Raw genomic sequence first — 55,727 nt, forward strand, 5'->3', positions numbered from 1 at the left:
CTCAAGGAGTGGCGTGCAGTCGCGACCAGATACGAAAAAACAGCGGCGTCATTCCTTGCCGTCATACACATCGCTGCTGCTGCAGACTGGATCAAGTGCTAACAGGCCCTAGGATTTTTCCAGCAGGGCCTTGCAGCGCATCCAGGACATGCGGTCGCGGAAAATGAACAGGACATAGTAATCCAGCTCGCGGCTGCGGGTTTTTGTGGTGCGGGTATAGAAGGGATAGACGTCGAACGGCCCCTGAAGCCCGGCGGGTGCGGGTTCGGACGGCAGGATGCAGTTGACCCGGAACAGGGGCATATAGACCGCATCGTCCCCGGGGTTGCGCCGCACATGCCATAGATTGCGCCGGAACTTCTTCAGCCGTTCGGGCAGAAGAAAGACCATCGATTTCTCGATGAATCCTTCTCCGAAATGCTCCGGCCGGTAATACCGCATATCCTCGGGCATGTTGCAGAAATGGGGATGGTCCTGAACGATCATGAACCATCCTTTACGGCATTGTGCCTGCCGTTGGGAGAGGTGCTCCGGTGTCTCAGGCCTTATTCGGCCTGAGCATTTTCCGAAGACGCCTCGTCAGCAGCCGGACCTGCGATTTCCGCAGCGGCACGGCGCAGGATGGCCACGATCCGCCGCAGTTCTTCCGCATCTGCGCCACGGCGGGATTTCAGGGCGGTCTTCAGCGCAAAACGTGCGTCATGGAATTCCTGTCCCAGTGTCGGGTCGAGGTCGTTGATGCCGGTGAAGGCGTCACGCACGTCCGCCATACGGGCACCGATCCGGCTCATGATGTCGAGGATGCGGGCGGCCTCCTCTTTGTTGGCTTCGTGATGCGCCTTTCCCTCTTCCGTCAGGCTGTAGAGCTTGCGGTTGCCTTCCTGGGTAACGGCGGCCAGGCCGGTCTCTTCCAGATAGGTGAGGGACGGGTAGATCACGCCGGGGCTGGGCTTGTAGAAGCCACCGGACCGTTCTTCGAGGCGCCGGATCAGCTCATAGCCATGGGCAGGGGCCTCTGCGAGCAGGGCGAGAATGACGAGCTGAAGCTCATCGGCTGTCAGCTTGCGGCCGCGTGTGAAGCCTTCGCTCCCCAGATCGCCGCCAAAGCCCTTGCCGAACCGGCCACCGGAGCGTCCACCCCCCATTCTGCTTCCGGGGCCACCACGTCCGCCGTGCCGACGGCCGAACTCGCCCTCGCCGCGGTCCATGCCGCGATGACGGCCACCGCGCTTTTCGCCACGGCCTTCGCCACGCTCTTCGCCTTCTGCGACGGGACGTCCCATGCGGGAAAGACCACGGCGATGGCCGCGATGGGGGCGCTGTCCGGCATCCGGACGGTCTGTGTTGAAGCGGTCAGTCTTGTGTTTGAACATTGTGTTCTCCTATTCGATATATCGAACGATATAGTATCTTAAGATATATCTTCAAGAGGAAAATGCAGCCGGATAATTTTTCCCTGAAGCCCTGTCCCTGCGGCAGGGGTGCCAGCATGAACTCCTGTTTACGTGCCCGCCCATAGCCGCGACGGCCTGCGGCTGGTATCGGGCAGGGATGGGTAGCCCGATCTCTCTTCCTCCCGATCCGGAACTGCGTCGCACGCTGCGACAGCTCGTACCCTGGCGCGCCGCTTTGACGATTGGCGCGATGCTGGTGCTGGTGGCGGCCCTTCAGCGCCTGCCGTTCATTCATCACCTGCTGGAAAACGCGCCGCACTGGCACGAGACACCAGGCGCGCCGCTGTGGTTCCTGCTGCTGGCCGTGCCCTACAGCGCGTGCGGACTGCCGCGTCAGGCGCTCTGTGTGGCGGCAGGGCTGGCCTTCGGGTTGTGGGGCGGGCTTGTCCTGTGTTCGCTGGCCTATATGCTGGGGGCGGTTCTGGCCTATGGATGGGCGCGGGCGCTGGCTCCGGCCGCATTCCGGGCCCGGCTGCATGACAGGCTGGAAGCGGATTATACCGCTCTTGCCCGAACGCTCCATGCAAGGCCTTTCCGGGCAGTCCTGACACTGCGGCTGATGCCGGTGGGGTCCGCCCTGCTTGTTTCGACGGCGGCGGGGCTGTTTGAGCTGCCGTTGCTGCCATTTTCAGTCGCGACGTTTCTCGGAGGACTGCCCCAGACACTGATCTTCGTTCTGGTGGGATCGGGAACGCGGATCGGGCATGTCCTTCAGTTGGGGCTTGCGGGAATCCTGTTCGTCGTGTCCGGTGTGCTGGGTGCCGTTCTGCTCCGGCAGCATGGCCAGACCGTCCCAAAGGACAACGCAGACACTCCGGCTTCCTGAAAAAAGCTTCCCACCACGCAACCTGAATTGAACAGGCAGACGCGCATGACAGACCAGAACATGACATTCAGACGGGGAGATCCCCTGCCCGCATGGCTGCCGGTTCTGCTGGGAATCTTTACGGCTGTCGGGCCCGTCTCGACGGATGTCTACCTGCCGGCGCTGCCCGAAATGGAGCGTCAGCTTCATACGGCTGCGGGCTCGGGAAGTGCGACGATGGCGGCCTGGGTGATCGGGCTGGCCATCGGACAGATCACCATCGGCCCGATTTCCGACCGGTTCGGTCGCCGCTGGCCGCTGCTGATCGGGATGCTGGGTTACACGCTGGGCGAAATCGGCTGTGCACTGGCGCCGAGCATGACGTTCCTGTGCATCTGCCGCGTTTTTTCCGCCATCATGGCCTCGGCCGGACTCGTGGTGCCAAATGCCTGCATCCGTGACCTGACGGAGGGTGACGCCTCCTCGAAAATGATGTCCCGTCTGATCGTCATTCAGGGTACCGTTCCAATTCTGGCGCCCATGCTGGGCGGTTTTGCGCTGAAATTCGTGGACTGGCGCGTTATTTTCTGGGCCACGGCCGTCTATGGCGGGATCTGTACGCTTCTGCTGATGACGATTTTCCCCGAGACCCTGGCACCACATGATCGGCGGGATCTGCGACCCGTCTCCATCATCGAACGCTATATCTATATCCTGCGGACCCGTAGCTTCATCACGAATGGTCTGGTCTGGAGCTTCCTGGGCTTCGTGACCTTCACCTATCTGACGGCCGCTCCCATGCTGTTCGAGGACGTGTTCGGCATGTCGCCGTTCCATTACGGCATGCTCTTCGGCCTGTTCGCGATCTGCATGATCGGCGCATCTGCCATCAACGGGCAGTTCGTGGGACGGGTCAGCACAGGCCGGATGCTGTTCTCCGCGCTGGGTGTCAGTCTGGCAGGCTGTGCCATCCTGCTGCTGCTGGCGCTGGTCTCGAACTATGATGTCGATCCGCAGGGCCATATCAAGGCGATGTTCCTGTGGCCGCTTATTGTCGCGCTCATCATCACGATGGCGCCCACGGGCATTATCGGTCCGAACTCCATGGTGGGCATTCTTTCCGAACAGTCGGACCGCGCCGGATCGGCCTCGGCTCTGGCGGGAACGATGCAGTATCTTTTCGGTGCCGTGGCCAGTGCCCTGTTCGGACTGGTGCCGTCAGGGACCGCCGTTCCCATGGCGCTCTTCCTGTGCTTTGCTTTCGTTGCGGCCATGGGGTTTGCCCTGCTGCGCCCCAACCTGCCTGCCGTGGCAGAACCATCGACCCATTCCTGAGACAATATCCGTCATGAGGGCCCTGCCATGAAAGCCTTGCTTGTCGAAGACGATGCCGCCATCGCCCTGGTGGTCGAGACGGTTCTGGTGCGCGAAGGCTGGAACGTGCGCCATGTCCTGGACGGTGCTGCGGCGCTGGAAGGGGATGAGGCGCCGGACCTTTTGGTGACGGATTTGAACCTGCCCGGCGCACAGAACGGTCTGGAAATCGCGCATCTGCTGCGCGAGCGTCGCCCGCAGATGGCCGTCGTGCTCATGTCGGGCGACTATGAAGAGAGCGCTATGGCACCGCAGGGCATGGCCGTCCTGCCCAAACCGTTCCGCAAAGCAGGGCTTCTTGCGGCCATCAAACAGGCCCAGGAGCAGGCTCAAGGTTAGGCGTCCGGCGCAATCCGGACTTGAGTCGGGGGGGAGAGTCCCCTACATGCCGCGCTGTTTGCCATGACCAGATGAAAGCAGTGCCGCCATGTCGTTTCAGGATCCCCAGCCCCTCGATCTCAAGAACTACATTCGCGAGATTCCGGATTTTCCGAAGCCGGGCATCCTGTTCTACGACATCTCGACCCTGATCCGCTCGCCCGATGCCTGGCAGGTCGCCACCGCCCGTCTGGCCCGCGTGATCGCCGCCTGGCAGCCGGACATCCTGGCTGGAATCGAGAGCCGCGGCTTCCTGACAGCCGCTCCGCTCGCCCTGCGTCTGGGCTGCGGCTTCACGATGCTCCGCAAGCCGGGCAAGCTGCCGGGCAAGACCATTTCCCTGAAATACGGCCTCGAATACGGCGAGGACGAACTGCACATCCAGGCCGATGCCATCAAGCCGGGCCAGCGCGTCGTGGTGCTGGACGATCTTCTGGCAACGGGCGGCACGCTTGCGGCTTCCATCGATCTTCTGCGCAAGGTCGGGGCCAAAGTCGTGGGTGCTTCCGTGCTCATCGAACTGGCGGACCTGAAGGGCCGTGAGAAACTGGACGTTCCGCTGAACGCTCTGATGACATACGACGAATAAGGAAACACCAGATGTCGGGCACCTCTTCCGAACGGATTTCCACGCTGTGGCAGACACGGTACCGCACGCCGGCGCCGAAAACCCTGCCGGACAACGCGGTGCTCGACCTGCTGCTGTCACATCATTCGGTCCGGGCCTATCTGCCCGACGCCCTGCCGGAAGGCACGCTGGAAGCCGGTATCGCTGCGGCGTCCTCGGCCGCTACGTCCAGCAATCTTCAGGTCTGGTCTGTCGTGGCCGTCGAAAATCCGGAAACGCGCGCCCGACTGGCCGAATTCTGTGGCAACCAGAAGCATATCGAGGTTGCGCCCCTGTTCCTGGCCTGGATCGTCGATCTGGCCCGGCTGGAGCGGATCGCCGAGCGGGCAGGGATGGGGCATGAGGCGCTCGACTATCAGGAGACGTTCCTCATGGCGACGCTCGATACTGGGATCGCTGCCCAGAACGCCGTGACTGCGTTCGAATCCCTTGGTCTGGGTACAGTCTATATCGGCGGCCTGCGCAACCATCCTGAAGAAGTCGCCAGTCTCCTGTCTCTTCCGCCACGTTCGGTCGCGGTCGTCGGGCTCTGTGTCGGTAAACCTGATCCCGCTGCCCAGAACGGCTACAAGCCGCGTCTGGGACAGGATGTCGTCCTGCACCGCGAGCGTTACAGCACGGAAAACGAGGCCGAAGGAATCGCAGCCTATGATCGCATCGCGGATGACTACCAGAAGGAACAGGGCCTGACCTCCCGGGCCTGGTCGGAAACGGTGGCAAAACGGGTAGACAGCTTCAAAGGCCTGAGCGGACGACACGTCATGCGCACGGTCCTGCACAAGCTCGGCTTTCCGCTCCGCTAAACGTGAAGCCCGGGTATGGAAAAGAAATTCCTTTTCCGTCGAAGTTTTAAAGAGGTTAAAGATCTGTTTTCTAGGGATTTGATGCAATTACTGGAAGCTGAAAATAAATCTTTTCTACGAAAACTTCTCATATGAAATATGCAAAGCAGGTTTTATTTTGAGCTTGCTTCCCAGCCAAATGTTCAGGCATATTCTGAGTGCAGCTGTTTTTCTGGCTGGAGAATATCGCCGATCGCTCATTCGCGTGATCGCACCTTCCCTCTCTGAAAAAACTGATTACGTGAATGTTTGCGCGTAAAGCTGCGTTATCAAAGGAGACCTGCAATGGCGACAGGTACAGTAAAGTGGCTCAACGCCACGAAGGGCTTCGGTTTCATCCAGCCCAGCGACGGCACCACAGACGTTTTCGTTCACATTTCTGCTCTCGAAAAAGCCGGGTTGCAGAACCTGAATGAAGGCCAGCAGGTCTCTTACGAGATTGAAGACGGCCGTAACGGACGCAAGTCCGCAGGAAGCCTCAAGGCGCTCTGAAGAAATGGTGGCTTCGGCCACCATTTTTCGTTTCAGGCACTTTTCCACGCCATCGCTTTCGCGCCGACGCACGGTATAACAGCGGCTCTGATCTGCTGTGCCGGAGCCGCGCCCTGACTTTTACCCTTCCTCCCGAACTTCCCGTCACGGCCATCCTGCCGGAGCTTCTGGCAACATTGGAGACGCAGCCCAACGCTGTCCTCGTCGCCCCGCCCGGGGCGGGCAAGACGACGCTGACGCCGCTCGCGCTTCTGGATGCGCCCTGGCTCGGAATGCAGCGCCTCATTCTTGTGGAACCCCGGCGCGTGGCGGTTCGTGGTGCGGCGTCGCGCATGGCGTCCTCGCTGGGTGAAAAGCCGGGCGGCATCGTGGGCTTCCGCACCCGCACCGATTCCGCCATGTCCGTCAGAACACGCATCGAGGTCGTGACCGAAGGGCTGCTCCTGCGCCGCCTGCTGACTGATCCGCTGCTCGATGGTGTGGGTGCGGTGCTGTTCGATGAAGTGCATGAACGCTCGCTGGATCTGGATGCGTCGTTGGCGTTCTGTCTGGACATGCAGCGCGAAATGCGGCCGGATCTGCGGGTTCTGGCCATGTCCGCCACGCCCGATGGCCGTGCCTTCACGACGATGATGAACGCCCCGCTGATCGAGAGCGAAGGCCGCCAGTATCCCATCGACATCCGCCACACCCGCGACATTCCCCATATGCGGGACCTGCCCGAAGCCTGCGCCCGCGCGATCCGTCAGGCTCTGGCGGAAGAAGACGGCGACATCCTCGCCTTCCTGCCCGGCGTCGGCGAAATCCGCCGCACACAGGCGCTTCTGGAGGGCACGGTTCCAGTCTTTCCGCTGCATGGCGAACAGACCACCGAGGATCAGGACCGCGCCATCGCCCCGTCCGACACGCGCCGCGTCGTGCTGGCGACGTCCATTGCCGAAACCTCCGTCACCGTTTCTGGCGTGCGGATCGTCGTCGATGGCGGCCTGCGCCGGGCCCCACGTCTTGATCCGAATACCGGCCTGTCGCGGCTGGAAACGCTGAAAATATCGCGTGCTACCGCGACCCAGCGCGCAGGCCGTGCGGGACGGCAGTCTCCGGGCATCGCCATCCGCCTGTGGTCGGAAATGACGCAGCGCAGTTTGCGCCCTCAGGACGCGCCAGAAATCCTCGTCGCCGATCTTACGGATTTCGCGCTCGTGACGGCCGCATGGCAGGAGGTCATGGGGACAGCGCCTGACAATCTGCCGCTGCTGGATACACCTCCGTCCGGTGTGCTGGCCGGTGGGCGAGAACTGCTGCGCGATCTCGGGGCGCTCGATGACGCCAACCGTATCACCGTACTCGGCAAGCGCATGGCGTCTCTCGGCACGCATCCGCGTCTGGCCGCGATGCTCTGCGCGGCCCGGAGCCTGCCGGAGCGTGTGACAGCGGCCTGTCTGGCGGCCCTGCTGGAAGAGCGTGACCCGCTCCGTCCGCGCCCGAACCGTCCTTCCGGCCCCGCGCCGGGCGCCGATATCCGCACACGGCTCGCTTTATTCGAACGCGACGATCCCCGCGCGGATCGCGCCAGCCTGTTCCATATGCGTCAGTCCGCCAAACGCTTCCTGCGCCGCATGGGAGAGCGGGACGTGCCGCTCGCACCCCTGCCGGACCACGCAGGCGCGTTGCTTGCTGCCGGCTTCCCGGATCGTGTCGCGCAGGCAGCGGGCGAACTCGGGCGTTTCCGGCTGGCAGGCGGGGGGAGTGCCCGCGTTTCAGCCAATGATCCGCTGGCCCGCGAAAAGCTGCTGGCCGGTGCGGCATTCCATACGCGGACCTCAACGGAAATCACGCTCGCAGCCCCGCTGGACGCTGAAAATTTGCCGCAGACCCTGCTGGACCGGACCCGCGAGCAGGTTGAAACGACGCTGGACGGCACCTCCGGCCGCATCATCGCCCGCCGCAGGCTCCGTCTGGGCGCGCTGGTCCTGCGCGATCGCAATGGCGAAATCAGCCCCGAAGAAGCCCAGAAGCTCCTGATACAGCAGGTCGCCGCGAATCTGGCGCAGGCTCTGACCTGGACAGAGGCCGGGCGCCAGTTCCAGGCCCGCGTGGCCCATGCCCGCGCGACCTATGCGCCCCATCTGCCGGACATGTCCGATGACGGACTGGCTGCGTCGCTCGACTGGCTGGAGCCCTATCTGGCCGGGTGTGACCGCCTGTCGCAGGTCAAGGCGCTGGACCTGCTCTCCATTCTCCGCGCCCGTCTGGATTATGCCGATCTCGCCGCGCTGGACCGCAAGCTCCCGCCGCGTCTGACGCTGAAAGCCAGCACGCACGACATCGACTATACCGGCGCGGTCCCCACGGTCTCCGCCCGCGCGCAGGCTTTTTACGGCACGGCCCAGACGCCGCAGCTTGCCGATGGGCAGCTTGCCCTGCAATGCGCGCTCCTGTCCCCGGCCGGGCGTCCGCAGGCGATCACGGCCGATCTGGCGGGATTCTGGAAAGGAAGCTGGGCCGATATGCGCCGGGACATGCGCGGACGCTACCCCCGTCACGACTGGCCCGAGGATCCTGCGACCGCTGAGCCCCCCAAACCGCGCCCGAGGCGTTGATTCGACGCGATCTTTGCCATGATCTTAGGATGTGGAACAATTCTGTGTTAGCAGCATGGCTATGACGATGTTCCTGTCCTGTTTCCCATGAACCGCGCCCTGCAGGCTGCTGCGATCGGTGCCGGAACAGCCACTGTCGTGACGGTGGGGCTGATGCTGGCTTTGCGCGGCCATGGGAATACTGTGCAGCCGGTCCCGCATCCTGCGGAACAGCCGCAAAAACCGCTGGTCATGCAGGCGCCCGCGCCGAAAATGCTCCCGACGATCATCCCCGATCGCACGGTCGCGGGCGAAAACACGGACGCGCAGGGCATCCCGACACAGCCCGCCGTTGTTCCTGCGCCTGCGCCCGCTCTGCCGCCGCTTCTGGTCAAATACGGTCCGCTGAGCTTCGCCCCGCTGGTGCGGCAGGTGATCCCGGCGGTCGTCAACATCGCCATTACGCAGAACAGCCCGGACGGGCACGACCACATCCCGCCCCAGATTCGCGGCACTCCGCTCGAAAAGCGTTACCGGGACCGAATGAAGCGTCAGCAGGAAGAAATGGTTGGCGCCGGATCGGGCTTCATCGTCGATCCGTCCGGCATCATCGTCACGAACCGCCATGTCGTGGGCGGCGCGGACAAGGTCGTGGTCTCGCTGTCCAACGGGCATGAAATGCCGGCGCGTCTGCTGGGGGCCGATCCACTGACGGATATCGCGGTCATCAAGGTCGACAGCCCCGAGCCGCTTCCGCACGTCACCTGGGGTGACAGCCAGCAGACCGATATCGGGGACTGGATTCTTGTCGCGGGCAATCCGTTCGGGTTCGGGTCGTCCGTGACAGCGGGCATCGTTTCGGCGGTCGGGCGCGATCTGGGGATCGGCTCGCTCGACGATTTCATCCAGCTCGACGCCCCGATCAATCCTGGCAATTCGGGCGGCCCGGCCTTCAACATGCGCGGACAGGTCGTGGCCGTGAACGCTGCCATCGTAACCCCGGCGGGCGGTTCGGTCGGGATCGGTTTTGGCATCCCGTCCGAAATCGTGGCCCCGATCGTCGCGGAAATCGAGGCGACCGGCCATGCCGAGCATGGCTGGCTCGGCATCACGCTCGATGACAGCGATACGACCATCGGTATCGCCGGTGTCGATAATGGTGGCCCTGCACAGAAGGGCGGTCTGCGACGCGGGGATATCGTCACACAGGTAGATACTGTGCCTGTCACCAGCGCGCGGATGTTGCTGCGGAGTATTGCGGCGGCCCGTCCGGGCGTGGTTCTGACATTCCGGATCCAGCGGGGCAAACAGTCCCTGACGCTGCCCATCCATGTCGGCGCGCGTCCCCGCGATGCCGATGACTGAGCCGCCATCCGGCAGAAAAATCCGCATGGGACTGTGTGGTGTCTTTCTGCTGGGTGCTCTTGCCGGATGCAGCGCCGTTCCCCCGTCACATGATCGCAGCGGCTACCGGGATGGACCGTCGGAAGCGTCCCCGTTCTCATGGGGCCCGATCAGCGCGTCCTCCCTGCGTGACGCGCAGCAGGACGATTTCGACAACGCCATCCCGCGCTAGGCAGAGCTTTTCTGTAACAAGCGCCTTTGACGGCTCCGGCCAAGCCGGTATTCTTCCGCACGGGAACGGCAAGACTGCGTTCGGAAGGAAGAAAGACAACGATGCGTATTCTGCTGGTCGAGGACGATCCGACTGTCCGTGCTTTCGTGCTCAAGGGCCTGCGGGAGGCCGGGCATGTCGTTGATGAGGCGGATAATGGCAAGGACGGCCTGTTTCTGGCCGTCAGCGAGAATTATGACGTCGTGATCCTGGACCGGATGCTGCCTGGCGGCATTGACGGTCTGCGGATTCTGGAAACCCTGCGCGGGCAGAAGAATGCCACGCCGGTCCTGCTGCTCTCGGCGCTGGCGGATGTGGACGAGCGTGTGGCCGGTCTCAAGGCCGGCGGCGACGACTACATGACCAAGCCTTTCGCTTTCTCCGAACTTCTGGCGCGTGTCGAGGCGCTGGGCCGTCGTGGCCGCCCGGAAAGCGCGCCGCAGACGCGGCTTGTGGTTGGCGATCTGGAAATGGATCTGCTGTCCCGCACCGTCAAACGTGGCGGCGAGAAGATCGACCTTCAGCCCCGCGAGTTCCGCCTGCTGGAGTTCCTGATCCGTCATGCCGGGCAGGTCGTGACCCGCACCATGCTGCTCGAGCGCGTGTGGGACTATCATTTCGATCCGCAGACCAACGTGATCGACGTACATGTCTCGCGCCTGCGCCAGAAAGTGGACAAGCCGTTCGACAAGCCCATGATCCACACGATCCGCAATGCCGGCTACATCCTGCGGGCGGACTGATTGTTGATGCTGCGGCGCAAGGTCCGCTGTTTGGGACTGGTCCTGAAACGGCGCCTGCGCTGGCCGATCCGTTCGGCCGGACTGAACTTCGCTCTGGCTTATGGCCTCGTCTTCGTGATTTCGGCCGGGGCGTTCCTGTCCTTCATCTGGTGGAATACGACCGGCCAGCTCGACCATCAGGTTGAGGTTGCGGTACAGGTCGATGCCGCCGATTTGTCCCATCGCTGGGCGCAGGGCGGTCCCACCGCGCTCAGCCTCGCCATCCAGGACCGGCTGGACCAGAACGTCGATGACGACGAACTGTATCTTCTGGTCGGTCCGGATGGACGGAAATATGCCGGGAACCTGCCGGGCTGGCCTGTCGTCATCACCCGGCTGGATACGTTTTACGAACTGGCCATCAAGCGCGATGGGTTCCGCACCAACGCCAAGATGCACGCCTATCCCCTGACACATGGCTTCCGGATGATTGTCGGGCGCGATGTCCGCGGGCGACAGCTTGTCCGGCACGTCCTGACCGATACGCTGATCTGGTCCTGGATCATGGTGACATTGCTGGCAGCCGGTGGCGCACTGGCGATCCGGCGGATCTTCCGGCAGGTCGTCCGCTCCATCGCCCGCACTACGGCGGCCGTCGCGCAGGGCGATCTGAGCCAGCGCATCCCGCTGACCGGCAATGAGACGGATCTGGTGGGTCAGACCGTCAACACCATGCTGGAGCGGATCAACCGCCTGATGGATGGCGTCAAACAGGTCTCCAATGCCATCGCCCATGATCTGCGCACCCCGATCGCCCGCGCCCGCGCGCGCCTTGAGGACGCCAACCGTACTGCCACCTCCGCCGAGGAGCTTCACGCCGCCATCGACCGCGCAGTCATGGATCTCGACCGGGTCACGTCGATTTTCGAGGCTCTGCTAAGAATCGCTCAGCTCGAGGCCGGGGCCAGACGGGCCGCCTTCACGGTTCTGGACCTGCGCCCGTTGCTGGAAGGGCTGAGCGAACTTTACGAGGCCTCTGTCGAGGATGCAGGCCTGCGTCTGGTCTTCAGGGCAGGGCCGGTCCAGCCGGTCAACGGTGATCCGCACCTGCTGCAACAGGCCGTGGCCAATCTGCTGGACAACGCCATCAAGTTCGCCCCGCCCGATACGGTCATTACCCTTTCGGTGGAGATGCGGGGTGATCGTCTGGCGATTACGGTTGCAGATCAGGGGCCGGGGATGAACGAGGACGATCTGAGCCGTGCTTCAGAACGCTTCTTCCGTGCCGAAACGGCACGTAACACGCCGGGTGCCGGGCTGGGGCTTTCGCTAGTGCAGGCTGTCATGAGCCTGCACGGCGGCTCCCTGGAGCTGAAAGCCGGACAACCGGGTCTGTCTGCGACCCTCCTGCTTCCGGTCGTGCCTGTCGTATCAAAAAAGGGATGACGGAAGTTTCATTCACGCCCCACCCTGCGCTTAGCAGGAATAGGTTACACACGCCGTGATGCGCGTCTTCCTTCCTTCACCGACCGTTCTACCGGCCTTCTGCCTGCTCGGCTGTCTGGCTGCGTCACCGGCATTGCGCCCGGTTCAGCACCAGCCGTCGGGACGTTTGGATGACGCCATTCCGGTGACGTCCGAAAACGCGGAATACTGCGCTCGTCTGCGCAAAAACGTGGATGCCCGGCTGGCCGCTCCGCCCGCCGCCATTCCGCTAGGAATCATGGAAGACGCCCGCCATCTGCGCGCGCAGGGAGACCTTCTCTGCACGCAGGGCCATGTCCGCGCCGGGATCGAACGCCTGCGCCGCGCGTTGGTTCTGCTGAAACACGCTCCGGAACCGCGCTGACGGCATTTCGGACGTCCTCAAGACACCTGTCCTCAGGAGACCTGATGATCCGTTTTTCCCTGACCCGGCCTGTTCCACTTCTGGCGGCTGCTCTGGCCTTTTCTCCCATCGCCCTGTCCGGAACAGGCGTATTTTCCACCGCACAGGCAGCCGACATGCAGCAGAACACCACCCAGCTTGATTTCAGCGTCATGGGCACTGCCCATGCGGTCCCAACGGAACTGACGGTCCGCCTTTCCGTCCGCTCCGACAGCTCGTCTGCTGCTGCGGCCCAGAAGGACGTGAACACCCGAATGGCTGCTGCCATGAAGCTGGCGGGCGGTCAGGACGGAATCGTGGCGAAGGCAGGCGGATACTCCATCTACGAAAACACGCCCGAGCATGGTCCCAAGAGCTGGACGGCCCGGCAGGAGCTTGAACTCAGCGGACAGGATTCCGTGCAGCTGCTCGGTCTGGCCGGACAGCTTCAGTCGCAGTCCCTGATGCTGGAAGGCCTCGACTGGTCTCTCGACGATGCCACCCGGAACAGGCTTTTGCAGGAAGCCCGGACGGAAGCCTTGAAAAAGGTCCGCTCCCAAGCCGAACAGAGTGCGCAGACCCTGGGCCTGCGCCTTGCGCGCCTGAAGGAAGTCCGCATTTCCTATCAGGAACCGGGGCCGCGTCCCGTAATGCTCATGGCGGCGCGTATGGCCGATTCCGCACCGCCGCAGCGTAGCCCGGATGAACAGACCCTTCGCGTGAATGTCTCCGTGCAGGCGGAACTGTCGCCATGAACCGTCCGTGGCCGGAGCATTGCAGATCATGGTGACGGTCTGGTTCGACGGCGGCTGTCCGCTCTGCCGGCGTGAGATCGCGCTAATGAAACGGCTGGACCGGCGTGGTGCCATCCGCTTCATCAATCTGGATTCGGCCCAGGGCTGCCCGCTGGACCGGGCCACTCTGCTGGCCCGGTTCCATGCCGAGGAAGACGGGCATCTTTACGAGGGTGCCGCTGCCTTCGCCGCCATGTGGCGCGCCATTCCCCTGCTGCGTCCTCTGGGGCTTGCAGCCCGAAATCCGATCGTTCTGGCCGTTCTGGAATGGGGATACAAAAAATTCCTGCACATCCGTCCGCTGCTGCAGCGCCTGACCCGCAGGCTGGAAGGCTGAACCGCACAGCAGGACAGGAAAACGGAGGATTTTAAGGGTTTCTTAGGAGGCGTCCGCTACGACGGAAAAAAAAGGAGCCTTCATGCCCAACTCTTTCCGTTTGCTGGCGCAGGACATTCTCGCTCTTGGTGAGGCAGGCGACATCCCGTCTGCGCTCGAAAAGCTGCATGAAGGCATCCAGACCCTGCCTCAGGATCCCCATTCCACGTTTCTGGCAGGATGTCTTTACGAACGCTTCAAAGACTGGCCGCAGGCGCGTAGCTTCTATCTCAAGAGCCTGCACCTGAATGTACAGGCCCCGAGAATCTGGCATCGTCTGGGGATTGTCTGTCTGGAAGCCGGCGATCTGGACGGTGCGGAACGGGCGCTGAAAGTCGCGATCCAGCAGAAGCCTTCAGAAGCCCCCTATTACGTGGATCTCAGTCTGGTTCAGGCTCGCAAGGGACTGTTTGAAGACGCCCTTGAGAACGCCGTGACCGGCAATGCGCTCTGTCCCGATCATGTCCCGGCCATCAATAATATCGCGCATGCCCTGCAGTGCCTTAACCGGAGCGAGGAGTCGCTGCCGTATTATGACAGGACCATCGCGCTGGATCCCGAAAATGGCGTCTGTCGTTTCGGACGCGCGGTCAGCCTGCTGAAAACCGGAAATTTCGATGCGGGATGGCGGGAGTATGAATGGCGCTGGCGCTGCTGCCAGATCCCGCGCACGGACCTCACTATCCCGCAATGGGAAGGGGAAGACCTGAACGGCAAGACCATCCTGGTTCATCACGAACAGGGCTACGGCGACACACTCCAGTTCATCCGCTTCGTACCTCTGCTCAAGGCGCGCGGGGCCACGGTCGTGGTGCAGGTGCCCATCCCGCTGGTCAGGCTTCTGGAACGGGTGGAAGGGATCGATCAGATCGTCTCGGTGCTCGATCCCGCGCTGCATCTGGATCTGCACTGCCCGATGGTTGGCCTGCCATTCCGTCTGAAGATGACACCATCCACAGCGCCCGACTGTCCATACCTGTCCGTTCCCGCCGAAGAGCAGGTCCGGGAAGGAGGCGCACTTCGCCAGAGCCTGACAGAAAACACGGAGCGGCCCGATCTGATTGTCGGGCTCGTCTGGAACGGTGATCCACGGTCACATGATCCTGTCGCCACACAGATTGATCGCCGGCGGAGCGTCCCTCTGGAGAAACTCGCTCCCCTGATGGATGTGGGCGGCATCCGTTTCGTCAGTTTCCAGTTGGGCATGCCCAAAAACCAGATTGCCGAAACGGGCCTGCCCGTGATCGACGTGACGGACGGGATCACGGATTTCGCCGATACGGCGGCCCGGCTTTACGGTGTGGACCTGCTGATCAGTGTGGACACATCCATCGTCCATCTGGCTGGCGGGCTCGGCCTGCCGGTCTGGATGATCTCACGCAGCGATGCGTGCTGGCGCTGGGGCGAAACCGCCACGACGACGCCCTGGTATCCGAGCATGCGGATCTTCCGCCAGCCCCGTTCGGGGGACTGGGAAAGCCCGGTTGCCGAGATCGCAGGAATGCTGCGGCAGTTTGTCGCGCTCTATCGGGCGAATCTCGAAGCCGAGGCCGCCTGACGGACAAGCATAAAAAAACCGGCCGATCCCGAAAGGGCGGCCGGTTTTTCATGTGCGGGCTGAAAGCGCCCCTTAGCGGGGTGCGATCACCATCAGCATCTGGCGGTTTTCAAGGCGGGGCATCTGCTCCACCTTCGCCTTTTCTTCGACTTCCTGGCGGATACGCTCAAGCATCTTGATGCCGAGCTCCTGATGGGCCATTTCGCGGCCCTTGAAGCGCAGGGAAATCTTGACCTTGTCGCCTTCGTCAAGAAAGCTGTGAATGGCCTTGAGCTTGGTCTGGAAATCATGCTCGCCCGTACCGGGACGAACCTTCACTTCCTTGATCTCAATGACCTTCTGCTTCTTGCGGGCTTCGTTCTTCTTCTTCTGCTGCTCATACTTGAACTTGCCGTAGTCGAGAATCTTCACGACAGGAGGAACAGCGGTCGGGCTGATTTCCAGAAGGTCGAGACCCACCGAAAACGCGCGCATCAGGGCGTCGCGGGTCGTCATGACACCCTGCATTTCGCCTTCTTCGTCAATCAGACGAACCTGCGGAACACGGATTTCCTCGTTGACGCGCGGTCCTTCACGGGTGGGCGCGGCCTGCATCGGCGGTCTAGCTATGGTCAGCTCCTGTCATCAGTTTCTCTCGGGTCCGGTCACCGGCATCCGCCTTCACGAAGAAAGGCGGGATACGGCCATTTCCGATCCCGTTCCTTCTGCACATAGTCCTGCCTTACGCCCGGTGCAAGGGGATTACGTTCAATCCTTTGCAAAGCGCGCGATGTCGGGAGCCTGAGCCTCTTTCGCAAGCGCTGCAACGGCGTCGTCGAGCGACAGGATCTCCTGTGCCGCGCCGCCCAGACGGCGCATAGCGACCTTGCGCTCCTCGGCCTCGCGGCGACCCACGACAAGGATGACCGGAACGCGCGCAAGGCTGTGTTCGCGGATCTTGGCGTTGATCTTGTCGCTGCGGGTGTCGGTCTCCACCTGGAGTCCCGCGGCCTTGAGCGTTGCCGCGACTTCATTGGCGTAATCGGCGGCGTCGGAGACGATAGACGCCACGACAACCTGCGTCGGTGCCAGCCAGAGCGGGAACTTGCCAGCGTACTGCTCGATCAGGATGCCGATGAAGCGCTCGAAACTGCCGAGAATCGCGCGATGCAGCATGACCGGTCGGTGACGGTTGCTGTCCTCGCCGATGTAAGATGCGTCCAGACGCTCCGGCAGGACGTAGTCCACCTGAAGCGTGCCGCACTGCCAGTCACGGCCGATGGCATCCGTCAGCACGAATTCCAGCTTCGGACCGTAGAACGCGCCTTCGCCCGGATTGTACTCGTATTCGACGCCCGCAATCTCACAGGCCTTCTTGAGCGAGCCTTCTGCCCGGTCCCACACCTCGTCCGAACCCGCACGCGTTTCCGGACGGTCGGAGAACTTCACGCGGAAGCTGTCGAATCCAAGGTCGGAATAGACCTCCGCCAGCATCTTCACGAACTTCGCGGTCTCATCCGCGATCTGGTCGTCCGTGCAGAAAATATGGGCGTCGTCCTGCGTGAAGCCGCGCACGCGCATGATGCCGTGCAGCGCGCCCGACGGCTCGTAACGGTGGCATGCGCCGAATTCCGCCATCCGCAGTGGCAGCTCACGATAGGAGCGCAGGCCGTGACGGAAGATCTGCACGTGGCACGGGCAGTTCATCGGCTTGAGGGCAAGCGTCTTGTCCTCGTCCTCGACGGTCGCGACGAACATGTTCTCGCGATACTTGTCCCAGTGGCCCGAAGCCTCCCACAGGGCGCGATCCACGAGCTGCGGGGTGCGGACTTCCTCGTAGTTGTTCCGCTCCTGCGCGCGACGCATGTAGTCCTGCAGGACCGTGTACAGGCGCCAGCCCTTGCGGTGCCAGAAGATCTGGCCGACGGCTTCTTCCTGGATGTGGAAGAGGTCCATCTCGCGGCCGATGCGGCGATGGTCGCGCTTTTCGGCTTCCTCAAGGCGCAGGAGATGGGCGTCCAGCTCTTTCTTGTCGCGCCAGGCGGTGCCGTAGATGCGGGTCAGCATGGGGTTGCGGTGGTCGCCGCGCCAGTAGGCCCCAGCCACGCGCATCAGCTTGAACGCCGTGCCAACATCGCCGGTCGTGCGCAGATGCGGGCCACGGCACAGATCGAGCCATTCACCCTGACGGTAGATCGAGATCTGCTCGTCTTCCGGCAGGTCCTGAATGAGCTGTGCCTTGAAGTCCTCGCCCTTTTCTTCAAAGAAACGGATGGCTTCGTCACGATCCCAGACTTCACGGACGAACGGCGTATTGGCCGCCACGATCTCGCGCATCTTGGCTTCAATGGCCGGGAAGTCTTCCGGGGTGAACGGCTTCTCGCGGGAGAAATCGTAATAGAAGCCGTCCTTGATGCTCGGTCCGATCGTGACCTGCGTTTCAGGCCACAGGGACTGCACGGCCTCGGCCAGAACATGCGCCGCGTCATGGCGGATCATCTCCAGCGCGTCCTCATCCTTGCGGGTGATGAACTTCACGGACGCATCGCTGCTGATTTCGGTGCCGATATCGACGGGCTTGCCGTCCACTTCCATCGCCATGGCGGCTTTGGCGAGACCTGGCCCGATGGAGGCCGCGATCGTCGTGCCCGTCACCGTCCCGTCGAATGTGCGGACGCTTCCGTCGGGGAGTGTGATGGCGGGCATGGAGATCGCTCCTGTGCGAGTGGGGACGGCAGATCGCTCTGCCGAAAAACGAACCGGTAAATGGCCTCAATCCCCGCCGCGCTGCAACCCCCAGACGGACAGACAGTCCGTTTTCAGGTCGCTTTGTCCATCTGGAGCACGAGCGGCGGGACATTGCCGGGATCGGACTGCCGGCCTTCATCCCATCCGCAGGTCAGATAATGGATGAGCGGCCAGATCCCGTAATAGGCGTCCTGCGCCACGTCCGGGTTGTTCTGGGCATAGAAAACAGGATCGAACATCCGGTATTCGTGCTGCTGCCCGTCCTCCAGTGGCCGGTGTGCGACAAAGCCGGACGGGATGCTGAGGGGCGGATGCGGAACGTTGTCGCCTGTGCCCAGAAGGATATCCGGATCGACACCCAGTTCCCGCAGGCGCTGTGCAATCATCGGCGCATAGATATCCGGTGCCAGCCTGTAGCCGGCGAGAAAATCCTCGCGGCTGGCATTGAAATAGTAATGCAGATGCGTGCCGTCTTTCGGGTGTTCCAGCGGGGAACCCGTTTTGGCCGCATCCAGCTTCTGCCGCGCGAAGCGGCGGATTTCTTCATAGTCCGGGCGATTGTGCAGATGGAGATGCACGAACGGTGTGCGCACGTAACGCTCGGGATAGATGCTCTGCGGGTTATGAAACCCCCGGTCCAGACTGACGATTGTCTGCGCCCGGAACAGCCCGCGCCGCACGATCTGGGGTCTGTAGTAATCGGGTGCCAGCGGAACATTCAGCAGAAGCCGGTCCGTGATGAACGTGGCGTTTTCCTGCACCAGATAATCGAATTGCCGCCGGATGACTTCGGGATCGAGCGAAAGCTGATCCAGAAAGACCGTCAGGAATTCGTCGCAGTCCAGTGGGACGGCAAAATCGTACGCATCTTGTGCATCCCACTGCCGGATGATCCCGGCAATGACGTCCCCCTTGTGCAGGAAATCCGTGGGAGACGCATGATCCCGGACGATCCGCACCCCTTTGTCTTCATACCGCGTCTGGATGTCCAGAACTGTCGGATCGGTCGAGCCATTGTCGATGATTGTCAGATTGGAGAAGCCGAAGATTGCCGCGTGCCACAGGATCCATGGCTCCAGCAGGGCCGCCTCGTTCTTCTGCATCATGACACAGCGGACCCGGGTCATCGGGAGAGCATCGCTTCCATGCAGGTCAGAACCCTGGATGTTGGCAGCATTGCCAGATCGGGCACCCCAATCAGGTCCGTCCGGCCTGCCGTGGGCGTGAGGGGAGCGGTGAGGCGTGGGTCACTGTCAGGACCGAAGAGCGTGATGCAGGGCGTGTCCATCGCGGCAGCCAGATGCATCGGTCCGGTGTCGTTCCCGATCACGATCTGCGCCCGGTCCAGTACGCCAGCCAGTTCCAGCAGCGTGGTCCGGCCCGTCAGGTCGAGGGCGGTGGGGCAGAGGCGCAGGATGTCCTGAGCCAGTGGTACTTCGCCCTGTGTTCCTACGATGACCGGGCGGATACCCTTTTCCGCAAGCGCATTGGCGATCTCGGCGAAGCGTGACGTGGGCCAGCGTTTCTGCGGACGATGGAATGCTGCACCCGGAACGAGCACGGCATAGGGGGCTGCAATTTCAGGCCCATGTCCCTCAAGCCAGCGTGGAACACTGCGGGGCAGGGGTGTGACACCGGCGTCATGAAGCTGGTCGTCCAGACGGGCCAGCGTATGCATGTCATTGCGGGACGGATTGCCGTGCGGATGGCAGCAGCCATCCGAGATACCGGACCAGTGCTCGGGTCGTCCTGCAAGGCGGAAATAGGTTTTCGAGCGGCCGGAGGTCTGAAGATCGAAGACCCGGTCATAGCCGCGGAGCTTTTTTGACAGCGCCCACAGTCCTAGCAGGTTGGCCAGGGACGGGCGGTCATCCGTGAGGATTTCGTCGAACCACGGCGCGGCGCGGGCCAGATCCACGAAGGGCGCGGTGGTCAGGAGGGTCAGTGTGGCGTGGGGAAAAGCGGCCCGGATGGACGCGAAAGCTCCGAATGCCTGAACGAAATCGCCCAGGGCGCCGAGCTTTATGACAAGAATGCGACTCATGCGCCGACTTTAGCAGGGTGTTGCGGAACGCCAACCATTCCCGGTTGCCGTTCCGCAAAGAAATCCCGGACGTGGGATTTCGGTCCTTATGCCAAGGGCATGTCAGGCCGTCTTGTCGACGCCCTGCGGTGCGGCCTGTGCGCCACCCTTGGCGACCACGACCATGGCCGGCTTCAGCAGACGGCCCTTGAGCAGCCAGGCCGGTGTCCAGGACTGCATGACATGGCCCGACGGATGCTGGTCGGACGGCTGTTCCGCCATCGCCTGATGCAGGTTGGCGTCGAACGGCTTGCCGGTCGGGTCTTCGCAGGTGATGCCGTGGCGTTCGAGGATGTTGAGGAAGGAGCGTTCCGTCCCCTCGATCCCTTCGCGCAGCTTGGTGATGAGCGTATCCTCGCCTTCGGTCTTCGGCGGCAGGGACGCCAGGCCGCGCTGCAGGTTCTCGGCAGCCTCGACCACGTCACGGGCGAATTTCTGGATGGCGTACTGGCGCGCATCCTCGATGTCGCGCTTGGCGCGGGCGCGGATGTTCTGGCTTTCGGCTTCGGAACGGACCCAGCGGTCCTTCAGTTCTGCGACTTCGGCTTCAAGAGCCTCGATCCGGGCTTCCGGCGTGGTTTCTTCCAGCGTTTCACCGCCGGTCTCGTTCATGCCCGGAGTCTCATGGCCGGAGGTCTCGACGCCCTGTTCAGGCACGTCGTGGGCCGTTTCCGGCGATGCGTTGTGGTCTGTCATGTCACGACCTTCTTCTATGGGACGGGCCATCATGCGGCCCCGTACTTCTTCAGGAGATAACGCTGATTGTCTCAAAGACAAGGGTTGCGCGGTCGCATAGCGACGCATCATGTCATTGAAAAGCCTATTTTCCGCCATCATGGATCATGGGTTATAGGTAAAAAGCCGCAACAGTTTTCAGCAGACGGACCCCTCATGGAGACGCCCCGAACCCCCTACGCGCCGCCCTCGCCGGCTTCGCAGCCGCCGTCCGCAGCCTCCGCCGCGCCGATCATCGCGCTGGTGGATGACGACCGGAACATCCTCGCCTCCGTCCAGATGACGCTCGAAGCCGAAGGATTTACCGTCCACACCTATACCGATGGCGAAAGCGCGCTTCAGGGCATCACCTCGCGTCCCGTCAGCCTTGCGGTGCTGGATGTGAAGATGCCGCGCATGGATGGCATGGAACTGCTCCAGCGCCTGCGCGCGCGCTCGAATCTGCCGGTAATCTTCCTGACGTCCAAGGACGAGGAACTGGACCAGCTCATGGGGCTGCGTCTTGGAGCGGACGATTACATCACCAAGCCGTTCTCCCAGCGCCTGCTGATCGAGCGTATCCGCGCCCTGCTGCGCCGTCAGGATGCCAGCCGCGCCGAGGCCACAGGGGCTGCGGCTGTGGGCTCCGCCATCGTGCGGGGCAAGCTCTCGCTGGACGAGACGCGCCACCAGTGTCTGTGGGATGGTCAGGACATTGCGCTGACGGTCACGGAGTTCCTGCTGGTCAAGGCGCTTGCCCTGCGCCCGGGCATGGTGAAGTCGCGCGACCAGCTCATCGATGCGGCCTATGGCGACAATATCTATGTCGATGACCGCACCATCGACAGCCACATCAAGCGCGTCCGCAAGAAGTTCCGTCAGGTGGATGACGAGTTCAACCAGATCGAGACGCTGTACGGCATCGGTTACCGCTACCGGGACGAGTAAGCGCGCGTGGATGACGATTCCGGTTCTTTCCCCACGGGTCACATGCTCGATGCCGACCGGCTCGAACAGGGGCGCGACCGTCGTCGTGCCGAATCGGCCCGCCCTCGCATTGGGACGGGGTTCGTCGAATCGCTTCGGACCTTCTGGGTGCAGGTTCTGAACCGCCTGAAGCCGCGCCCGCTGTCGGAGATTTCTTTCTCCCGCCGGCGTCTGGCTTCACCGCTTCTGGTGCGGATCCTGCTGCTCAATGCCCTGCCGCTCGCGCTTCTGGCTGTCACGCTGCTGTTTCTGGACCAGTTCCAGAACGGCCTGCTGGAAACCGACGTCAACGCCCTGCGCGAGCAGGCCCATATCTATGCTGGCGCGCTCGGCCAGTCCGCCGTCCGGGTTGCGGCCCATGCGCCCGGCCATCCGGCGCCCGGTGGAAATCTGGAACTGGATGTCGCGCAGGCCCGTCCGCTTCTGGCCAGCCTGACCGAACCAAGTCCCAATGCCCATGCTCTGCTGTTCGATCCGGATGGCAAACTCGTTGTGGACAGCCGCACGGCCTCACGCCGCAAGCAGGATCACACGGCGCCCGATGCGGTCGATGGCGGATCCTGGCAGCCGCCCCGGAACAATATCCTCGAAAGCTTCTATGACTGGCTGCTGTCGCTCCTGCCGCTGACCTCCAGCGAGGAAGTGACGCTCGACACCAACGACACCGCCATGGACGGCCCGCATGATGCGCAGCCGCTCCATTCGCAGGCCGAGCTGCCGCCTTTCATCCGGCGCACCAAGGACCATCAGCTTGTCGTGACAGTCGTGGAGCCTGTCGTGCGCGATGGTGTAACGGTTGGCGAGATCCAGCTCACCCGTCACGCGCCGGAAGTGGACCGCACGCTTTTTGCCGTCCGCTCCTCGATCCTGTCGCTGGTGCTGGCGGCGCTGGTCGTGACGGTGCTGCTATCGTGGTATCTGTCGCTCACGATCGCCCGCCCGCTGCTGACGCTGGCGCGTGCGTCCAACGACATGCGCGAGACGGATGGCCGCAAGGACCTCGTGCCCGAGCGGCTGCTGGCCCGGCGTGACGAAATCGGCGTTCTGGCCCGCTCGCTCCGGGGCAGTGCGCTGGCGCTCTGGGCGCGGATGGACGACATCGAACGCTTTGCCGCCGATGTCAGCCACGAGATCAAGAATCCGCTCTCCTCCATCCGCTCGGCGATCGAGACCCTGCCACGCATTCAGATCGCTGAACGGCGCGAACGGTTGCTGGGCATCATCAACAGCGACGTCAAACGGCTCGACCGCCTGATTACGGACATTTCCGACGCCAGCCGCATTGACGCGGAACTCTCCCGCGTGCGTCCCGAACCCGTTTCGGTCGTCGCCCTTCTGTCCATTCTGGCGGAAATGCATCAGACGACGCGCCGTGAAAATGATCCTGTTCTGCGTCTCGATGTCCGCGATCAGGACCCGCCGCTGAAGGCGCTGGCCGTGGAGGACCGTCTGGTGCAGGTGCTGCGCAATCTGATCGGCAATGCGGTGTCGTTCTCGCCGCCAAAGGGCATCATCGCCCTGCATGCCAGCGCGCGCGACATTGCCGGGGAAGGACCCGGGACCGGCAGCGTGGTGGAAATCACCATCACCGATCAGGGTCCCGGCATCCCGCCCGGAAAGCTCGACAGCATTTTTGACCGTTTCTATTCAGAGCGGCCCCAGACCGAAAACTTCGGCCAGCATTCCGGACTCGGCCTCGCGATCAGCCGGCAGATCATTCACGCCCTGCGCGGCAGCCTGTTCGCCGAGAACCGGATGGATGCGTCCGGGGCGATCCGTGGGGCCTGTTTCGTGGTGCGGCTCCCGCGCGCGCCCTGACGCCGGAATCCGCTCCGGCACCTGAACGGTGATGGCTGGCCCGGATTCCACCCCGTCTATCACGCCCGGTCCGAGCGTAGCCGCAAAAGGCAGCGCAAGGACCAGTACTGGCAGAAGATGTCGGGACATGGCCATCACTTCCGGGCGGAAAGAGCAAGAAGTACATGTCCGTTCCGGCGCCGGGTGCGCTGCTGGTCCCGCAGGTCGTACAGGCTGTCGCGGGCGTTGGAAGCGGCATCCTGCTCGCAGTCGGTCACATCACTCGTGAACAGCCAGTTCTCATCCTGAAGCTGCTGACAGACGGCATGGGAGGCCTGACGGATCTTTTTCGTGGCTGCGTCCCAGTCCTGTGCGGAATTCAGATCCAGCGACGAGAGGTCGATTTCAGTGCTGGCTGTGCCCAAATCAGCGGGGCGGCCCTGAGCCGTCTGGAGCGGCAGGGCAATGCTGGCGACAGACAGGGTGCAGATCAGCAGGGTGGAAAAACGGGTCATGGCACAAAGCTCCTGAAGAAAATTCCGACGCTTCTGGCGTCTGGAAATCTTCAATGCAGGAAGCGTGCCAGTTCTGAATTTCCAGTCTGGAAAACTGTTTCAGAATCGTCCTGAAACCAGTTTTCTGATAAAAATAGTATTTCAGACCACACAGTGGCGGATCATGCCGATTATTCGTGTGGTGTGGCGGTCAGGCTCAGGGCAATGCGCTGTTCGGGGAGGGGGAAGCGCTGCACGATCCGCAGGGTCAGTGCGGGTCTCGCCGATGCCAGCGCCTCGTTCAGGGCGGCCTGACACTGGCTGAAAGTCTGGCCTTCCCGGATCATGGCGGCGACGTGCCGGGTATGGTCGAGGGTCAGGCCATGATCGGCAAGAGCCAGTGAAATGGCGGAGAGAGCGGCCTGACATTCATCCGACAGACGTCCGGGACGTTCCCCGTCCGGGCTGAATCCACTGAAATCAGTGCAGGTGACTTCGTCTCCATGTACGGTGACGCTTTGGTGTGGGGAGGATGCGCCCATAGTGGTTCGTAGTCCTGATCCATGCCAGAGGTCCGTCATGCCCCTGTCCGACCCAAGGTCTTAGTCCGCTCCCGTGGAGGTCGCAATCCGTCATGTCCGTGCTGTCTGCTTCGTCTGAGGGTTCGGTCCATGCGTCCTGTGTGGCGTGGAACGGGGAAGGCGTCCTGATTTCCGGCCCTTCGGGTTCGGGGAAATCGGAACTTGCGCTGCGGCTGATGGATGCGGGATTTGACCTCGTGGCGGATGACCGGGTGATGCTGGATGGCACTCTTGCTTCGGCCCCTGAACGGCTTGCCGGACTGATCGAAGTCCGGGGGGTCGGAATTCTCCGGACACCTTTTGTCATAAATGCGAGGGTCCGTTTGCGGGTCTGTCTGGGGGAGGGGCAGCCCCGTCTGCCCGAGCCGTGCCGGGACCCCTGGACGGGAGCGGTCATGCTGCGTCTGGAGCCCGGTTTTCCGGGAATGGTGGCGCGGATCAGGGCGGCGCTGAAGGCCTGCTGCGGGGTTTATGGCTGGGTCGCCGGAGCGGGAGAAAATGTTGCGGAAACGTGAAGGTGCGAAATAGTTCCGCACAAAAAGAAAAACGGCTAGAGTGTGGCACATGGCATCGGCGAACCATCCCGAGTCTGGCTCTTTATCCGAATATGGTCATGGTTCCCGCCGGATCCTGATCGTAACGGGTCTGTCCGGAGCGGGAAAATCATCCATATTGCGGGTTCTGGAAGATCTGGGTCATGAGGTCGTGGATAACCCACCCCTGAACCTGATCCAGGCGCTCGCGTCACGGGCCGGGCAGAATCTGGCCATCGGGATCGACGTCCGCAGTCGCGGGTTCGAAGCGTCCCGCGTACTGGAAGAGCTTGAACGCCTGCGACTTCTGCCGGACTGCTCGGTCCAGCTTCTTTACGCCACTGCCGAGCCCGAAATCCTCCTTCGCCGCTTCACCGCCACCCGCCGCCGCCATCCTCTGGTCACCAGCGGCACCATCCTTCCCGGAATCGAACAGGAAACCGCACTTCTGGCGCCGCTGCGGGCCAATGCGGATCTGGTCATCGACACGTCTGACCTGCCATCCCCCGAACTGCGCCAGTTGATCGAGACGCGCTTTGGCAGCACAGGCGGGGAAGGGCTGACGGTTGCGCTGATGTCCTTTGCCTATCCATCAGGTCTGCCGCGCGAGGCGGACATGGTTTTTGATGCACGTTTCCTGCGCAATCCCCATTATGATCCGGCCCTTCAGCCCATGACCGGGCTGGACGAGGCGGTGGTGCAGTACGTGAAGTCGGACCCGGCTTATTCAGCGTTTTTCGGCCATATCCAGAGCCTGCTGGAGCTTGTGCTTCCCCGTTTCGTGGCGGAAGGCAAGAAATACGCGACCATTGCCATCGGATGCAGCGGCGGCCGTCACCGCTCGGTGACGATCGTGGAAGAACTGGCGCGTATCCTTCCGAAAACTATGCCGGTCGGACCAATGATGGTCCTGCACCGTGAACTTGCCCGCAAGGGTCTGGCGTCCTGGCGCTGGGCCGTACCTCCCCAGGATTCCTCACAGGACAGAACGGTATGATCGGACTGATGCTGGTAACGCATGGACGTCTTGGCGATGTCCTGCTGGAAACGCTGGTCCATGTCGTGGGGCCGCAGGCACAGGTGGGTGTGGTCGGTGTGGCGGATGATGATGATCCCGCCATGCTGCGTCCGGCGGCCGAACGCCTGCTCCATCGGCTCGATACCGGCGAGGGCGTGCTGCTGCTGACGGATATTTTCGGCAGTTCGCCATCCAATCTGGCGCTGTCCCTGCGGGAGCCGGGACATGTCGAGGTCGTCTCGGGCGTGAACGTGCCGATGCTGGTCAAGCTGGCGAAAACGCGGCGGGATCTGGATCTTGCAGGCTGCGTGGAAAAGGCCACAATGGCGGGGCGGAAGTACATCGCCGTGGCGTCGCAGCTTCCCGATCCCTGCCTCCATGGAGGGCCGCGTGCCTGTACGCTGCCTGTTCATTGAATTGAGTTCACTGAATGAGCGATACGACCCTTTCTTCCGCGACCGTTGCCCCCCGCACCGTCTCCATTGTCAATCATTTGGGCCTTCATGCCCGGCCCGCCGCCAAGATCGTCACCACAGCCGAGCGTTTTGACGCCGAGACCACGATCGCCCATGGCTCCAATGTCGTCTCCGCCCTGTCGATCATGGGACTGATGATGCTGGGCGCCGGTGAGGGCCAGACCGTCACACTCCGCGCCCATGGCCCGCAGGCCGAACAGGCGCTGGATGCTCTGGAAGCCCTGATCGCAGACGGGTTTGGTGAGCGTGACTGAACCGTCCTCAAGACCGTCCCGAAGCCGCTCTTCCCGTTCCTCCCGCCGCAGCACACGTTCCGGCGTTTTCCTTCAGGGCAAGGCCATCACGCCCGGTCTGGGACTTGGGCCCGCCGGGCGGGTTGAGGAACTGCCCCTTCCCGATATCACCGAACGCTACAGCGCCATCGGGCCGGAAGCGGAAAATATCCGTCTGGACGAGGCCATTGCCCGGGCCTTCCATCAGATTGAGAAAATGCGGGACCGGCTTGTCGGACTGCCGGAAGAAGGTCGCGAGGAAATTGCGTCCCTTCTGACGGTTTATGAGCGGATGCTCGGCCCCTCTCGGCTGGTCCGTCAGGTCCGTGGTCGCATTGCGGACGAGGGACTGTGTGCCGAAGCGGCCGTTTCGGAGGTCACGCAGGAACTGGCGTTGCAGGTCTCGCGCATGGCGCAGGCTGTGGCGCGCGAGAACAACACGCAGGAAGCCGACGCCAATCTGCGTCTGGCGGGTGAGTTCGAGGAAATCGGCCGCCGCCTCGTTCGGAACCTGACCGGCATTTCCTATCGCGCGTTTTCCAGCCTGCCGCCTGGCTCCGTTCTGGTGGCCGAGCAGCTCCGTCCGGCCGATGTCGCCATGATCGACCCGGCCCGGATTGCGGCCGTGGTGACGCAGGGCGGTGGTGGGGCCGATCACACGGCCATCCTGCTGCGCGCGCTCGACATTCCCGCCATCCTGGCCGTGCCGAACCTCATGGCGCAGGTGCAGGAAGGCGAGATGGTGGTCGTGGACGGGCATCTAGGCACCGTCACGCTCTCCCCCAACGAGACCGAACTGCGTCTGGCGACGGAAGCGGCGCAGCGGGAAGTCAAGGAAAAGCGGGCTTTCGGACGCCTCAAGCGCCTCCCGGCCCAGCTCCAGAGCGGCGAGGACATCGAACTTTCAGCCAATCTGGAACTGCCGGCAGAACTGCCGATGCTGATGCGCAACGGCGCCAAGGGCATCGGTCTGCTGCGCAGTGAATTCCTGTTCGGCGAACGCGAGGACCTGCCTGACGAAGACGGTCAGACCGAGGCCTATCGCGCCATTGTCCAGGCGATGGACGGCCGGCCCGTCACGATCCGCGTGCTGGACTGGGGCGGCGAGAAGGGCCGTGCCTGTATGCGCAGACTTGGGCTGGCGGAGCAGGTTGCGGATGGCGACAATCCCGCGCTGGGTCTGCGGGGGATACGGCTTCTGCTCCGGGTACCGGATGTTCTTGAAACGCAGTTCGCCGCCATCCTGCGCGCGGCCGAACCGGAAGAAGGCGTTGCCATCGGCCCGGTGCGGGTCCTGCTGCCCATGGTCACGTCTTCGGACGAGATCGTGAGTGCACGGGAGATCTATGATCGGGTAGTACGGCGCCTGAAGCGCAAAGGACATGCGCTTCCCGATCCGCTGCCGCCCTTAGGGATCATGGTCGAGACGCCGGCTGCGGCACTCACGGTGGACACACTGGCCAGACATGCCGATTTCATGGCGCTCGGGACCAATGACCTGACGATGTACACACTCGCCGTGGACCGCGCGGATTCCATGGTGGCAGACCGCTACAGCCCGCTTCATCCCGGCGTCCTGCGTTTGATTGCAGCGGCGGCGGATTCGGCGCTCCGGGCGCGCCGTCCGATCTCGGTCTGCGGGGAAATGGCATCCGATCCGCGGGTTGTGGGGCTGCTGATCGGTCTGGGTCTGCGGTCCTTTTCCATGAACTCCGCGTCTTTGCCGCGTGTGAAGCGGCTGATCCGGACCCTTACGCTCGAAGACTGTGACCAGCTGCGCCGGCAGGTCATGCTGGAAACCGACCCACTCGTGATCCGCGATCTGGTGCGGCAGTTCGCAACCTGACGCCGTTTGCGCGCGCTCTCTCGGCAAAGCGCGATCGGGATGCCATATTGAGCGCCATGCCGGATTCTGCTGCCATTGCTGACGCCCTGACCTTTTCGCCCGAGGTCACCCAACGCCTCGACCGCACGGCCGAATGGTGCCAGCGCAACGGGCAGCGCCTGACGGAGACGCGGCGGCAGGTGCTGGGCCTGATCCTGTCCAGCGAGAAGCCGTCCGGAGCCTATGATCTTCTGGCCAGACTGCGCCCCGCCCATCCAAAAGCCGCGCCCCCCACGGTTTACCGGGCGCTGGATTTCCTGCTGGAGCACAGTCTGATCCACCGTCTGGAACGGTTGAGCGCCTTTGTCGGCTGCTCCCATGCAGTGGAATGTCCGCATGGCTGCAATCACCATGACGAAGGCGGAATGCACCGCGCGCAGTTCCTGATCTGCCGCGGCTGTGACCGGGCCTGGGAACTGGAGCAGGAAACCATTGCTCCGATCCTGACCCGTGCAGCGCAGGGCATGGGGTTCCGGGCCGAAGCGGCCACCGTGGAAATTGAAGGCCTGTGCGCGGACTGCCAGAAGGCAGGTGTCACGCCGGCGCGCCGCCCGAAAACCGCAGCAGGCTGAGACGGATGGGCCGCCGTCGTTCCCCGTCGTCGGCATCCCTGTTCGAGCATCTGCCGAAATCCCGCCGCGAACGTCCGGAGACTGCTCCCACCCGCAGACCTGCCGCTCCACCGGAACAGCCCGACCTGCTCGGCTGGACGCCTCCGCCAACACATCTTCCCGCTGCGGATGTCGAAGCCAGCTTTCTGAACCCTGTCGGGTTCCGTCCGCCCGCAGGCGAGGCGTTTGTCTATCATCTGACGGATGTTACCACCGCCCGGAACTTCGTGCGGGATGGTCTGCCGCTGGCGGACGGCCTCATGTTCCGGACGGCTGCGCATCTTGCGGAAGATCTGGCGCATGTTTCGGCTGTTGATGACATGGGCGTGGTGCGGGTCCGCCGCCGCCTGATCCACCCCTGGCTGACGGAGGATCGCCAGGATGGCCGTCCGTGCTATGTGCTCGGCCCGGAACCGTCATGACAGACACCACGAGAAACAGGGGAACAATCAAATGGCAGCACAGTCGGGCCTTCTGGCCGAGGTTACGCGCGGCGGACGGGTAGAATCCCATCATCTGGGCCGGGCTGTTGTGGTGGATGCCGATGGTGGCGTGGTCTGGTCCTGTGGCGACGTGGACGCTGCGGTCTTTCCGCGTTCGACTGTCAAATCCCTGCTGGCCATCGAACTGGTGGAAAGTGGCGCAGCCGACCGTCTGGGTCTGAGCAATGACGCGCTGGCCCTGGCCTGCGCCTCGCATGGCGGCGAAAAGGCCCATGCCGAAATGGCCGCCACGATGCTGGCTTCCGTGGGGCGGGATGTCGGGTCTCTGGAATGTGGAACGCACTGGCCGACCTATGAACCCGCGGGCCGCGCTCTGGCCGCTGCGCATCAGGACGCCTGCCCGCTGCACAACAACTGTTCGGGCAAACATGCGGGCATGGTGTGCCTGTCCTGCGATCAGGGCATCGATCCGACCGGCTATATCGATCCGTCCCACGAGATCCAGCGCCGCGTGACGGATGTGCTCGCCGCCATGATGGATACGCCGCATGACGACAGCAATCGCGGTATGGATGGTTGCTCCATGCCGACCTATGCCGTGCCTCTGAAAGCGCTGGCGAAAGGTTTTGCAAGATTTGGTGCGGGAACCGGTCTGTCCGAAGGGCGTTTCCGTGCGGCTACACGACTTCGTGAGGCCGTGGCGGTCAATCCGTTCATGGTCGCAGGGACGGGACGCTACGACACGAAGATCATGGATCGCTTCGGGACAAGGGCTTTTGTGAAGATGGGTGCAGAAGGCGTGATGATCGCCTCGCTGCCGGAGCTGGGTCTCGGTCTGGCGATCAAGACCGATGACGGCGCCAACCGTGCGGCGGAGGTCGCGATGTCCGCACTGATGCGTCGTTTTGGCAGTGAAATCCTGTGCAGGAATGAGGCAGACTGCGAGATTCTGGACGCAACATCCACCCAGATCCTGCGGAACTGGAACGGCTTTACGGTGGGTGAAATCCGCTCTGCCCTCCCGCGATAAGCGGATTTGTGTTATAGGTTACGGATATGACAGCCGGGTGACAGATTGATGTCATTTTATGACTGAGTGAAAGGAACGCGCCACAATATGAATGATCAGGTCGGGACAAACGGGACCATTTCGCCACAGGATGACGCCACACCATCCATTTTCGACGCAACACGTTTCAAGATCATTGCGATCGGCGTGATTGCCGCCCTGGCTGGCCTCATGTCCGGACTTGATATTGGTGTTGTGGCCGGCGCGCTGGATCTTTTCGGCAGGGAATACCATGCCTCCACCGTCGCGCTGGAATGGGTCGTCAGCTCCATGATGGCCGGTGCAGCAGCCGGGGCGCTGAGTGCAGGCTGGATGTCCAAGACCCTTGGCCGCAAGCATTCCCTGATCGTGGGTGGTGCGATTTTCGTGATTGGCACGATCGGCTGTGCGATGAGCTGGTCGGTCGCATCCATGATTTCTTTTCGGGTGGTCATGGGCGTCGCAGTCGGGATTTCCGCCTTCACCGCCCCGCTGTACCTGTCGGAAATCGCCAGTGAGGATGCGCGCGGGGCGATGGTTTCGACCTATCAGCTCATGGTGACGGTCGGCATTTTCATCGCGTTCCTGTCCGACACGTATTTTTCCTACAGCGGCAACTGGCGCTGGATGTTCGGCGTGGCGGGCATTCCCGCCATTCTGTTCCTGACCGGCGTACTGTTCCTGCCCTACAGCCCGCGCTGGCTGATGGCGCAGGGGCGTCACAAGGAAGCACGGCAGATCCTGCTGGACCTGCGTGAGGATCCGCTGACGGCTGCCAGGGAAATCCGCGCCATCCGCGAGCAGCTCGAGACGAAGCAGGAGGGTTTCAAACTCTTCCGCACCAATCCCAATTTCCGCCGCTCCGTGGCGCTGGGCGTGATGCTGCAGATGATGCAGCAGCTCGCGGGCATCAACATCGTCATGTATTACGCGCCCAATATTCTCGCGGCCGCGCATTTCGATGAACAGTCGCAGATGTGGTGCACGGCGATCATCGGCCTGGTGAACATGCTCGCGACTTTCGTGGCGCTGGGACTGGTCGATCGCTGGGGCCGCAAGCCGATCCTTTATGCGGGCTTCACGGTCATGGCGCTCGGCATGGGTGTTCTGGCCATGCTGCTGCAGACCGGCATGACCACGCAGTCCTCGCAGATCGCGGCCGTCTTTCTGCTGATGATCTTCTGCGCCGGTTTTGCCATGTCGGCCGGTCCGCTGATGTGGGTTCTGTGTTCCGAAATCCAGCCGCTGGCCGGACGTGATTTCGGGATCGCCATCTCGACCTTCACCAACTGGATGACGAATCTTCTGGTGGGTGTGAGCTTCCTGACGCTCATGCAGACGCTGGGAACGGCAGGCACGTTCTGGCTCTTTGCCGGACTGAACGCGCTGTTCCTGCTGCTGACAATCCTGTTCGTGCCCGAGACCCGGGGCATGTCTCTGGCCGTCATTGAAAAACGGCTCATGCAGGGTGTGAAACTCCGCAAACTGGGCCGTTAGAGCTTTCCGGGCATCACCATCGAGTGACCATGCGCCCGGCCCTTCTGGCCGGGCGTTTTCATGTAAACCTTCATCAAGGAAACGCGCTTGAGCGAATTCTCCAGATCCTCCCGTGACCTCAGCCGCAATGTGAGCAGGGGCGGCGTCCTGCTTGTCTATGCGCTTTATATCGCCCGCTTCTTTACGGGGATCAGCCTTCTGGCGGGTGTGGTCCTTGCCTATATTCTGCGCGGATCGAGCGTGGGCGTGGAGCGGGCGCATCTGAACTGGCTGGTGCGCCTGTTCTGGTATGACGTGGCGTTCATCATCGGTTCGGCCGCCCTGTTCCTGGCCTGCTTCATGACCGAACCGCCGGGAAGCTCCGGTCCCGGTCAGCTTCTTTTCCTGCTGCCGATCGGTATTTTTGTCCTGTGGAATATTGTTCTGCTGGTCTCACTGGTTGTGGGCCTGCGCGGTTTTCTGGCCGGGCGTGGTCCGCTGCCGGAACGCTTTCGGGTACTGGCGGAGTAAGGGTTTGTACGAACTGGCGTAATTCGCCATTTCCGGCTGTTTCAGATGGTTATCAATGCCGGAATGTCAGGAAATCCGCTTCTGGCACGATTCATGCATCGAGGTTGCTGTCGAGTTTTTCTCAGAGGAGTGTTCCCTCATGTATGCATCCTATGCCCCTTATGAACCTGCCCGCCAGCATGACCGCAGAGGCGATGCCGACACCGGTCGTGATCTGGTTCTGCTGGTTTATGCGCTGTACATCGCCGGCTTCTTTACGGGGGTCACGGCCCTGATCGGCGTCATCATCGCGCATAGAAGCCGCCGTTTCGCCACGGGTCTGAAGCGTGCGCAACTGGACTGGCAGGTGCGGATGTTCTGGTATGGCGCGCTCGCACTGACGGTCATCGGGATGATCCATCTCATGGTCATGGGGCTGGGCGCCATCACGGGCGGTCTGGGTCTGGTGTTCATGGTGGTGCCGTGGGGGCTGACACTGGCCTGGGGCATTCTCACGGCTTGGGCGATCGCGCGCGGCGTTCATGCAGCACTCCTCAACCGCCCCGTCGCCTCTGCACAGTTCTGAAGCCGGAAAGCCCCTTCCCATGACCCGTTTTGCACTTTCCTTTTCTGTCCTCGCCCTTGGGACCGCACTGGCTTTTCCGGTCTGTGCGGCACCGATGAACCAGTCTTCAATTTCCGACGACATCTCTGAATCCACCCTTCCCGAGGGCGGAAAATTCGCCACCATCAGCGGAGACGTCAGCATCGGAACATCCAGTGGCGCCCTGTCTGTCCGGACTGTCAGTGGCGACATTCATATCGAGCAGTCCAAAGGCCCGCTGGATGTCCGTACGGTCAGCGGAACACTGGATGTGGATCATGTCGGTGGATCTGCCGAAATTCGCAGTGCCAGCGGAAATGTGACGCTGGATCATGCCGATCAGAGCGTCTCCATCCGGAGCATGAGCGGCGAGAGCACAATCAATCATGCGGCCCGGGACGTCATGATCCACAGTGTCAGTGGCGACACGACCCTCACGCTGGATGCCGCAACGCAGGCGCGAACGATCGAGATCGGCACGGTCAGCGGTGACATAACGGTTCACTTGTCGCACGGTTTTGGCGGAACATTCGACATCCGCCTGAAACAGCGCCGGACCGACAAGGCTCTGCCGCTGGAACAGTCCCTGGGTCTGACGGTGCAGACGGGGAACTGGGAAAAAGAATCCGCCGGATCAGAAGAGGTCCGGACGATCACGGCCACCGGCAAGGTTGGTGATGGCCGGGATCATGTCGTGATCCGCAGCGTGACCGGTACTCTAAAGCTCATTCAGGACTGAACGGCGCTTTCACAACCCATCGCCCGCAGGGTCTCCGCCATGAACTCCGGCGGGGGTGCCTGCGCGCTGAGCGTATCGGACGGCAGGTCCAGTTCCAGACTGCGGGCCAGAAGATGCAGTCCCGGCAGGCTTGAGCCATCCGGAGCAGGGGTTCCGTAAACCGGATCGCCAAGGATGGGCGTGCCCAGTTCCGCGCAATGGATGCGCGCCTGATGGGTGCGTCCCGTGAGCAGTTCCAGCTCTACCCAGCACAGACCCTTGCCACGCCCCAGAACCCGCCAGCGCGTGCGGGATTCATCGCCCTTCGGATCGACGACCATCCGCCAGCCCGAAGCATCAGACTGACGCAGAAGCTGCGCGTCGATCTTGCCGCTGTCCTGCGGAAGGTCGCCTACCACGACGGCCCAGTACAGCTTGCGGACCTGCCGCTCCTGAAACGCCTTCTGCGCCTCGATCAGCGCCGTCTTGCGCCGTGCGACCAGCAGACAGCCGGACGTGTCCGCATCCAGCCGATGCGCCAGCCACGGCCCCCCGCGCGGATGCGGGAGCAGTCGTGTCTCAACGGAATCCTGCGTGGACGGACCGGGATGCACGGCCAGCCCAGCCGGTTTGTCCAGAATCAGGAAGCGGGGTGTTTCCAGCAGGACGGGAATGTCCATGCCGGGGTGAAATGGGGTGCGCGGCCCTTCCGGGGCAGGGGAGGCGGCCTGTTGGGACAGGCGCCGGGGTTTGTGTGCGTTGCGCGCGGCTTTTGCGCGGCGGATCCGGTCTTTCCGGTCAGTCTTCATGCTCTTCCTTGCGGCGGATCAGGATCTCGCGTTTGCCCACATGGTTGGCAGCGCCGATGATGCCTTCCTTTTCCATCTGGTCGATCAGCTTGGCCGCGCGGTTATAGCCGATCGAGAGATGGCGCTGGATGAAGCTGGTGGAGGCGCGGCCTTCACGCATGACGATGTCCACCGCCTGATCGAACAGGCTGCCTTCGCCGTCACCGCCCGAGCCGGCCCCTGCCGTCAGGCCGCCCGCGCTGTCATCATCCTGACCGGACACCACGTCATCGTTATAGATCGGATCGCCCTTGGAGCGCAGATCCGCCACCACGGCTTCGACTTCCTCATCCGCCACGAACGGGCCGTGGACACGCGTGATGCGCCCGCCGCCCTGCATGAACAGCATGTCACCCTGACCCAGAAGCTGTTCTGCGCCCTGTTCCTGAAGGATGGTGCGGCTGTCGAACTTGCTGATGACCTGGAAGGAAATACGGGTCGGGAAGTTAGCCTTGATGGTGCCGGTGATGACGTCAACGGAAGGCCGCTGCGTTGCCATGATGACGTGAATGCCGGCCGCACGGGCCTTCTGGGCCAGACGCTGCACCGCTGTCTCGATTTCCTTACCAGCGACCATCATCAGGTCGGCCATTTCGTCGATGACGACGACGATATAGGGCAGGTTCTCCGTCGCGACCTGCTGTTCGTCGAACACCGGACGGCCCGTCTCGGGATCGAAACCGGTCTGCACCCGCTTGGTGACCATCTCGCCCGTGGCGCGAAGCTGGTTCACGCGCTCGTTGTAGCCGTTGATGTTACGGACCTGAAGCTGCGCCATCAGGCGATAGCGGCGGTCCATTTCCTGCACGGTCCATTTCAGCGCGCTGACGGCCTTGGTCGGTTCCGTGACAACCGGGGTCAGGAGATGCGGGATACCATCATAGATCGACAGTTCGAGGATCTTGGGATCGATCATGATCAGGCGGCACTCTTCCGGGCTGAGCCGGTAGAGCAGCGACAGGATCATGGCGTTCACGCCGACCGACTTACCCGAACCCGTCGTACCTGCGACGAGCAGATGCGGCATTTTCGCAAGGTCCGTATAGACCGGCACACCGGCAATATCCTTGCCGAGCGCGATCTGAAGACGTCCGGTTCCGTTCAGCCATTCCGGTGTGCGCAGCAGTTCGGAGAAATAGACCGTCTCGCGCTTGGCGTTGGGAACCTCGATACCGATCACGTTCCGGCCGGGCACGGTCGCGATCCGCACGCTCAGAACGGAGAGCGAGCGTGCAATGTCGTCGGCCAGTCCGATTACGCGGGACGACCGGATGCCCGGTGCGGGCTCCAGTTCATACAGCGTGACGACCGGACCGGCATGGATGTCGCCAATCGTGCCCTGCACGCCATAATCGGCCAGAACGCTTTCCAGCAGACGGGCATTAGATTGCAGGGTTTCCTGCGAAGGACCCGTTACGGCATGTGGTGGCGGCGGGTTCAGCAGGGCGAGAGAGGGCAGTTCCCAGCCGGTTGCCACGGCATTGCGCGGCGCGGCAGGGCGTGCGGGGACCGGCTCGGGCGGACGTTCCGCACGGCGCATCCCGAACAGGCCACGTTTCTGCGGCTCGGGTTCCGGCGGCGTGTCGATGCTGCTCTGCGGCAGATCCTCGTCCATTTCGTCGTCCATCTGCCGACGCAGCGCAGGCGGCGGCGCTTCACGCTGGCGGGCAATCTGCGCCAGACGCTCGGCATAGGGATTGGACGGTGCGTCTTCTTCCTGCGGGGCTGCGGCCTGGCGGGCACGGTCAGCCGCGGCTTCCGTCTTGCTGGTCTGACGTTCAGCGGCTGGCTTGCCGTAGGTATCGTCCTGCGTTTCCATCGGCGGCTGCATCCAGCCGGTATTCTGCGGGACGAAGGGCGCCGGACGGGATCGCGGATCACTCTTGCCGAAGCTGCGGCGCAGGAAGGACAGGGGAGCTGCATCCGCGGCCGGAGCACTGCCAGCGGGGCTCGGCTGGAACTCGTACATCCGTGGGTCCGGGGCGGGGCGGTCGGAGGTCTGCGGACCGTTCATGCGCTTTGCGATGGCGAAAGGCTGGCGGCCCAGAAGCATGAGCGTCTGGCCAAGCGCGCGCCATTCGCGGGCTTCAAGACCCATGGCCAGTGGCAGCAGAAGTCCCATCAGCAGCAGAACCAGAATGACGGCAATGGCGTTGCCGGCAGCACCGGCTTCGGCATGAGCCGCAGCCAGAAGACGTTGTGCGCAGGATACGCCCATTTCTCCACCCAGACCGCTGGCGGTCGGCCAGGCGACCTGAAGGCCGGGGACGAGAAGCTGGAGCGTGCCGATAAAGGTGGCGCTGGCGGGCAGGAGGGCGAGGGCGGCCACGATCCGCAGGATCGGCAGGCTCATGCCGTGATGACGGACCATGCGCCAGGCCCAGGCGAGCAGAATGACGATCGGCATGCCGCTGCCAAGGCCGAGCCACTGGATCAGCCCGTCCGAAATGGTCGCGCCCGTGCGGCCCAGCAGGTTCGTCGGCTGCGTTCCGGTCGAGGTGTTGAAGGACGGATCGTGCGGATTGAAGCTCCACAGGGCGATCCCGACCGCCACGGCGAAGATCAGCAGGACAAGCCCGAGCAGCTCCATGCAGCGTGCGCGCAGGGCACTGCGCAGTTTTGGTGTCATGTGCCGGTCATGCGCGTCGCGGACGATGTTGCGCACTGTACTGGTCGATCGGCTGAACGCGGCCAAGTCTCGTCACCCCGTCGGTTTTCTGGATTAGCGGCTTGTAAAATTCACTCTGAACTATAGCCGACAGGGTACTGAATACAGAGGGAAAATTAAGGAAAAGTGGAGGAATGCCTCCAGATCGTCACCTTCGCGGCCCCGAAACGACGCTCGCAGAGGATTTCTGGCGTCAATGTGGGCATAAAGTGTTCGGAAGGTGGCACGATGGGTGTGAATTCTTCCGTGGCCCCTGTCTCGGCCACGATCAGCGCGCCTTCCGCCAGCCAGCCGGTCCGCGCCAGCGCCCGCAGACCCGACTCGACCAGACCTTTGCCATAGGGCGGGTCCAGAAAAACCAGCGTGTAGGGCTCCGTAGCCTTGGGCGGATGCGTGACGCTGCAACTCAGGACACGGGAGCGGTCCCGCGCCTTGCAGATGTCCAGATTGGCGCGCAGGGCCGCAAGTGCGTTCCGGTCGCGCTCGATGAAGGCGGCCTTTTGTGCCCCGCGCGACAGGGCTTCGAGGCCCAGCGCGCCGGTTCCGGCATAGCAGTCCAGCACGAGGGCCTGTTCCAGCTCGTCCTGCCCATACCAGGGCGCATGGGCGAGCATATCGAAAATCGCCTGTCGCGTGCGGTCCGATGTGGGGCGCGTGCTGGTTCCGGACGGCGCGGTCAGGGCGCGGCCCTTGTTGTCTCCTCCAACAATCCGCATGGATCAGCGCGTCCGGTGACGCTTCGGCGCGGGAAGATCCGGCACCTGCTCGCGCAGCGTCTTGCCCGGCACTTCCTCAAGCTCGCGCGCTTTGAGCGAGCCAAGCTGGAACGGGCCATAGGACAGGCGGATCAGGCGGCTGACATGCAGGTTCAGACCTTCCATGACGCGCCGGATCTCACGGTTCTTACCTTCGCGCAGACTAACCGTCAGCCAGGAATTGTCGCCCTTCGTGGAGTCCAGCGCGGCTTCGATGGAGCCGTAGCGCACGCCTTCGTACTCAAATCCGTCGATCAGCGAGGCCAGACGCTTCTCGTCCACAACGCCAAAGACGCGTACGCGGTAACGGCGGACCCAGGAGTTGCCTGGAAGTTCAAGGCGGCGGGCCAGCTCACCGTCATTGGTCAGCAGCAGCAGGCCTTCGGAATTGATATCGAGGCGCCCGACGCTGATGACGCGCGGCATGCCCTCGGGCAGCGTGTCGAACACGGTCTGGCGGCCCTGCGGGTCCTTGTGCGTCGTCATCAGCCCATCGGGCTTATGATACCGCCACAGCCGCGTGCGCTCGGGGGAGTCTACGGGCTTGCCGTCCACCAGCACGATGTCGCCCGGCTGCACGAAGGTCGCCGGATGCGTGACGACCTGTCCGCCCAGCTTGATGCGGCCATCCTCGATCATGCGTTCGATATCGCGGCGGCTGGCCACGCCGGCGCGGGCCAGCGCCTTGGCGATGCGCTCGCCTTTCGGGCCTGAGGTTTCCATGTCGGGGGCGGTGTTTTCGGTATTGTCGTCGGTCATCGTGCAGTCTCCACAAGCGCCGCATACAGGCGACGGTCGCCGGGGTCGAGGGAGAATTCGGGATGCCACTGCACGCCAATGGCAAAACCGGGGCCTTCGAGCTCGATCGCCTCGATCGTTCCATCCGGCGCGCGGGCGCAGATTCTGGCGGATCCGGGGTCGCGTACGGCCTGATGATGCGAGGAGTTCACCGCCATGCGGTCCGCTCCCACGATCTGCGCAAGTTTCGTGCCGGGAACGATCTCGACGTCATGTCCAGGTTCGTGGCGCGGATTGGGCTGTTCGTGTTGCAGGTCCCCCGGTTGCTCTTCCGGCAGGTGCTGGATCAGCGTGCCACCGGCTTCCACGGCCAGAAGCTGCATTCCGCCACAGATGCCCAGAACCGGCTTGCCCTGCGCCAGTGCCGCCCGGAGCAGCGCGAGTTCGGCGGCCGTCCGGGTCGGGCGGGGGCTGGTCATCGGGTGTGACGGCTCACCATAAAGCGCTGGATCGACGTCGAATGCGCCGCCCGTGACGATCAGTCCGTCCAGCCGCGCCATCAGGGCTTCGGCATCGCAATCATAGCCCAGACAGACCGGCATCCCGCCCGCATCGCTCACGGCCGTCAGGTAGTTTTCCCGCAGTGCATGGAACGGATAGCGCGAGAACTGCCCCGGTCCGCCAGGTTCATGATCCAGCGTCAGACCGATCAGGGGCGCGCGGCGCGAAGGGGATGGACGGGGAAGGGTCATGCGCCGCATCATCGCATCATGATTCAGGGTGAGACAAGGATTCAGACGGATATCGGCCCGGCCATGCAGACCGCTTTGCAGGCCGCGCGCGAGGCGGCGTCATGCGGGGAAGTGCCGGTGGGTGCCGTCGTGCTTGCGCCCGACGGGCGCGTTCTGGCCGTTGCACGCAATCATGTGGAAGGCGCGCATGACGCCTCCGCCCATGCCGAGCTTCTGGCCATGCGCGAGGCTGCCACGCGTTTGAAAAGCCCGCGTCTGACGGACTGCACGCTGGTCGTGACACTTGAGCCGTGCCCGATGTGTGCGGCCGCGATCGTGCATTTTCGGATCGGGCGCGTCGTGTTCGGGGCCTATGATCCCAAGGGCGGCGGCGTGGAGCATGGGCCGCGTATTTTCGAGCGTCCGTCCTGCCTGCACCGCCCGGAAGTGATCGGCGGGGTCTGTGAGCGGGAGGCGTCGGAGATGCTGAAAGCGTTTTTCCGCAGGCTGCGCATTCCAGCCGGAACCCGTGTTTCAGAGGGCTGAATTCACAGTCCGTCATGAACTTACGGATGTTTCACACGCCGGTCAGCTTGCGGAACGGGAACGGGGTCCATAGTTCAACGCTATAGCCATGATGTTTTCGTAACCAATCGGGATTGACATGACCTCACGTTTTCGCGCGTCCCTCTCCGCCCTTGCTGCCACCACGATGCTGGTTTCGGCGCCGTTCGCTTTTGCGGACACGCCCTCGGCCGCCCCCCAGGCCGGTGCCACGACAGCCGCCAGCGGAGCCATCAAGCCGCAGACGGGCGTTCAGACGCTTCCCAACTTCGTCAATCTCGTCAAACAGGTGAAGCCTGCCGTCGTCTCCATCACGTCCCACATCAAGGCGGATGTGGCCGATGAAGAGGAAAACGGTCCGGGCGGTGGCGGCGGGCAGGGCGGCGGCATGCCGTTCCCGTTCCCCTTCCCGTTCCAGATGATGCCGCAGCAGCAGCCTAACCGCACGGTCGAGGCCCGCGGCTCGGGGTTCATCATCTCGTCTGACGGCTATGTCGTGACCAACAACCACGTCGTGAATGGTGCGACCAAGGTCACGGTCACGCTCGATGACGGCACGACGCTGCCCGCCAAGATCATCGGCCGCGACCCGAAGACGGACGTTGCCCTGCTGCGCGTCAAGCCGACCGGCAAGCTGCCGTTCATCGAACTGGGCGATTCCGATGAGGTCCAGCCGGGCGAATGGGTCATCGCCGTGGGCAATCCTTACGGTCTGGGCGGCACGGTGACGGCGGGTATCGTTTCCGCGCTGGGCCGTGATCTGCATTCTGGTGCCTATAACGACTTCATCCAGGTCGATGCGCCGATCAATCACGGTAACTCCGGTGGTCCGCTGTTCACGCAGGACGGCAAGGTCGTGGGCATCAACTCCATGATCATCTCGCCCAATGGTGGTGGCTCGATCGGTATCGGCTTTGCGATCCCGTCCGACACCGTGAAATCCGTCGTGAGCCAGCTTGAAAAGACCGGCCATGTCACGCGCGGCTATCTCGGTATCGAGGGGCAGGACATCTCGCCGACCATGGCGCAGGCCCTGAACCTCCAGTCTCCGGAGCCTAGTGCTCCGCCGCGTGGCACGCTGGTGGCGTCTGTTTCCAAAGGCAGCCCAGCCGAGAAGGCCGGCATCAAGAGCGGTGATGTCGTGACCACCCTGAACGGCAAGCCGATCAAGAACGGCCATGACCTCGCGGTGAAGGTTGTCTCCATCGCGCCGGGCACACCGGCGAAGCTCGGACTGCTGCGGGATGGCAAGCCGATGACGGTGAACTTCACGGTCGGCAACCTGTCCGCTCAGGATCATTCCTCGGGCGATGCGACTGACAGTTCGCAGTCCGGTGCGGGCAAGCTGGGTGTGTCCCTGGCGTCGCTGACACCACGGGCGCGTCAGGAACTGGGTCTCGATGACAGTGTGCAGGGCGCGGTCGTGGCCGATGTCGTGCAGGGCTCCCCAGCTGATCAGTCCGGCATCCGTCCGGGTGACATCATCGTGGCGGTCGGCAACCATGTGACGCCGACTCCCAAGGCTGTCGTGGCGCAGGTGCATGATGCGCTGGGCCGCAAGCAGCCGCCGCTTCTGCGGATCCTGCGTGACGGACAGCAGCTCTTCGTCGCTGTCTCCCCGAACGGTTCGGACGACGACAGCTCCGACGACGGCCAGTAAGTCAGGCGTCCGGGCAGCAGCCTGAAGGGCGGGAAGGGTCAGACCTTCCCGCCTTTTTTCATGTCTGTGCCCGGCGGCTGCCAGACAGAAGCTCAGGCCTTCGATTTGCCGATGCGGTCGTAGAAGAACCAGACGCCAAGGATCTGCGACAGCAGGATGGTCGCGTTGCAGACCGCCGTGGACAGGCATGCTCCGGCCAGTCCGAAGTGCCGAGTCAGAACGTAAAGCGCGGGGAAATAGACCGCCATGACGGCCGTACGGCTCTTCATGAGAAACTTCACATGTCCGACCACGATCAGCAGTGGCTCCAGCGGGATAACCAGCAGGCTGAACACCGCCGCCAGCAGCATGATGGAAATATAAAGCGACGTATGATGCACGTGGACATGCAGCAGGAAGCGGAAGATCGTTGAGCCGAAGAATGCTGACAGCAGCAGAAGCGCGAGGGACAGCGCACTCAGGACGCCGAACATTTTCCAGGTCACGCGCTTGAGGCCTCGCCAGTCCTGCCGGTCCCGCATCCTGACCAGTTCGGGATAGAGCACGGGCGAAATGAGCTGTGCAGGAGTGACAATCCCGTCCGCGATCTGGCGGCAGACGCGGAAGACGGCCGCTTCCGCCGGTCCCAGCCCGTTGCCGACCAGCAGGGTCGCCACATGCCCCGAGATGTTGCCCAGCGTCTGGTTAACGCTTGCGGCGCGAGTGAACTGCCACATTCCCGGAAGCTGCCAGCGCCAGTGCCGGAACGCCCGGAAATACCGGAACTGGAACTTCCGGCGCAGGATATCCAGCGCGTAATGGATATAGAATCCGTAATCGATGATGATCGTCATCGCCCAGATGAACAGGAAATATCCGAGCTTCAGGTGCAAGACGTAGCCTATGACGACGCCGAACGTCTTGGCGAGGGCAGCGCAGCTGTCGATGATCGGGACGAGATGGAATTTGCCCGCCATCCTGAGGATGCCGTTCGCCCAGCCGGAATACATCAGCGGGCTGACAAACATGTACAGGTCAGCCAGAAACCGCACATGAGCGGACCAGTGCGCGGTGTGCCCGTAGATCTGCACACCCACCAGTCCGAACACGATGGCACACGCGGCCGAAATCGTGTCGAGGCGGATGCAGAAATGGATCACCCGGTGCAGGAGATCCGTATCACCATTGCCGAAGCTCTCACTGCCAAAACGGATCAGCGTTTGCCAGGACTGCATCCGCGACAGGACCGAACTGGTCGAAGCCAGCGAATGGATCAGGATCAGCAGCCCGAAATCGGACAGACCCAGCGCCCGGACGGCCAGCGCAATATAGATGAAACTGCACAGCGCATTGGCGATGCGGCCCAGGGTGAGAACACTGACATTTTTGAAAATGGATCTGAAAACGGAGCGTTCGCCGGACATGCGGGCCTTACTGACCACAAAGCCCCCGCACTGTCCATGCCGGTAGCGGAATGTCGCGCCTGAGGAAGGTCCTTGACAGGGTGAGGGCAGGAACTATGAAGAATTTGTTACACATATCGCTGCCAGGATTTCTGCAGATGGGGATCTCGCGGCGATCCGTCTTCTCCTGAAGGCCCTTATTCGGAAAAGCACAGGCTCAAAGCCCGTTTTTCAGGCAGGACGCAGCAGATCAGTCATGAAAATCGCCTTCATTTATATTGCCGAGCCTTACCAGTGCTACCACACGGCCTCTGTTGCTAGTGCACTGGCCGCACTGCCGGGTCATGAGGTGGTCGAGTATTACAGCTTCCCTGAAACGGTCGATCATCTGCGGCGCATCCGTCAGGCGCTGGACGTTCCCGACCTGCCGCTGAAAGCCTTTCTGAAATCCTTGAAGGCCCGCCTTCTGAAGCGCGCAAGGCGGCTCGATCAGGAGCGGCTTGTGGTGCTGCGGGAGAACATTGCCGAGCTGAACCAGTATGATGCCGTCGTGGCGACGGAATATACCGGCGGTGTGCTCCGGGAGATGGGTCTGTTTGGTCCAAAGCTCATCCTGCTCATGCATGGCGCCGGGGACCGCTACGTCAATGACGAGCATCTCGTGCGCGAGTTCGATCTGACGCTTGTCTCCGGTCCCAAGATCGCGCGCTATTTCCAGGACAAGGATCTGCTGCGGCCGGAGAGCACACGGATTGTCGGCTATCCGAAGTTCGATGTGTTCGAGGCTGTGCAGCGGGAAAAGACGGTCTCGTTCGCAAACGGGCGCCCGTTTGCGCTGTATAATCCGCATTACCAGCGCAAACTGACATCGGCCTCAGGCTGGATGATGCCACTGATCCGGGGCTTCAAGGCCCAGAGCGACTACAATCTTGTAGTAGCGCCGCATATCAAGACCTTCCACAGGGGCTTCGGCATCCGCGAACGTCAGCTCAAACGCCAGCGCAGCCCGGAAGTAATGGTCGATACGGGATCGTCCGCCATGCTGGACATGACCTACACGTCCCAGGCCGCGCTCTATATCGGTGATGTCAGCAGTCAGGTTTACGAATTCCTGGCCATCCCGCGTCCCTGCGTCTTTCTGAACCCGCGAAAGCTCCCCTGGCAGGATGATCCGTATTTCCTGCACTGGACGCTCGGGGAGGTGGTGGAGGAACTTGACGATCTCATGCCCGCCATCGCCCGCGCGAAGGACCGTCACACGATCTATCGCCCGGCGCAGGAAAAGCTGTTTCGAGAGACCTTTGGCGAGCCCCTGCTCGGCGCGTCGCAGCGGGCCGCCGATGCCATCGCGCAGTTCATGGTCGCGGCCTGACCGCCCTCAACATTCAGGGAAATTGACCGCTAGCCCGCCGAGCGATGTTTCCTTGTAGCGATGGTTCATGTCGCGGCCCGTTTCGGCCATCGTACGGATGACCTGATCGAGCGACACATGATGCGCGCCATCCCCATGCATGGCGAGGGAGGCCGCATTGATGGCCTTGATCGCCCCGAAGGCATTGCGCTCGATGCATGGGATCTGCACCAGCCCCGCCACCGGGTCGCAGGTCATGCCCAGATGATGCTCCATCCCGATCTCGGCGGCGTTCTCCACCTGAAGCGGCGTTGCGCCCAGAGCCGCCGCCAGCCCGGCAGCCGCCATTGAGGACGCCACGCCGACTTCGCCCTGACAGCCGACTTCCGCGCCTGAAATCGACGCATTGAGTTTGAACAGCCCGCCAATGGCTGCGGCAGTCAGCAGAAACCGACGCTGCCCGTCGAGCGAATATTCGGGACAGAATTCACGATAATAGCGCAGTACGGCCGGAATCACGCCCGCCGCCCCGTTGGTCGGTGCCGTGACGACGCGCCCGCCGGCGGCGTTTTCCTCGTTCACGGCAATGGCGAACAGGCTGATCCAGTCCATGATCCCGTGCGCGGAGGGCTGGTTGCTGCGGCGCTGTTCTTGCAGCCGTTCATACAGTGCCGCCGCCCGCCGGCGCACGTTCAGCCGTCCCGGCAGCGTGCCCGAACGGTGCAGCCCGGCCTGCACGCAGTCCATCATCACGGCCACGATCCGGTCCAGATACGCCTCGATTTCGGCGCGGGGCCGCAGCACGCTCTCATTGGCCAGAACTACGCCCGCGATATCGAGCCCCGTTTCCTGCGTGCGGGTCAGGAGTTCAGCGCCGCTGGTGAAGTCATACGGCATGTCGGGCTGGGCATAGGTCGCGGTTTCGGTCGCCTGTTCGGGGACGATGAACCCGCCGCCCACTGAACAGAACCGCGCACAGGCCAGCAGGCGGTTTTCCGCATCGAAGGCCTCGAACTGGAGCGTGTTGGGGTGAACCGGCGGGATGGTCTTCGTATCGAGAACAATGTCTGTTTCCGGATCGAACGGCATGGGATGACCGTTGAACGGAATCAGATGTCTGTCGGTGACGGACTGCACGATGCTGTCCGCCAGCGCCGGGTCCATCGTGTCGGGCTTTTCTCCCGCCAGCCCAAGAATCACGGCCCGGTCCGTCGCATGTCCCCGCGCCGTCCAGGCCAGCGAGCCGTAAAGCGTGACGCGCAGACGGGCCACGTCCGGCGTATGAAGCAGACTGTCCGCGAACCGGGCTGCCGCACGCATGGGGCCAACGGTGTGCGAGGAAGACGGGCCGATCCCGATCTTGAACAGGTCAAAGAGGCTGATCATTCAGGCGGCAATCTCGGCCAGCAGGGCGTCAACGTCCTCTTCGCGGGTATAGAAGCTTGTCACGAGGCGGATCAGTGTGCCGGACACACCCTCGGGCGTCGGCCAGCGATAGAAGGCATATCCCGCGGCTTCCAGTTCCCCAACGAGGCGGTCGGGCAGGATGACGAAGATCTCGTTGCCCTGCGTTTCGAACGGAAGCTGGGCCCCGGCATGACGGCGCAGGCTCTCGACAATGCGCTGCGCCATGGCGTTGGCATGCGCACTGTTTTTCAGCCAGAGATCGTCTTCCAGCAGCGCCAGAAGCTGTGCGCTCAGGAACCGTGCCTTGGACCACAGATGGCCGCTGCGCTTGATGCGCCGCTCGAAATCCTTCAGCGCCGGGCGCGTGCGGTCATTGACGAAGAATACGACCGCTTCCGCCGCCATCGCCCCACATTTCGTCCCGCCGAAAGACAGGACATCCACCCCGGTTTTCCATGTGACCTCGGCCGGTGTGCAGCCGAGATGCGCGATGGCATTGCTCAGCCGCGAGCCATCCAGATGCACGGGAATATCGTTCTCATGGGCGATACCGCACAGCGCCGCCAGATCCTTCAGCGCATAGACCGTGCCCCATTCGGTGGCCTGCGTCAGGGACAGCGCCTGGATGGGGGGCTTGAGAATCCCGCCCTGCGCATTGGCGCGCAGCCCGGTCCGCAGGGCCTCAGGGTTCATCCGGCCATCGGCGGAAGGCAGCGTAACAAGCTTGGCGCCATGCATAAAAAACTCAGGCGCACCGCCTTCGTCATTGCTGATATGCGCGCTCTGGTCACACAGGACCGCGCCATAAGGGGCCACGAGCGCGGAGAGTGCCAGGCTGTTGGCTGCCGTCCCCGTCACGATCGGGAAAACCCTGACCTCTGCTTCGAAAACCTCGCTGAACCGTGCGTTCAGCGTCTGGCTCATCGCATCGTTACCATAGGAGCCGACGCAGCCTTCATTGGCACGCATCATGGCGTCCATAACGGCGGGGCATGCGGGGGAAACATTGTCACTGGCGAAGTTCTTGCGTATTTCGTCGGTCACGAGACCATCCTCAATTCCTGCGACCGTTACGGCCTGTCCGCAAGCGTAACTGAAACGCCTGCCTGTTGTCATCCGGAGAGCCCATGAACACGTTGTCCCCCGAGAAGTCTTCCGATCCGGCATCCAAGATCATCGACGGCAAGGGTATTGCCCGCGCCCTGACCGATCAGGTGGGCCGCGAAGTGGCAAAATTCGTCGAGCAGGGCAATACCATTCCCGGTCTGGCCGTCGTTCTTGTAGGTAACGATCCGGCGTCTGAAGTCTATGTGAAGAACAAGGCGATCCAGACCCATCGCGTGGGCATGCGCTCCTTCATGCACATGCTCCCGCAGAGCACGTCGCAGGACGAACTGCTGGACCTGATCGCCCAGCTCAACGCCAACCCGAAAATCCACGGCATTCTGGTGCAGCTTCCGCTCCCGGCGCAGATCGACCCGGTTGTGGTGACGAACGCCATTGCCCCGCACAAGGACGTGGACGGTCTGGGTGAGGTCAATGCCGGGCGCCTGTCGCTCGGGATCGACGGGATCGTGCCCTGCACGCCGCTGGGCTGTCTGATGCTGCTCCAGTCCGTTCATGAGGACATGACGGGCAAGCATGCCGTGGTGATCGGCGCGTCCAACCTTGTGGGCAAGCCGATGGCACAGCTTCTGCTCAAGGAGAACTGCACGGTCACGGTCGCGCATATCCACACGCGCAACACGAAGGAACTGGCCCGGGAAGCGGATATTCTGGTCGTGGCGACGGGCAAGAGCGGACTGGTCCGCGGAGACTGGATCAAGCCGGGCGCGACCGTGATCGATGTCGGCATTACCCGTGTTCCGGCCGAAAACGGCAAAACCCGTCTGGTGGGTGACGTGGCGTTCGACGAGGCGTTCCCCATCGCCGGTCACATCACGCCGGTTCCGGGCGGTGTGGGCCCCATGACCATTGCCTGCCTGCTGCACAACACGCTTCAGGCCGCGCGTGCGACGCAGGCTGCTTCGGAAGCGTCTTCATGACCCGCGTCTCGGTCGAACTGGTCCCGCGCTCCGCCGAGGCCCTGCTGGCGGATGTGCAGACCGTCCGTGACGTCCTGCCACAGGTCCGCACACTGAATGTTCCGGATCTGATGCGTTTTGACCTGCGCAGTCATGATGCCGCCTCGCTGGTCACGAAGCAGACGCCGTTCGAGGTCATCCCGCATATCCGTGCCGTCGATATCGCGCCGGGCACGCCGCTGCCGGGTGCGGACCGTCCGGAGCTGACGTCCATCCTCGTGGTCGCCGGCGATCCTCCGCCGGCCGGAAGCGACTGGAAGGTCTATCCCAACACGTCGGCGCAGATCATCGAACGCTACCGCCGCGAAGCGCCGCATCTGAAGGTCTATGCGGTGTTCGACCCCTATCGCCGCGCGCCATATCAGGAACTCGAAGATATCGCCCGCAAGCGCGACGCCGGGGCCTGCGGGTTCTTCACACAGCCACTCTTCGATATTCCGATGCTCGAATACTGCATGGACTGGCTGCGGGACGACATGGTGTTCTGGGGCATTTCGCCCGTTCTGGGTGACAAGTCGCGTCGCTACTGGGAGCGCGTGAACCACGTGGTCTTCCCCCGCGACTATGACGGAACGCTGGACGGCAACATCGCTTTTGCGCGCCGGATGCTGGGCGTTATCCGCGAGAAAAACGACAATGCGTATCTGATGCCGCTGAAAGTTGACCTGGCATCCTATCTGGGAGCGCTCAGCGATATTATAACGGGATAACATCGAACCACGAATGGAGGGTCCGTCCCGGATGTCTGTGCGCCTTTTTCTGCTTCCCCTGCTGGGAGGCGTGCTCGTTCCCGCCGCCCTGCTGCCCGAGACGGCCTCTGCGAAAACCCTTGCCGACCCCGCAGCCGTCTTCGCTCCCCTGACGCTCCCCGATGCGCCGAATGTCTATCGTTCGGGCTCGGGCCTTCCCGGCCCGCAGTACTGGCAGAACCGTACGGACTACGTCATCCATTCGCGGATCGACACGCAGACCCATGTGCTGCACGGCTCCGAAACCGTGACCTACAGCAACAACAGTCCCGAGACACTGGACGTCCTTTGGCTCCAGCTCGATCAGAACATTTACCGCGCGGATACGCGCTCTGCGATCGGCGCGGTTGCCAGCAGCCACAATCTGGCCGGCAACCACACCGACGGCATGGCGATCGAGCGTGTTTCGGTCGTGCAGGGCGGGCGCGAAGTGGACGTGACACCCCTGATCTCTGACACGCGGATGCAGCTCAAGCTACCGCGCACGATCGATCCGCATGGCGTGGCTTTCGTGAAGATCGACTGGCACTACACGCTGCCCGGCCCGTGGGGCGGACGGACTGCTGTTACGCCGTCCCGCGAAGGCGATATCTATGAAGTCGCGCAATGGTATCCGCGGCTGAGCGTTTATGATGATCGCCGTGGCTGGAACACGCTGCCCTATCTGGGGCAGGAGTTCTTTCTGGAATATGGCAGCTTCGATTACAGCGTCACCGTGCCGTGGAACTACACGCTCGTGGGCTCCGGCGCGCTGCTCAATCCCGAACAGGTCCTGACCTCCGTCGAGCGCAACCGTCTGGCGCAGGCGGCGCAGAGCGATACGCGCGTCATGATCCGCACGCTTGATGACATTACTGATCCCAAAAGCCATCTGAAGCAGAGCGGCGAAGTCACCTGGCATTATGCCATGCGCAACACGCGTGACGTGGCCTTCGCGGCCTCGCCGGCTTTCGTCTGGGATGCCGCGCGGATCAACCTGCCGCCGATCGTGCCCTGGGCGAACTATCATCCCGTGCCCCGGCTTGCGATGTCGGTCTATCCGCGTGAGGGGATCGGGCCGCATGGCTGGGACCGTTCAACGGATTACGTCAAACACGCCATCGAGTATTTCTCGTCACAATGGTTCGAGTATCCCTGGCCGAACGCCGTCAATCTGGGCGGTCATGGTGCGGGCATGGAATATCCGGGCATTGTCTTCGACGGCATGAGCGACCGCGATCCGGAACTGTTCTGGATTACGACGCATGAACTGGGCCATGGCTGGTTTCCGATGATCGTGGGCACTGATGAGCGTCGCAATGCCTTCATGGATGAGGGCTTCAACACGTTCATCGACGTCTATGCGTCCGACCATTTCAACAACGGCGAGTTTGCCCCCAAGCGTGATTCCGAATTCGCGCCCAAGACCGGCAACCCTGCGCAGGACATCGTTCCGGTTCTGACTGATCCGAACGCGCCCGTGCTCATGACGGCGGCAGACAGCGTCTCTGAAAAATACCGCCATAGCGTGACCTATTTCAAAGGCGCCTATGGACTGAAGCTGCTGCGTGAACAGATCCTCGGCCCGGTCCGGTTCGACGCAGCCTTCCGGCGCTATATTTCCGAATGGTCGTTCAAGCACCCGTCCCCGTCGGACTTCTTCCGCCTGATGAGCAGCGAAGCGGGCGAGGATCTGGGCTGGTTCTGGCGTGGCTGGTACTTCACCAATGCCGCCCCGGACTATGCGCTGGGTGATGTGCATCACGATGCCGGAAAGCCGGTGACCGTACAGGTGCGCAATTACGGAGCCCTTCCGCTTCCGGTGCTCGTGCGGGCGGAGTATGCGGACGGTAAATCGGACGAGCTGCGCATCCCGACGGAAGCCTGGCGTCAGGGCAGCGATATCGTTGTTTCACTGCCGGCCCATGATGGCCTCAAGGCGGTCACGCTGGACCCGGATCATGTCATCCCGGACATCGACCGCTCTGATAACCGGGTGGCAATTACACCCTGAGGATATGAAGAATTGCGGGTGCCAAAACGCCCCGCAGTTCTCTGTCCATTACGGCATAAAAAAGGGCGCCTGGCTGAGCCAGCGCCCTTTTTTGGTAGATGGAAGGTCGTGCGGATTTGAGAGAGCAGTCGGTTCCGCGAGAGTTCAGCCTACGAGTTCCAGCGAAGAGGAAGGAGCGTTCGTGGTATAGGCACCCTGAGGTGCCGCCGGTGCGATGCCCTGAACTGTGGAGGCGGAGGCTGTCAGGCCCTCGATCATGTCATTGTTGACATCGATCAGCGGCTGCAGATCCCTCGGAGCATTGAAAGCAGTGTTGGAATAACACATTGCCCATGATCCGATCTTGATCAGGTCATCACGCAGAACGGGCGGAAGAGGGCAGTCGACCCGCTCGACGCTCATCGAAAGAATGCTCCACAGCTTCAGATTGGCTGCCAGAGCCGCGACCCTTTTTTCATGATCGCCAGCCTGGGACAGCAGCGTGTTGACGTGCCGGAACGCCATGACCTCGACTTCCCGGGAGGAAAGGTAGCTTCCGGACTGTTTTTGATACTGTGAGAATGCGTAAGTCACGAAGGCAAACTCCTTGCGGAAAAGACTGTTTCAAAAGCCTCTGCAGAATGGAACAGCGGGCTTCTGAAGCAGTCCTGCGCATGGCAGGGGCGGAAGGTCCGGGACCGGGGGGTACCGGATAGACCGGTACTCCCCGGAAACCTGATCAGCCGCGGAAGAGGCTGAGCAGGGTGGAGGACTGCGAGTTTGCAATCGACAGCGACTGGACAGCCAGCTGCTGCTTCGTCTGAAGCGAGGTCAGCTTGGCGCTTTCCGCTGCCAGATCGGCGTCCGTCAGGGCGCCGACACCCGTCGTCAGGGCGTCAGACAGGCTGGACGTCGTGGTCTGCAGGTTCGAGACCGTCGTGGTGGAATAACCGATCGTGGAAGCCGTCCGCGTCACGCTGGAAATAGCTGCCTGAACGACAGCACTGACAACAGATGCCCCGGTGACGGATGTTGCCGCGTTAGAACCTGTGAACGCACCCGCCGAGACGGTACCCAGGTTCGTGCTGGTTGCATCAATGGAATTGCCAGCAATCGTCAGGGTGTTGTCGGAATCGCGGGACACACCGAAGCCCTGGTACTCCATGGCCTGCGTCATCAGATCGACCTGCTTGACGCTCTGGGCACTCGACGAGCCGCCCGTGGCACTGAGGGAGGAGGCGGACGACATGTCGACGTCCGTCACAACGGTCTTGGCCGTGACATTGCCGTTGGCATCAAATGCCGTATTGGCGGTGAAGACGGAGTTGCCGTTGCCGTCCTTGGACTGCACCAGGCTATCTCCGTTGGACAGGGAATAGGTGATCGATCCGTCCGATGCTGTTGTCTGGGATTTGATTGTGACGTCTGAAGAGTCGCCTGCTTTCAATGTGCCGTCTGTTTGCATTGTAAATGCGGCAGTGACGCCATCCGAACCGCCCTCAGTAGTGGGAGCTTTGCTGAAAGCAGCGCCTACCATGGCCAGAGCCGTCGTTTGGCTGTTATTGGTGGTGGTCGTGCTGCCGGAAGTCGTAGACTTGCTGTCAGCGACAAAGTTGTATGTGACAGACGGATTGGACGCACTGACCGTACCACCTGTTCCGGCTGCAGCTTCATTCTTCAGCTGAAGAACGCTCTGGGAAGTCGGCGTAGTACCGTCACTCGTCAGTGTATTGGAAGCGCTGGTGCCCAGCGCCAGCGAGGAGCCGGACATTTCCATGCTCAGGTTCGTCAGGCCAAGACCGGCGGACGTCATGTTGAAGCCGTTCTGGGTGAACATCGTGCCCTGGGAGTCCATGGCGGTGGACAGGGTCGTGTAGGTCGTGCCGTTGCCCGTCTGGCCGGACAGCAGGTTCACGCCCTGGAACTTTGCACCTGCAGCAGCGGAGTCGATGGCGGACAGCGTCTGTGTGATGGCGTCGTTCAAGGTCGAGTTGTTGACGCCCGTGGTGTTCGTGCCGAGAGTCGTGGCCAGGGACTGCAGGGAATCCGAGATGCTCGACAGGCCCTTCGTTGCCGTATTCAGCACCTGAGCGGAGAACTGAAGACCCGTGGAGACGCCCGACAGGGTCGAGATCTGGGCGGTCATGTTCTGGGCAATGGAGTACATTGCGGGATTGTCAGACGCCGAGTTGACCGACTTGCCCGTCGAGACCGCATTTTCGGTCTTGGTCAGGTCAGATGTCGTCTGGCTGAGGCTCTGGAGTGCGGCCATTGCCGCAGTGTTCGTATTAATTGACAATGACATTGAATTCGTTCTCCGTCGGTGCAGGTTTGCGGCTTCAGGATAGGGGGGAGTGGTTAACGGAAACTGAATCCGGACCGTTAAAAAAAACCTGCCCGAAATAACGGAAAACCGGGAAACAACTGGTTAAATTCACGTTTTCTCTTGCGCTCCATACTTCGGAACGAAATAAGAACACGCAATGAAGAAATCACTCTCCCAGCGCCTGGCGATTCTGTCCGATGCGGCGAAATACGATGCGTCCTGCGCGTCGAGCGGCTCCGGACGCAGGGACTCGGCCAAAAGCGGGGGACTGGGATCCACGACGGGAAACGGCATCTGCCATGCGTTCACGCCGGACGGGCGCTGCGTGTCGCTGCTCAAGATCCTGCTGACCAATTTCTGCGTATATGACTGTGCCTACTGCATCAACCGCTCGTCCTCGAATGTGGAGCGCGCGCGGTTTACGCCTGAGGAGGTCGTGTGGCTGACGCTGGAGTTCTACCGGCGCAACTGCATCGAAGGGCTGTTCCTGTCTTCGGGCATCATCCGCTCGTCCGATCACACGATGGAGCAGCTCGTGCAGGTGGCGCGGGATCTGCGGCTGAAGCATGGCTTTAGGGGCTACATCCATCTCAAGACCATCCCCGATGCGTCTCCGCGCCTGCTGGAAGAAGCGGGGCGCTATGCGGACCGTCTGTCGATCAATGTGGAAATGCCGACCGTCGCCGGGCTGGAGCAGTATGCGCCGCAGAAAAAGGCGGGCGGTATCCGGCAGGCCATGGGTGAAATGCGTCTGAAAATCGATGCGGGCCGGGAGCGCAGCCATACCGGCCGCCGGGCTGAGCGCTTCTCGCCGGGCGGGCAGAGTACGCAGATGATCGTGGGAGCTGATGCGGCCTCCGATCAGGATATTCTGGCCAGCAGCGCCAATCTTTATGGCTCCTACGGGCTGCGGCGGGTCTATTATTCGGCCTTCAGTCCCATTCCCGACGCTTCCGCATTGTTGCCAGCGAAAAGCCCGCCGTTGCAGCGTGAGCACCGGCTTTACCAGGCAGACTGGCTGTTCCGGTTCTATGGATTTGCGTTTGGAGAGTTGACGGCCGGTCGCGCGGACGGGATGCTCGATCTGGAGCTGGACCCCAAGCTGGCCTGGGCGCTGGACAACCGGGCGCTGTTTCCGGTCGATCTGAACCGGGCGTCGAAGGAAATGCTGCTGCGGGTGCCGGGGCTGGGGGTCAAGGCTGTGGCCGCCATTCTCAGGGCGCGGCGGCATCAGGCGGTACGGCTGGAGGATCTGGCGCGGTTGAATGTCTCCATCCGCAAGGTACGCCCGTTCGTGCAGACGCCGGGCTGGAGCCCCGCCCGCCTGACCGATCGACACGATCTGCGCAGCCTGTTCAGCCCCGCGCCGCAGCAGATGAGCCTTCTGTGACGCGGTATGTCCTGACGCTTGAGGACAGTGCCGCGTTTGAACCCTGGCGGAAGATGGCACGGGCGGCTTTGCAGCGCGCGATCCCGCCCGAAGCCCTCGACTGGCGCATCCGGGGTGGGGAGACAGATCTTTTCGGCCAGATCACGGATGATGGCGCTGGACTGGAGGCGCTGACAGCCCTGCCTGTCGTGAAAACCGTAACCTTGCGAGCGTCCTGCATCGCGCTGCTGCGGGACCTGCTGTGCCATTCCGATCCCGCTCGGTTCGCGCTGGCCTACCGGATCGTCTGGCGGATGCAGGGCAATCCGCATCTGCTGGAAGTGGTGACGGATGCCGACATCGCCAGGGCGCGGGTCATGGTGCGGCAGAACCGGGATGACTGCCATAAGATGGCGTCTTTCCTCCGCTTCCGGGAAGAACCGGTCCAGCAGGGCGAAGGACAGGACAGGAGGCGGCGACGGTTCCTCGCCTGGTTCGAGCCGCAGCATCATATTCTCGAACGCATCGCCCCGTTCTTCTCGAAGCGCTTTACGGACATGGACTGGATGATCCTCACCCCGCGCGGATCAATCCGCTGGGATGGGAAAGAGCTGGTGTGCAGTCCGGAGCCCTGCGAGCGGCCAGAGCTGGATGATGGGTTC

The 55,727-nt window shown here is 62.6% G+C and carries 56 protein-coding genes and 1 pseudogene (1 of these 57 running past the window's edge); 38 read left to right on the forward strand and 19 right to left on the reverse strand.

Translation table 11 applies throughout. The features are described from left to right. A pseudogene (locus HKD24_RS09910) lies at positions 1 to 102 on the forward strand (IS5-like element ISMex42 family transposase); the annotation flags it as partial. 6 nt (positions 103 to 108) lie between these two features. On the opposite strand, the gene HKD24_RS09915 reads toward HKD24_RS09910, so the two are convergent. Then, the gene (locus HKD24_RS09915; RefSeq protein WP_024716682.1) at positions 109 to 486 is read right to left on the reverse strand and encodes a hypothetical protein; all 378 of its coding nucleotides are present in this window, start codon (positions 484 to 486) and stop codon (positions 109 to 111) included. Between the two features lie 59 nt (positions 487 to 545). Further along, complete coding sequence (locus HKD24_RS09920; RefSeq protein WP_194260159.1) at positions 546 to 1,373, reverse strand: PadR family transcriptional regulator; 828 nt, start codon at positions 1,371 to 1,373, stop codon at positions 546 to 548. Between the two features lie 178 nt (positions 1,374 to 1,551). Between HKD24_RS09920 and HKD24_RS09925 the strand changes: the two genes are divergently transcribed. The 15 genes from HKD24_RS09925 to HKD24_RS09995 all read left to right on the forward strand — a co-directional run bounded on the left by HKD24_RS09925 (position 1,552) and on the right by HKD24_RS09995 (position 15,484). Beyond that, complete coding sequence (locus HKD24_RS09925; protein ID WP_194260160.1) at positions 1,552 to 2,280, forward strand: TVP38/TMEM64 family protein; 729 nt, start codon at positions 1,552 to 1,554, stop codon at positions 2,278 to 2,280. 45 nt (positions 2,281 to 2,325) lie between these two features. Next, positions 2,326 to 3,594 (forward strand): multidrug effflux MFS transporter, encoded by a 1,269-nt coding sequence (locus HKD24_RS09930; protein WP_194260161.1) that lies wholly within the window; start codon positions 2,326 to 2,328, stop codon positions 3,592 to 3,594. A 27-nt stretch (positions 3,595 to 3,621) separates the two neighbouring features. Further along, positions 3,622 to 3,972 carry a response regulator gene (locus HKD24_RS09935; RefSeq protein ID WP_194260162.1) on the forward strand — a complete coding sequence of 117 codons (351 nt, stop codon included), beginning with the start codon at positions 3,622 to 3,624 and terminating at the stop codon, positions 3,970 to 3,972. An 88-nt stretch (positions 3,973 to 4,060) separates the two neighbouring features. Beyond that, positions 4,061 to 4,600 carry an adenine phosphoribosyltransferase gene (locus tag HKD24_RS09940; protein WP_194260163.1) on the forward strand — a complete coding sequence of 180 codons (540 nt, stop codon included), beginning with the start codon at positions 4,061 to 4,063 and terminating at the stop codon, positions 4,598 to 4,600. An 11-nt stretch (positions 4,601 to 4,611) separates the two neighbouring features. After that, entirely contained in the window at positions 4,612 to 5,442 is an 831-nt protein-coding gene (locus tag HKD24_RS09945; protein ID WP_194260164.1) for an NADPH-dependent oxidoreductase, read from the forward strand. A 324-nt stretch (positions 5,443 to 5,766) separates the two neighbouring features. Then, positions 5,767 to 5,973 carry a cold-shock protein gene (locus HKD24_RS09950; RefSeq protein WP_194260165.1) on the forward strand — a complete coding sequence of 69 codons (207 nt, stop codon included), beginning with the start codon at positions 5,767 to 5,769 and terminating at the stop codon, positions 5,971 to 5,973. Positions 5,974 to 6,065: 92 nt separating this feature from the next. After that, positions 6,066 to 8,573, forward strand: coding sequence for an ATP-dependent helicase HrpB (gene hrpB, locus HKD24_RS09955; protein ID WP_194260232.1), 2,508 nt, complete (start codon positions 6,066 to 6,068; stop codon positions 8,571 to 8,573). 87 nt (positions 8,574 to 8,660) lie between these two features. Next, the gene (locus HKD24_RS09960) at positions 8,661 to 9,917 is read left to right on the forward strand and encodes a S1C family serine protease (protein ID WP_194260166.1); all 1,257 of its coding nucleotides are present in this window, start codon (positions 8,661 to 8,663) and stop codon (positions 9,915 to 9,917) included. Positions 9,918 to 9,942: 25 nt separating this feature from the next. Beyond that, positions 9,943 to 10,128 (forward strand): hypothetical protein, encoded by a 186-nt coding sequence (locus HKD24_RS09965; protein WP_194260167.1) that lies wholly within the window; start codon positions 9,943 to 9,945, stop codon positions 10,126 to 10,128. Between the two features lie 101 nt (positions 10,129 to 10,229). Continuing rightward, the gene (locus HKD24_RS09970; RefSeq protein ID WP_011252400.1) at positions 10,230 to 10,910 is read left to right on the forward strand and encodes a winged helix-turn-helix domain-containing protein; all 681 of its coding nucleotides are present in this window, start codon (positions 10,230 to 10,232) and stop codon (positions 10,908 to 10,910) included. A 6-nt stretch (positions 10,911 to 10,916) separates the two neighbouring features. Further along, entirely contained in the window at positions 10,917 to 12,335 is a 1,419-nt protein-coding gene (locus tag HKD24_RS09975; protein ID WP_194260168.1) for a HAMP domain-containing sensor histidine kinase, read from the forward strand. 58 nt (positions 12,336 to 12,393) lie between these two features. Next, positions 12,394 to 12,738, forward strand: a complete 345-nt coding sequence (locus HKD24_RS09980; protein WP_194260233.1) for a hypothetical protein — start codon at positions 12,394 to 12,396, stop codon at positions 12,736 to 12,738. Between the two features lie 44 nt (positions 12,739 to 12,782). Continuing rightward, on the forward strand, positions 12,783 to 13,511 hold the full coding sequence (locus HKD24_RS09985; protein WP_194260169.1) for an SIMPL domain-containing protein: 729 nt from the start codon (positions 12,783 to 12,785) through the stop codon (positions 13,509 to 13,511). 7 nt (positions 13,512 to 13,518) lie between these two features. Then, entirely contained in the window at positions 13,519 to 13,887 is a 369-nt protein-coding gene (locus HKD24_RS09990) for a thiol-disulfide oxidoreductase DCC family protein (RefSeq protein ID WP_322783304.1), read from the forward strand. 82 nt (positions 13,888 to 13,969) lie between these two features. After that, positions 13,970 to 15,484: a tetratricopeptide repeat protein gene (locus tag HKD24_RS09995; protein WP_194260170.1), complete on the forward strand. Its 1,515-nt coding sequence runs from the start codon at positions 13,970 to 13,972 to the stop codon at positions 15,482 to 15,484. Positions 15,485 to 15,556: 72 nt separating this feature from the next. Here the strand turns inward: HKD24_RS09995 and infC are convergent, their stop codons facing one another. From infC to HKD24_RS10020, 5 genes are all read right to left on the reverse strand, one after another. Beyond that, positions 15,557 to 16,078 carry a translation initiation factor IF-3 gene (gene infC, locus HKD24_RS10000; protein WP_011252394.1) on the reverse strand — a complete coding sequence of 174 codons (522 nt, stop codon included), beginning with the start codon at positions 16,076 to 16,078 and terminating at the stop codon, positions 15,557 to 15,559. Positions 16,079 to 16,231: 153 nt separating this feature from the next. Continuing rightward, entirely contained in the window at positions 16,232 to 18,169 is a 1,938-nt protein-coding gene (gene thrS, locus HKD24_RS10005; RefSeq protein ID WP_194260171.1) for a threonine--tRNA ligase, read from the reverse strand. Positions 18,170 to 18,282: 113 nt separating this feature from the next. After that, positions 18,283 to 19,338, reverse strand: coding sequence for a glycosyltransferase family 2 protein (locus HKD24_RS10010; RefSeq protein ID WP_194260172.1), 1,056 nt, complete (start codon positions 19,336 to 19,338; stop codon positions 18,283 to 18,285). After that, complete coding sequence (locus HKD24_RS10015; RefSeq protein ID WP_194260173.1) at positions 19,335 to 20,255, reverse strand: glycosyltransferase family 9 protein; 921 nt, start codon at positions 20,253 to 20,255, stop codon at positions 19,335 to 19,337. The genes HKD24_RS10010 and HKD24_RS10015 overlap by 4 nt, the downstream gene beginning before the upstream one ends. Before the next feature lie 102 nt (positions 20,256 to 20,357). After that, on the reverse strand, positions 20,358 to 21,023 hold the full coding sequence (locus tag HKD24_RS10020; protein WP_194260174.1) for a nucleotide exchange factor GrpE: 666 nt from the start codon (positions 21,021 to 21,023) through the stop codon (positions 20,358 to 20,360). A 162-nt stretch (positions 21,024 to 21,185) separates the two neighbouring features. Between HKD24_RS10020 and HKD24_RS10025 the strand changes: the two genes are divergently transcribed. After that, positions 21,186 to 21,956, forward strand: a complete 771-nt coding sequence (locus tag HKD24_RS10025) for a response regulator transcription factor (RefSeq protein ID WP_228124314.1) — start codon at positions 21,186 to 21,188, stop codon at positions 21,954 to 21,956. Between the two features lie 42 nt (positions 21,957 to 21,998). Then, positions 21,999 to 23,813, forward strand: coding sequence for a stimulus-sensing domain-containing protein (locus HKD24_RS10030; RefSeq protein ID WP_194260235.1), 1,815 nt, complete (start codon positions 21,999 to 22,001; stop codon positions 23,811 to 23,813). A gap of 134 nt (positions 23,814 to 23,947) precedes the next feature. Here the strand turns inward: HKD24_RS10030 and HKD24_RS10035 are convergent, their stop codons facing one another. Then, positions 23,948 to 24,307: a UrcA family protein gene (locus tag HKD24_RS10035; RefSeq protein ID WP_194260175.1), complete on the reverse strand. Its 360-nt coding sequence runs from the start codon at positions 24,305 to 24,307 to the stop codon at positions 23,948 to 23,950. Between the two features lie 170 nt (positions 24,308 to 24,477). Beyond that, positions 24,478 to 24,828 (reverse strand): RidA family protein, encoded by a 351-nt coding sequence (locus HKD24_RS10040; RefSeq protein WP_194260176.1) that lies wholly within the window; start codon positions 24,826 to 24,828, stop codon positions 24,478 to 24,480. 92 nt (positions 24,829 to 24,920) lie between these two features. Between HKD24_RS10040 and HKD24_RS10045 the strand changes: the two genes are divergently transcribed. From HKD24_RS10045 to HKD24_RS10100, 12 genes are all read left to right on the forward strand, one after another. Then, positions 24,921 to 25,382: an HPr kinase/phosphorylase gene (locus HKD24_RS10045; RefSeq protein ID WP_194260177.1), complete on the forward strand. Its 462-nt coding sequence runs from the start codon at positions 24,921 to 24,923 to the stop codon at positions 25,380 to 25,382. Positions 25,383 to 25,431: 49 nt separating this feature from the next. Then, positions 25,432 to 26,397: an RNase adapter RapZ gene (gene rapZ / locus HKD24_RS10050; RefSeq protein WP_062511115.1), complete on the forward strand. Its 966-nt coding sequence runs from the start codon at positions 25,432 to 25,434 to the stop codon at positions 26,395 to 26,397. Next, entirely contained in the window at positions 26,394 to 26,834 is a 441-nt protein-coding gene (locus tag HKD24_RS10055; protein WP_194260178.1) for a PTS sugar transporter subunit IIA, read from the forward strand. The genes rapZ and HKD24_RS10055 overlap by 4 nt, the downstream gene beginning before the upstream one ends. Before the next feature lie 14 nt (positions 26,835 to 26,848). Further along, a complete protein-coding gene (locus HKD24_RS10060; RefSeq protein WP_194260179.1) occupies positions 26,849 to 27,148 on the forward strand; it encodes an HPr family phosphocarrier protein in 300 nt (99 codons plus the stop codon). Beyond that, positions 27,141 to 29,012 (forward strand): phosphoenolpyruvate--protein phosphotransferase, encoded by a 1,872-nt coding sequence (gene ptsP / locus HKD24_RS10065; RefSeq protein ID WP_194260236.1) that lies wholly within the window; start codon positions 27,141 to 27,143, stop codon positions 29,010 to 29,012. Before HKD24_RS10060 ends, ptsP begins: the two co-directional genes overlap by 8 nt. 56 nt (positions 29,013 to 29,068) lie before the next feature. Continuing rightward, positions 29,069 to 29,623 carry a Fur family transcriptional regulator gene (locus HKD24_RS10070; protein WP_062500859.1) on the forward strand — a complete coding sequence of 185 codons (555 nt, stop codon included), beginning with the start codon at positions 29,069 to 29,071 and terminating at the stop codon, positions 29,621 to 29,623. A 5-nt stretch (positions 29,624 to 29,628) separates the two neighbouring features. Next, positions 29,629 to 30,084 (forward strand): hypothetical protein, encoded by a 456-nt coding sequence (locus HKD24_RS10075; RefSeq protein WP_194260180.1) that lies wholly within the window; start codon positions 29,629 to 29,631, stop codon positions 30,082 to 30,084. Between the two features lie 31 nt (positions 30,085 to 30,115). Beyond that, positions 30,116 to 31,135, forward strand: a complete 1,020-nt coding sequence (locus tag HKD24_RS10080) for an asparaginase (protein WP_194260181.1) — start codon at positions 30,116 to 30,118, stop codon at positions 31,133 to 31,135. Positions 31,136 to 31,222: 87 nt separating this feature from the next. Further along, a complete protein-coding gene (locus tag HKD24_RS10085; protein ID WP_228124315.1) occupies positions 31,223 to 32,650 on the forward strand; it encodes a sugar porter family MFS transporter in 1,428 nt (475 codons plus the stop codon). 87 nt (positions 32,651 to 32,737) lie between these two features. Continuing rightward, entirely contained in the window at positions 32,738 to 33,160 is a 423-nt protein-coding gene (locus tag HKD24_RS10090) for a hypothetical protein (RefSeq protein WP_194260182.1), read from the forward strand. Between the two features lie 139 nt (positions 33,161 to 33,299). Continuing rightward, positions 33,300 to 33,725 carry a hypothetical protein gene (locus HKD24_RS10095; RefSeq protein ID WP_194260183.1) on the forward strand — a complete coding sequence of 142 codons (426 nt, stop codon included), beginning with the start codon at positions 33,300 to 33,302 and terminating at the stop codon, positions 33,723 to 33,725. Between the two features lie 19 nt (positions 33,726 to 33,744). Further along, positions 33,745 to 34,482: a DUF4097 family beta strand repeat-containing protein gene (locus tag HKD24_RS10100; RefSeq protein ID WP_194260184.1), complete on the forward strand. Its 738-nt coding sequence runs from the start codon at positions 33,745 to 33,747 to the stop codon at positions 34,480 to 34,482. On the opposite strand, the gene HKD24_RS10105 is transcribed toward HKD24_RS10100, so the two are convergent. From HKD24_RS10105 to HKD24_RS10125, 5 genes are all read right to left on the reverse strand, one after another. Beyond that, positions 34,473 to 35,270: an RluA family pseudouridine synthase gene (locus tag HKD24_RS10105; RefSeq protein WP_194260185.1), complete on the reverse strand. Its 798-nt coding sequence runs from the start codon at positions 35,268 to 35,270 to the stop codon at positions 34,473 to 34,475. The two genes, HKD24_RS10100 and HKD24_RS10105, sit on opposite strands and share 10 nt — an antisense overlap. After that, a complete protein-coding gene (locus tag HKD24_RS10110; protein ID WP_194260186.1) occupies positions 35,260 to 37,974 on the reverse strand; it encodes a DNA translocase FtsK in 2,715 nt (904 codons plus the stop codon). The genes HKD24_RS10105 and HKD24_RS10110 overlap by 11 nt, the downstream gene beginning before the upstream one ends. Before the next feature lie 119 nt (positions 37,975 to 38,093). After that, positions 38,094 to 38,693: a 16S rRNA (guanine(966)-N(2))-methyltransferase RsmD gene (gene rsmD / locus HKD24_RS10115; RefSeq protein WP_062459228.1), complete on the reverse strand. Its 600-nt coding sequence runs from the start codon at positions 38,691 to 38,693 to the stop codon at positions 38,094 to 38,096. Positions 38,694 to 38,696: 3 nt separating this feature from the next. After that, positions 38,697 to 39,491, reverse strand: a complete 795-nt coding sequence (locus HKD24_RS10120) for a pseudouridine synthase (RefSeq protein ID WP_194260187.1) — start codon at positions 39,489 to 39,491, stop codon at positions 38,697 to 38,699. Further along, positions 39,488 to 40,234: a gamma-glutamyl-gamma-aminobutyrate hydrolase family protein gene (locus HKD24_RS10125; protein WP_194260188.1), complete on the reverse strand. Its 747-nt coding sequence runs from the start codon at positions 40,232 to 40,234 to the stop codon at positions 39,488 to 39,490. Before HKD24_RS10125 ends, HKD24_RS10120 begins: the two co-directional genes overlap by 4 nt. Positions 40,235 to 40,285: 51 nt before the next feature. Between HKD24_RS10125 and HKD24_RS10130 the strand changes: the two genes are divergently transcribed. Beyond that, the gene (locus HKD24_RS10130) at positions 40,286 to 40,747 is read left to right on the forward strand and encodes a nucleoside deaminase (protein WP_265589061.1); all 462 of its coding nucleotides are present in this window, start codon (positions 40,286 to 40,288) and stop codon (positions 40,745 to 40,747) included. Between the two features lie 118 nt (positions 40,748 to 40,865). Beyond that, the gene (locus HKD24_RS10135; RefSeq protein ID WP_194260190.1) at positions 40,866 to 42,425 is read left to right on the forward strand and encodes a Do family serine endopeptidase; all 1,560 of its coding nucleotides are present in this window, start codon (positions 40,866 to 40,868) and stop codon (positions 42,423 to 42,425) included. 92 nt (positions 42,426 to 42,517) lie between these two features. Here HKD24_RS10135 and HKD24_RS10140 read toward each other — a convergent pair whose 3' ends face one another. Beyond that, positions 42,518 to 43,828, reverse strand: coding sequence for a lipopolysaccharide biosynthesis protein (locus tag HKD24_RS10140; protein ID WP_194260191.1), 1,311 nt, complete (start codon positions 43,826 to 43,828; stop codon positions 42,518 to 42,520). A gap of 235 nt (positions 43,829 to 44,063) precedes the next feature. Here HKD24_RS10140 and HKD24_RS10145 point away from each other — a divergent pair, with 235 nt between their 5' ends. Beyond that, complete coding sequence (locus HKD24_RS10145) at positions 44,064 to 45,179, forward strand: hypothetical protein (RefSeq protein WP_194260192.1); 1,116 nt, start codon at positions 44,064 to 44,066, stop codon at positions 45,177 to 45,179. A gap of 6 nt (positions 45,180 to 45,185) precedes the next feature. On the opposite strand, the gene HKD24_RS10150 is transcribed toward HKD24_RS10145, so the two are convergent. Together HKD24_RS10150 and HKD24_RS10155 are read right to left on the reverse strand one after the other, a co-directional pair. Further along, entirely contained in the window at positions 45,186 to 46,544 is a 1,359-nt protein-coding gene (locus tag HKD24_RS10150; RefSeq protein WP_194260193.1) for an L-serine ammonia-lyase, read from the reverse strand. Further along, complete coding sequence (locus HKD24_RS10155) at positions 46,545 to 47,609, reverse strand: threonine aldolase family protein (protein WP_322783305.1); 1,065 nt, start codon at positions 47,607 to 47,609, stop codon at positions 46,545 to 46,547. A gap of 83 nt (positions 47,610 to 47,692) precedes the next feature. Between HKD24_RS10155 and folD the strand changes: the two genes are divergently transcribed. Genes folD through HKD24_RS10170 form a run of 3 tightly spaced genes read left to right on the forward strand, consistent with a single transcriptional unit; the run spans position 47,693 to position 51,391 of the window. Beyond that, entirely contained in the window at positions 47,693 to 48,610 is a 918-nt protein-coding gene (gene folD, locus HKD24_RS10160) for a bifunctional methylenetetrahydrofolate dehydrogenase/methenyltetrahydrofolate cyclohydrolase FolD (RefSeq protein WP_194260195.1), read from the forward strand. Then, positions 48,607 to 49,359: a methylenetetrahydrofolate reductase gene (locus tag HKD24_RS10165; RefSeq protein ID WP_194260196.1), complete on the forward strand. Its 753-nt coding sequence runs from the start codon at positions 48,607 to 48,609 to the stop codon at positions 49,357 to 49,359. The genes folD and HKD24_RS10165 overlap by 4 nt, the downstream gene beginning before the upstream one ends. A gap of 31 nt (positions 49,360 to 49,390) precedes the next feature. Next, on the forward strand, positions 49,391 to 51,391 hold the full coding sequence (locus HKD24_RS10170) for a M1 family metallopeptidase (protein ID WP_194260197.1): 2,001 nt from the start codon (positions 49,391 to 49,393) through the stop codon (positions 51,389 to 51,391). 144 nt (positions 51,392 to 51,535) lie between these two features. Here the strand turns inward: HKD24_RS10170 and HKD24_RS10175 are convergent, their stop codons facing one another. Both HKD24_RS10175 and HKD24_RS10180 read right to left on the reverse strand, forming a co-directional pair. After that, a complete protein-coding gene (locus tag HKD24_RS10175; RefSeq protein ID WP_194260198.1) occupies positions 51,536 to 51,964 on the reverse strand; it encodes a flagellar biosynthesis regulator FlaF in 429 nt (142 codons plus the stop codon). A 145-nt stretch (positions 51,965 to 52,109) separates the two neighbouring features. Further along, positions 52,110 to 53,675: a flagellin N-terminal helical domain-containing protein gene (locus tag HKD24_RS10180; RefSeq protein WP_194260199.1), complete on the reverse strand. Its 1,566-nt coding sequence runs from the start codon at positions 53,673 to 53,675 to the stop codon at positions 52,110 to 52,112. Between the two features lie 178 nt (positions 53,676 to 53,853). Here HKD24_RS10180 and HKD24_RS10185 point away from each other — a divergent pair, with 178 nt between their 5' ends. Further along, on the forward strand, positions 53,854 to 55,086 hold the full coding sequence (locus HKD24_RS10185; protein ID WP_194260200.1) for a putative DNA modification/repair radical SAM protein: 1,233 nt from the start codon (positions 53,854 to 53,856) through the stop codon (positions 55,084 to 55,086). After that, a protein-coding gene (locus HKD24_RS10190; RefSeq protein WP_194260201.1) for a UdgX family uracil-DNA binding protein crosses the window boundary here: on the forward strand, positions 55,083 to 55,727 show its 5' portion. It continues 858 nt past the right edge of the window; the window shows 645 of its 1,503 coding nt (coding positions 1-645); the start codon lies at positions 55,083 to 55,085; the stop codon falls past the right edge of the window. Before HKD24_RS10185 ends, HKD24_RS10190 begins: the two co-directional genes overlap by 4 nt.

The organism is Gluconobacter vitians (assembly GCF_015244565.1).
In the GTDB taxonomy this organism is placed as follows: Bacteria; Pseudomonadota; Alphaproteobacteria; order Acetobacterales; family Acetobacteraceae; genus Gluconobacter; species Gluconobacter vitians.

What these genes read in the sequence shown, in the direction of transcription:
- HKD24_RS09915 (WP_024716682.1), bottom strand. Translation starts at nt 486, where the DNA reads ATGATCGTTCAGGACCATCCCCATTTCTGCAACATGCCCGAGGATATG.
- HKD24_RS09920 (WP_194260159.1), bottom strand. Translation starts at nt 1,373, where the DNA reads ATGTTCAAACACAAGACTGACCGCTTCAACACAGACCGTCCGGATGCC.
- HKD24_RS09925 (WP_194260160.1), top strand. Translation starts at nt 1,552, where the DNA reads ATGGGTAGCCCGATCTCTCTTCCTCCCGATCCGGAACTGCGTCGCACG.
- HKD24_RS09930 (WP_194260161.1), top strand. Translation starts at nt 2,326, where the DNA reads ATGACAGACCAGAACATGACATTCAGACGGGGAGATCCCCTGCCCGCA.
- HKD24_RS09935 (WP_194260162.1), top strand. Translation starts at nt 3,622, where the DNA reads ATGAAAGCCTTGCTTGTCGAAGACGATGCCGCCATCGCCCTGGTGGTC.
- HKD24_RS09940 (WP_194260163.1), top strand. Translation starts at nt 4,061, where the DNA reads ATGTCGTTTCAGGATCCCCAGCCCCTCGATCTCAAGAACTACATTCGC.
- HKD24_RS09945 (WP_194260164.1), top strand. Translation starts at nt 4,612, where the DNA reads ATGTCGGGCACCTCTTCCGAACGGATTTCCACGCTGTGGCAGACACGG.
- HKD24_RS09950 (WP_194260165.1), top strand. Translation starts at nt 5,767, where the DNA reads ATGGCGACAGGTACAGTAAAGTGGCTCAACGCCACGAAGGGCTTCGGT.
- HKD24_RS09960 (WP_194260166.1), top strand. Translation starts at nt 8,661, where the DNA reads ATGAACCGCGCCCTGCAGGCTGCTGCGATCGGTGCCGGAACAGCCACT.
- HKD24_RS09965 (WP_194260167.1), top strand. Translation starts at nt 9,943, where the DNA reads ATGGGACTGTGTGGTGTCTTTCTGCTGGGTGCTCTTGCCGGATGCAGC.
- HKD24_RS09970 (WP_011252400.1), top strand. Translation starts at nt 10,230, where the DNA reads ATGCGTATTCTGCTGGTCGAGGACGATCCGACTGTCCGTGCTTTCGTG.
- HKD24_RS09975 (WP_194260168.1), top strand. Translation starts at nt 10,917, where the DNA reads ATGCTGCGGCGCAAGGTCCGCTGTTTGGGACTGGTCCTGAAACGGCGC.
- HKD24_RS09980 (WP_194260233.1), top strand. Translation starts at nt 12,394, where the DNA reads ATGCGCGTCTTCCTTCCTTCACCGACCGTTCTACCGGCCTTCTGCCTG.
- HKD24_RS09985 (WP_194260169.1), top strand. Translation starts at nt 12,783, where the DNA reads ATGATCCGTTTTTCCCTGACCCGGCCTGTTCCACTTCTGGCGGCTGCT.
- HKD24_RS09995 (WP_194260170.1), top strand. Translation starts at nt 13,970, where the DNA reads ATGCCCAACTCTTTCCGTTTGCTGGCGCAGGACATTCTCGCTCTTGGT.
- infC (WP_011252394.1), bottom strand. Translation starts at nt 16,078, where the DNA reads ATGCAGGCCGCGCCCACCCGTGAAGGACCGCGCGTCAACGAGGAAATC.
- thrS (WP_194260171.1), bottom strand. Translation starts at nt 18,169, where the DNA reads ATGCCCGCCATCACACTCCCCGACGGAAGCGTCCGCACATTCGACGGG.
- HKD24_RS10010 (WP_194260172.1), bottom strand. Translation starts at nt 19,338, where the DNA reads ATGACCCGGGTCCGCTGTGTCATGATGCAGAAGAACGAGGCGGCCCTG.
- HKD24_RS10015 (WP_194260173.1), bottom strand. Translation starts at nt 20,255, where the DNA reads ATGAGTCGCATTCTTGTCATAAAGCTCGGCGCCCTGGGCGATTTCGTT.
- HKD24_RS10020 (WP_194260174.1), bottom strand. Translation starts at nt 21,023, where the DNA reads ATGATGGCCCGTCCCATAGAAGAAGGTCGTGACATGACAGACCACAAC.
- HKD24_RS10025 (WP_228124314.1), top strand. Translation starts at nt 21,186, where the DNA reads ATGGAGACGCCCCGAACCCCCTACGCGCCGCCCTCGCCGGCTTCGCAG.
- HKD24_RS10030 (WP_194260235.1), top strand. Translation starts at nt 21,999, where the DNA reads ATGCTCGATGCCGACCGGCTCGAACAGGGGCGCGACCGTCGTCGTGCC.
- HKD24_RS10035 (WP_194260175.1), bottom strand. Translation starts at nt 24,307, where the DNA reads ATGACCCGTTTTTCCACCCTGCTGATCTGCACCCTGTCTGTCGCCAGC.
- HKD24_RS10040 (WP_194260176.1), bottom strand. Translation starts at nt 24,828, where the DNA reads ATGGGCGCATCCTCCCCACACCAAAGCGTCACCGTACATGGAGACGAA.
- HKD24_RS10045 (WP_194260177.1), top strand. Translation starts at nt 24,921, where the DNA reads ATGTCCGTGCTGTCTGCTTCGTCTGAGGGTTCGGTCCATGCGTCCTGT.
- rapZ (WP_062511115.1), top strand. Translation starts at nt 25,432, where the DNA reads ATGGCATCGGCGAACCATCCCGAGTCTGGCTCTTTATCCGAATATGGT.
- HKD24_RS10055 (WP_194260178.1), top strand. Translation starts at nt 26,394, where the DNA reads ATGATCGGACTGATGCTGGTAACGCATGGACGTCTTGGCGATGTCCTG.
- HKD24_RS10060 (WP_194260179.1), top strand. Translation starts at nt 26,849, where the DNA reads ATGAGCGATACGACCCTTTCTTCCGCGACCGTTGCCCCCCGCACCGTC.
- HKD24_RS10070 (WP_062500859.1), top strand. Translation starts at nt 29,069, where the DNA reads ATGCCGGATTCTGCTGCCATTGCTGACGCCCTGACCTTTTCGCCCGAG.
- HKD24_RS10075 (WP_194260180.1), top strand. Translation starts at nt 29,629, where the DNA reads ATGGGCCGCCGTCGTTCCCCGTCGTCGGCATCCCTGTTCGAGCATCTG.
- HKD24_RS10080 (WP_194260181.1), top strand. Translation starts at nt 30,116, where the DNA reads ATGGCAGCACAGTCGGGCCTTCTGGCCGAGGTTACGCGCGGCGGACGG.
- HKD24_RS10085 (WP_228124315.1), top strand. Translation starts at nt 31,223, where the DNA reads ATGAATGATCAGGTCGGGACAAACGGGACCATTTCGCCACAGGATGAC.
- HKD24_RS10095 (WP_194260183.1), top strand. Translation starts at nt 33,300, where the DNA reads ATGTATGCATCCTATGCCCCTTATGAACCTGCCCGCCAGCATGACCGC.
- HKD24_RS10100 (WP_194260184.1), top strand. Translation starts at nt 33,745, where the DNA reads ATGACCCGTTTTGCACTTTCCTTTTCTGTCCTCGCCCTTGGGACCGCA.
- HKD24_RS10105 (WP_194260185.1), bottom strand. Translation starts at nt 35,270, where the DNA reads ATGAAGACTGACCGGAAAGACCGGATCCGCCGCGCAAAAGCCGCGCGC.
- rsmD (WP_062459228.1), bottom strand. Translation starts at nt 38,693, where the DNA reads ATGCGGATTGTTGGAGGAGACAACAAGGGCCGCGCCCTGACCGCGCCG.
- HKD24_RS10120 (WP_194260187.1), bottom strand. Translation starts at nt 39,491, where the DNA reads ATGACCGACGACAATACCGAAAACACCGCCCCCGACATGGAAACCTCA.
- HKD24_RS10125 (WP_194260188.1), bottom strand. Translation starts at nt 40,234, where the DNA reads ATGATGCGGCGCATGACCCTTCCCCGTCCATCCCCTTCGCGCCGCGCG.
- HKD24_RS10130 (WP_265589061.1), top strand. Translation starts at nt 40,286, where the DNA reads ATGCAGACCGCTTTGCAGGCCGCGCGCGAGGCGGCGTCATGCGGGGAA.
- HKD24_RS10135 (WP_194260190.1), top strand. Translation starts at nt 40,866, where the DNA reads ATGACCTCACGTTTTCGCGCGTCCCTCTCCGCCCTTGCTGCCACCACG.
- HKD24_RS10140 (WP_194260191.1), bottom strand. Translation starts at nt 43,828, where the DNA reads ATGTCCGGCGAACGCTCCGTTTTCAGATCCATTTTCAAAAATGTCAGT.
- HKD24_RS10145 (WP_194260192.1), top strand. Translation starts at nt 44,064, where the DNA reads ATGAAAATCGCCTTCATTTATATTGCCGAGCCTTACCAGTGCTACCAC.
- HKD24_RS10150 (WP_194260193.1), bottom strand. Translation starts at nt 46,544, where the DNA reads ATGATCAGCCTCTTTGACCTGTTCAAGATCGGGATCGGCCCGTCTTCC.
- folD (WP_194260195.1), top strand. Translation starts at nt 47,693, where the DNA reads ATGAACACGTTGTCCCCCGAGAAGTCTTCCGATCCGGCATCCAAGATC.
- HKD24_RS10165 (WP_194260196.1), top strand. Translation starts at nt 48,607, where the DNA reads ATGACCCGCGTCTCGGTCGAACTGGTCCCGCGCTCCGCCGAGGCCCTG.
- HKD24_RS10170 (WP_194260197.1), top strand. Translation starts at nt 49,391, where the DNA reads ATGTCTGTGCGCCTTTTTCTGCTTCCCCTGCTGGGAGGCGTGCTCGTT.
- HKD24_RS10180 (WP_194260199.1), bottom strand. Translation starts at nt 53,675, where the DNA reads ATGTCATTGTCAATTAATACGAACACTGCGGCAATGGCCGCACTCCAG.
- HKD24_RS10185 (WP_194260200.1), top strand. Translation starts at nt 53,854, where the DNA reads ATGAAGAAATCACTCTCCCAGCGCCTGGCGATTCTGTCCGATGCGGCG.